We start from the raw sequence: 56,374 nt of genomic DNA, 5'->3' as shown, positions 1-56,374 counted from the left end.
TGCAGGAAGACCTCCAGGTCCTGCCAGGTGGGCACGGTCTTCTCGATGCCCACCACCGAGATCAGCGTCTCGGGCAGCGTGAGGCACATCCGGCCGTTGCCCTCGGACTCCACCACCACGAGCGTGCCGGTCTCGGCGACCATGAAGTTGGCGCCCGAGATCCCGACCTTGGCCCGGAGGAACTTCTCCCTCAGGTGCAGCCTGGCGGCCTCGGCCAGCTCGGCCGGGGCGTCGGTCAGCCCCTCCGGAGCCGGCCGCCCCCACTCACTCATCGTCCGGGCGAAGATCTCCCGGATCTCGCCCCGGTTGCGGTGGATCGCCGGGACCAGGATGTGGCTGGGGCGGTCCTCGCCCAGCTGCACGATCAGTTCCGCGAGGTCCGTCTCGTAAGCGGCGATCCCCTCGGCCTCCAGGGCTTCGTTGAGACCGATCTCCTGGGTCGCCATCGACTTGACCTTGACGACCTCTCGCTCACCGGTCGCCTTGACCAGTCCGGCGACGATCCGGTTGGCCTCATCACCGTCGGCCGCCCAGTGGACGGTGCCCCCGGCGGCCGTGACCGACTCCTCCAACTGCACCAGATACTGGTCCAGGTGACGCAGCGTCCGGTCCTTGATCTGTTTGCCCGCCTCCCGCAGCTGCGCCCAGTCGGAGAGCTCCGCCACCGCCTTCGCCCGTTTGTCGCGGATGGTGTGGGTGGCGTGCCTGAGGTTCCCGCGCAGGGTCTCGTTGTGCACGGCTTCCCTGGCCGCCTTCGGGAAGGACGGCATCCCGAGATAGGTACCGCTCATACGTGGGGCTCCTCTTCGGTGCTCGCCAGGATCTCGGCCAGGTGGAGCGCCCGCAGCGGCGCGTCCTGGCGGCGCAGAATGCCGCCGATGTGCATCAGACAGGAGTTGTCGGCCCCGCACAGCACTTCGGCGCCTGTCGACACAGCGTTGCGCACCTTGTCCTCACCCATGGCGGCCGACACGTCCGCGTTCTTCACCGCGAAGGTCCCGCCGAAACCGCAGCACTCCTCGGCCCCTTCCAGCTCCCGCAGCTCCAGCGCGCGTACCGCTTCGAGAAGTCGGCGTGGCCGGTCGCCGAGGCCCAGCATCCGCAGGCCGTGGCAGGACGGGTGGTACGCCACCGTGTGCGGGAAGTACGCCCCCACGTCGACGACCCCCAGCACGTCCACCAGGAACTCCGTCAGCTCGTACGTCTTGGGTACGGAGCGGGCAGCCGCGTCGGCGAGCTCGTGACCGCGGCGCTCCGCCACCGCCTTGCGGCCGATCCGCGGATAGTTGTCGCGGACCATGGCCGCGCAGGATCCCGACGGCGTGACGACGTAGTCGTAGGGGGCGAATTCGCGGTCGAAGCGCCGGACCAGGGGTTCGGTCTCGCGCCGGTAGCCGGTGTTGAACTGCGGCTGCCCGCAGCAGGTCTGTCCGGCGGGGAAGCCGACCTCCACCCCCAGCCGCTCCAGCAGTTTCACCACGGCGATGCCGGTCCGTGGATACAACGCGTCATTCACACACGTCACGAAGAGTCCTACCCGCATGTGTCCTTCTCGGGGTCGTCCACGGCTCGGGGCCGCGGCGGATGTGGTCAGGCGGCGGCCGGGGCGGAGGCCGGCGCCGCGTCCTTGCGCCGCCACTCCGCCTCGATCTCCTCCAACGAGCGGTTCGCCGTCTCGGGTACCCGGGTGAGGACGAATGCGAGCCCCAGTGCGGAGATCACTGCGTAGATCCCGAAGACCCAGAAGCCGATCGCATCGAGGATGTCAGGAAAGGTCAAGGAGAAGAGGAAGTTGAAGAGGTACTGGGTGAACGTGACGACCCCCATGCCCAGAGCGCGGGCGCGCAGCGGCAGGATCTCCGGGATGTAGAGCCAGAAGACCGGGCCGAGGCCGAACCCGAAGGCGAAGGTGAAGGCGAAGACGCACACGACGTCGAGAGCGGACGAGTGCGGGAACAGCGCCAGCAGGATCAGCGGCGGCACCTGGCCGCCCAGGCTCCAGGCGAGCATCCTGACGCGGCCGAGCCGGTCGATCAGGGGCAGCGAGATCGCGGTGGAGATCACCAGGGCGCCGCCGACGCTGTAGTTGGCGATGATGCCGGTGTCGGCGGAGTGTCCGGTGGCGCCGGCGAAGACGGTGGGCGCGTAGTAGACGACCGCGTTGATCCCGGTGAACACCTGGAAGAAGGTCAGGACAAGACCGATCCGCAGCGCGGGGCGGTAGCGGTGCAGCAGTTCCCGCAGACCGGCCTCCTGCATCCCGAGGCTCTGCTGAATCTCGGCCGCTTCCGCGTCCGCCTCGTCGCGCGACGGCCGCAGCCGCATCAGTACCGCATGGGCTTCGGCCTCCCGGCCGCGCAGGCTCAGCCAGCGCGGGCTGGCCGGGCTGAGCACCATGCCGACGAGGAAGAGAAGGGCGGGCAGCGCCCCCAGCCCGAGCATCCACTCCCAGGCGCCCGAGCCGCGCAGGGCGTCACCGGCGCCATAGGCGATCAGGATGCCGACGTTGACGCTGAGTTGGTAGAGCGCGCTGATCAGACCCCGTATCCGCTTCGGCGCCAGTTCGGTCAGATAGATCAGGCCGAACATATTGGCCAGGCCCACGGCGAGACCGAGGACGAACCGGGAGACGAGCAGCATCGCGACGCTGGTCGACAGCGCGCAGCCGAGCGAACCCACGGCGAAGACGATCCCGGCGACGATCAGCAGATGCCTGCGGTCGAACCGCTTGGCGGCCAGCGATCCGACGACGATCGACGGCAGCGCACCGAGCAGGATGAGGCTGGTGACCAGGCCCTGTTCGGTGGAGGAGAGGCCGAACCGGTCGGTGGCGAAGGGCAGTGCGGTGGCGATGGCGCCGGAGTCGTATCCGTACAGCAGTCCCGCCATTCCGCCGAGCACCGCGACGGCCTTGACGAAACGGGGAAGCGGCGGGGTGACCGCGCCGGTGGGACTGGGTCCGGGGCCGGGACGGGGTCCCGGACCCGGATCGGGCGTACTTCCGGACGGTTGGCGCGCGGTGGGGACGGAGCGCGGGGAGTCGGCCATGGCGCCTCCAGAACAGCCGGAATTTTCCTATAGGAATTTGAGGGTCATCGGAGGTTAGCCATGAAGCCCTGTCGGGCGTCAACCCTTGAGCCGCGCTTTTCCGGCGCCGCAAGGGCTTCAGTGCCGCGGGGGTTCTCCCCGTCTGGCTTTTCCTATAGCTTTCGTCTCACTAACATCCGACCTCTGAGGCCTCTGAGACCTCTGAGGCCGACGAGTCCGACACCTGAGGAGGCTGCTGTCATGCAGCTCATGCGACTGGGCGATCCGGGCAGCGAACGCCCCGCCGTACGCGAAGCCGGTGTGCTCTACGATCTCGGCCCGCTGACCGACGACATCGACGGGCGGTTCCTCGCCCGCGGCGGGATCGCCCGGGTCCGGGAAGCCCTCCGGACGGGGTCGCTCGCCGGACTCCCGGGAGCGGACCGGCTCCGGGTGGGCCCACCGGTCGCCCGGCCCGCCGCGGTCCTGTGCGTCGGCCAGAACTATGCGGCCCACGCGGCGGAGTCGGGCAGCGAGCCGCCCAGCGCACCGATCATTTTCTTCAAGCACCCCAACACGGTGGTCGGACCGTACGACGACGTCCTGATACCGCCCGGGGCGAAGACCGTGGACTGGGAGGTCGAGCTGGCCATTGTCATCGGACACACCGCCCGCTATCTGGACTCGGCGGAAGCGGCGGCCGAGTGCATCGCGGGATACGCGGTCTCCCATGACGTGTCGGAACGGACGTACCAGCTCGACGAGTCGGGCGGCCAGTGGTCGAAGGGCAAGTCGAGCGAGACGTTCAACCCGCTCGGTCCGTGGCTAGTACCGGCCGGCGACCTCGCCGGAGGCCCGCAGGACCTGAACCTCCGCAGCCGCGTCAACGGCGAGCCGCGCCAGGACTCCAGCACCGCGGACATGATCTTCGGGGCGCATGAACTTGTACGCCACCTCAGCCACTATCTGGTGCTGGAACCCGGCGACGTCATCAACACCGGCACCCCGGAGGGCGTCGCGCTCTCCGGCCGTTTCCCGTATCTCTCGGCGGGCGATGTGGTCGAGCTCGAAATCGACGGGCTCGGCGCGCAGCGCCAGACGGTACGAGCGGCGGTGGCAGGCTGATGCGGCGGATCGCGCAGGTGATCAAAGTACGTCCGGAGAAGCTGGCGTACTACCGCGAGCTGCACCTGGCGGTTCCGGAGCCGGTGCTCGCCCGGCTGCGGGCGAGCCATATCGCCAACTACTCGATCCATCTGCTCGGGGACCGGCTCTTCAGCTACTACGAGTACCACGGCGACGACCTGGCCGCGGATCTCGCGGCGATCGGCCGGGACGAGGCGACCCGCGCGTGGTGGGAGCTGACGGACCCCTGTCAGGAGAAGGTGCCGGAGGCGGGACCCGACGACTGGTGGGCCCCCATGGAGCAGGTCTTCCTCATGGAGTAGGTACGCGCGGTTCCTATAGAATCGGTGGCCCGCAGGGTAGCCGCCGTAGGCACCGTGAAGGCGCGGTGAAGTTGCTGCGAGGTGGCTACCCGACGGGCTGGAGGAGGGCCGGATGCTGTCGGACGAAGGAGCGCCGGCGCCGCAGCGCCAAGTACTGGGCGACAGCGTCTACGAGGCCGTCAAGGCGATGGTCATGGACCACGAGATCAGGCCGGGCGCCCGGGTCGGCATCGAGGCGCTCGCCCGTACGCTCCAGGTCTCTCCGACGCCGGTACGTGAGGCGCTGGCACGGCTGGAGTCGGACGGCCTGGTCACCAAGCGGTCACTCGCGGGGTACCGGGCCACCGAACTGCTCACACCGCAGGGTCTCGAGGAGCTGTTCGAGATGCGTCTGCTGCTGGAGCCGACCGCGGCGGCGCTGGCCGCGGCCCATGCGGACGACGAGCAGCTCGACAGCATCGAGAGCCTGGTGGAGGAGATGCGCGACCGCCCTGGATCGGGTGAACGGTACGCCGTCTACCGGGAGTTCGCGGCGGGCGACCAGCGTTTCCACGACACGATCGCCCGCGCCGCCGGCCGCCCGCTGCTGGCGGACGCGGTGAGCCGGCTCCACTCGCATCTGCACATCTTCCGGCTCAGCAGCATCCAGGGCGCCGCCGAACCGACACTCGCCGAGCACGACCGCATCCTGCGCGCCGTGCTGCGCCGCAGCCCCGAGCGCGCGGCGGAGGCGATGACGGACCATCTGAGACGCAGCATCGAACGCCAGCGCAGCCGCCGGCAACAGCGCTGACCTCAGGACGCCGGGCAGACGTCGAGCGGGTCGGGCGTCGGGCGGGCGTCTGGCTGGCTAAGGGCCGGTCCCCCATCGCGCGGAGTCGTTTGCGCCCGCGCCGGGCCTCAGTCGGCCAATGCGACGGGCCCCGGCGGGGCGCCGTGCCAGGTGTTCCAGAGCGCGGCGTACGCGCCGCCTGCCGCGATGAGCTCATCGTGGGTGCCGAGTTCGGCGAGCCTGCCGTCCGCCATGACGGCGACCCGGTCGGCATCGTGCGCGGTGTGCAGACGGTGCGCGATGGCGCTCACGGTGCGGCCTTCGAGGACCGCGGCCAGAGCGCGCTCGGTATGGCGTGCGGTCGCCGGGCCGAGCAGGGCGGTCGCCTCGTCGAGGATCAGGGTGTGCGGGTCGGCCAGCACGACCCGGGCCAGGGCCAGTTGCTGCGCCTGAGCGCCGTCGAGCAGTCGACCGCCCGCGCCCAGTTCGGTGGCGAGCCCGTCGGGGAGACCGGCCGCCCACTCGGCGCCGACAGCGTTCAGGGCCGCGGTCAGTTCGGTGTCGGTCGCGCCGGGTGCGGCGATCAGCAGATTGTCCCGCACCGTACCGAGGAAGACATGGTGTTCCTGGGTGACCAGGACGACCTGGCGGCGCAGCTGTCCGGGCGGCTGGTCCGCGAGCGGCACTCCGCCCACCGTGACCGCGCCCGTGCGCGGGACGTCGATTCCCGCCAGCAGCCTGCCCAGCGTGGACTTCCCGGCCCCGGACGGCCCGACGACGGCCAGCCGCTCACCGGGCCGTACGGTCAGGTCGACCCCGTGCAGCACATCGCCGCCTTCCCTGTACGCGTAGTGGACACCCGTCACCTCGATCCGCTCGCCCGCCGGCACCCCGGGCACCGACGGTGGAACGGGCGCCGGGGCCTGCGCCAGCCCCTCCACCCGGGCGAAGGCGGCCCCGCTGCTCTGCAGTTGCTCGACCCACTGGAGGACGGTGTCCAGGGGCGCGGACAGCCGGCGGAGATAGAGCGCGGACGCGACCACCACACCCAGTGACACCACGCCCCGGTCGTTCAGCACGCCCCCGAGCAGCAGCACGCCGGCGACCGGCAGTACATACGAGACGTCGACCGTCGAGCAGCGCGGCGGTCCAGCGGAGCAGCGCCCCCGAGCTGCCGGACCGGAGTCCTCCGTCGATCGCCCGGGACAGCAGATAGGGCGGCAGCGTGAGACCGGTCATCCACGCGCTGCCCAACAGAGAACCCGCCGCGATCCTGCGGCGCTGCACGACGACCAGCCACCACAGGTAGCGACCGGCACTCCGGCTGTCGGGGGTGCCCGGGTCCGTCGGTATGACCGCCATGGCACGGGACTTTACCGACTCTGCACCTGCGGCTCCGGGCCGGCCGGTTCCGGGTGGTGCGACCGGTGCTCAGAGTCCGTGGCCCGGCGCCTCCGCAGCCGAGTACGCCTGGTGCACGACGGCACCGGACCGGCGGAGCGCGATGAAGGGGCGGCCCTCCTCCTGCCACTGCCCGGCCGCGCTCCAGCCGGTCGCGCGCGCGTGGCCGAGGAGGGCGCGTACGCCGACCCGGGCCCAGGGGAAGTCGGACCCGGCGCCGCCTCTGCCGTCGTCGACCCGGACACGTACGCACTCGTCGACATCGACCGGGGCGGCCTCAGCCAGCAGCAGCCCCCGGGGGGCGACCAGTTGCGCGGCCCTGCTGAGCAGCGCGCGCGGGTCGCCGCCGATACCGATGTTGCCGTCGATGAGCAGCGCCGTACCCCAGCGCCCCTCCCCCGGCAGCCGGTCGAACACCGAGCGGCACAGGGCCGGTGCTCCGGCGCGTGCGGTGCGGGCGACGGCCGCCGGGCTGACATCGACGCCGAGGGCCCGGTGGCCCCGTCCGGCCAGTGCGGCGACCAGCCGGCCGGGGCCGCAGCCGATGTCCAGGACCGACCCCTCGCACCGGGCGAGTACGGACATGTCGGTACGGTCGGCGCCCGCGCACCAGCGTTCCACGTCGAGCGGAAGGAGCCAGCCGTCGGCGCGGCGGAGGAACAGCGGGCCGCGTCCGGTGCGGAGCGCGTCGGTGTACGGATCGGACTGCCAGCAGGGGGCCCGGACGGGGGCGCTCACCCCCGGGCTCCGGTGCGGTGCCCGGACGGGGCGGCGGGGGCGGAAGCCGGTGCTGCCGCCGCGATGCCGACGACGGCCGCCGCGAAGCGGCTGTGCGGAATGGCGGCCGCCACTGTCCGTACGTCGTCGGCGGTGTCCACGTCGCGCAGCTCGGGCAGATCACGGACGGTCAGCCCGGCGCCGGTGAGCCTGGCCCGCTGCGCCGCGCCGGTCCCCGGGACCGACATGGGAACGCCGCGCATCAGTCCGGGGCGGGGTTCGGCGAATCCGAGTGCCCAGAACCCCCCGTCTGCGGCCGGACCGAACCAGGCGTCACAGTCGCTCCAGCCGCCGGGCTGGAGCACGGGGGCCAGCAGGGCCGGGGTGAGTTGCGGGGTGTCCATACCGACGAGCAGTGCGGGGCCCGTACAGAGGGCGAATGCCGCGGCGAGCCGTTCGTCGAGTCCTCCCCCGCTCTGCGGTACGACCTCGATACCGGGCGGCAGCCACTTCCCCGGCGCGCCTTCGAGCACCAGGATCCGGCGACGGGCGGGACAGGCCAGGACCGCTGCCAGCGTGTCGCTGAGCGCGGCCTCGGCGATCTGCGCCGCCTGCTGCGGGGTGTAGGGCGGCGTGAGCCGGGTCTTGACCCGGCCCGGCAGCGGCTCCTTGGCGATGACGAGCAGCGTGGTCATCGCACCGCCGTCACGGCCGTGGCGGGGCGGTTCAGCACTGAGCGCATGTCGCCCACCGCCTGCCAGGTGCCCCGCCAGGTGCCGGTGACCTTGGACTTCCCGGTGCGCGGCCGGTAGGGCACGTCCTGCTCGGTGATCCGCCACCCCGCGTCGGCCGCTCGTACGACCATTTCCAGCGGGTAGCCGCTGCGCCGGTCGGTCAGCCCGAGGCCGAGCAGCGCCGTGCGGCGGGCGGCGCGCATCGGGCCGAGGTCGCGCAGGCGCAGCCCGGTGCGGGTGTGCAGCATCCGGGAGAGCGCGTAGTTGCCCGCGCGGGCGTGCAGCGGCCAGGCGCCGCGCCCGTCGGGGCGCCGGCGGCCCAGCACGAGGTCGGACTCGCCGTCCGCGACCCGGCGGACGAGGCCGGTCAGCAGCCCGGGGTCCAGCGAGCCGTCGCAGTCGCAGAAGCACACCAGCTCAGCGGTCGCGGCGCGCAGGCCCGCGTGGCAGGCGGCGCCGAAGCCGCGGCGGGATTCGTGGACGACGGTGGCCCCGAGGCCGGCGGCGATGGCGGCCGAACCGTCGGTGGAGCCGTTGTCGACCACGAGTGCCCGCCAGCCGGCCGGGATGCGCTCCAGCACCCGGGGCAGCGCTCCGGCTTCGTCGAGGCAGGGGAGGACGACGTCCACCGTCGTGGGGGGCACGGGGTTCGGGGGCCTCAGAGGCGTCAGGTCGGTCACGTCCCTCACCGTACGAAGCAAACGGAGCGCGATGGCTCTTCCGCTCCTTACGAAACGCGGACGTCCGTGCGCAACCACCCGGTCGACCGTCCGTTCGCCGCGGCTCGGTGACACGCTGGGGTCATGCAGAACCCGCGCCCCGCCCTCACCCCGCCCCGCGTGCTGGTCGTCGACGACGACCCGACCGTCTCCGAAGTCGTCGCCGGCTATCTCGACCGGGCCGGGTACTCGGTGGAGCGCGCGGCCGACGGCCCGGCCGCCCTGGAGTGCGCGGCACGGCGCAGGCCCGATCTGGTGGTCCTCGATCTGATGCTGCCGGGCATGGACGGTCTTGAGGTGTGCCGGATGCTGCGGGACCGCGGCCCGGTCCCGGTGATCATGCTGACCGCGCGCGGCGACGAGGACGACCGGATCCTCGGGCTCGAAATAGGCGCGGACGACTACGTCACCAAGCCGTTCAGCCCGCGTGAACTGGTGCTCCGCGTCGACTCGGTGCTGCGGCGCAGCCGTACGGGCGGCGACCGGCCGGGGCCGCTGCTGCACGCAGGGGGAGTCACGGTGGATCCCGCGGCCCGGCGTGCCACCAAGGACGGAAGCGAACTCGCCCTGACCCTGCGGGAGTTCGATCTGCTGGCCTATCTGGTCGGACACCCGGGGCAGGCTTGCGGCCGGGAGCAGCTGATGCACGAGGTGTGGGGCTGGGAGTTCGGCGATCTGTCGACGGTCACGGTCCATGTGCGCCGGCTCCGCGGCAAGATCGAGGACGATCCCGCCGCACCGAGGCTGATCCGGACCGTCTGGGGGGTCGGGTACCGGTTCGAGGACGGGCCGGACCGGATGGACGGGGCGGACCCCGGGGGCGGGGGCGGAGAGGCCCGGCCTGGTGCGGCAGAGGCTGCCCGGTCCGGTGTGGAAGAGTCCCAGTCGCGGTCGGGAGAGGCGGGCGCGCGATGAAGGATCTGCTGCTGATCGCCCTGTACGCGTTCCTCGGCGCCGGTGCGGCCGGGCTGGTCGGGGCGGGTGCCCTGTGGCGGCTGCGCCACCGCTCGGTGGCCCTCTCGCTCACCGTCATCTCGGCCGTCGCGGTGACCGCGATGCTCGCCGGGACGCTGGCAGTGGCCAGGGCGATGTTCCTGTCGTCGCACGACCTCAAGGTGGTGACCCTGGTGGTGGCCATGGCCGCGGTGGTCTCGCTGGCGACCGCGCTGCTGCTGGGGCGCTGGGTCGTCGCGGGCAGCAGGGCGCTGACGCTGGCCACGCGGTCCTTCGGCGACGGGGGCGACTTCGCCGTGCCGGGCGGAGCGCCCACCGCCGAACTGGCCGACCTTGGGAGGGAGCTCGCCGCGACGAGCGAGAAGCTGGCGGCGTCGCGCCGCCGTGAACAGGCGCTGGAGACCTCGCGGCGTGAGCTGGTCGCGTGGATCTCGCACGATCTGCGGACTCCGCTCGCCGGGCTGCGGGCGATGTCCGAGGCGCTGGAGGACGGGATGGCCGCCGACCCCGAGCGCTACTTCCGGCAGATCCGCACCGAGGTGGACCGGATGAACACCATGGTCGGCGACCTCTTCGAACTGTCCCGCATCCATGCGGGGGCGCTCATGCTGACACCGATCCGGATGTCCGTGTACGACCTGGTGGGCGACGCGCTCGCCGGGGCGGACCCGCTGGCCCGCGAGCACGGCGTCCGGCTGGAGGGAGGCGGGGTGGAACCCCTGCCCGTCGATGTGGACGGCAAGGAGATGACCAGGGTCCTGGCCAATCTGCTGGTCAACGCCATTCACCGGACACCGGCCGACGGGACGGTGGCGATCGCGGCCGAGCAGCGGGCCGGTTCCGTCGTCCTCTCGGTGACCGATGGCTGCGGCGGCATCCCGGAGGACGATCTGGTGCGGGTCTTCGACACCGGCTGGCGGGGCACCGAGGCCCGCACTCCCCCGGCGGGCGCCGGTCTCGGACTGGCCATCGTGCGCGGCATCGTGGAGGCGCACGCCGGTCAGGCGGCGGTGCGCAACGTGACCGGCGGCTGCCGCTTCGAGGTCACCCTGCCCGCGGCCCGCTCCTAGGTGTACTGCCCCGTGAGGCCGGGGACGCGGCAGGACAGACCGGAAGCGGTTGTCGCTCTCCCAGTGGTGTCCTGCCGCCGCCCGGCGGTCAGTCGGTGCCGAACTCCATCGCGGCGCGGTCGAGCATCTGGTCGTCGCCGTCCACCTTGCCGCGGGAGGCGATGGCCTCGGCGCCGCCCTGCGGCATCGCGCCGATCAGCCCCGTCGACGCGGCCTGGGCGGCGCCGATGAGCGTCTCGTGCGTGTTGCCGACGATGCCGAGATCCGCGTACTGCTCCAGCTTGGCGCGCGAGTCGGCGATGTCGAGGTTGCGCATGGTGAGCTGGCCGATCCGGTCCACCGGGCCGAACGCCGAGTCCTCCGTCCGCTCCATGGACAGCTTGTCCGGGTGGTAACTGAACGCCGGGCCCGAGGTGTTCATGACCGAGTAGTCCTCACCGCGCCGCAGCCGCAGCGTCACCTCTCCGGTGACCGCGGCGCCCACCCAGCGCTGCAGCGACTCACGGATCATCAGCGCCTGCGGGTCGAGCCAGCGGCCCTCGTACATGAGGCGGCCGAGGCGCCGGCCCTCGTTGTGGTACTGCGCGACGGTGTCCTCGTTGTGGATCGCGTTGACCAGCCGCTCGTACGCGGCGTGCAGCAGCGCCATCCCCGGGGCCTCGTAGATACCGCGGCTCTTGGCCTCGATCACCCGGTTCTCGATCTGGTCGGACATGCCCATGCCGTGGCGGCCGCCGATGGCGTTCGCCTCCATCACCAGGTCGACCGCGGTGGCGAACTTCGCGCCGTTGATCGTCACCGGGCGGCCCTGGTCGAAGCCGATCGTCACGTCCTCGGCGGCGATCCGGACCTCGTCGTCCCAGAACCGGACACCCATGATGGGGTCGACGGTCTCGACGCCGGTGTCGAGGTGCTCCAGGGTCTTGGCCTCGTGGGTGGCGCCCCAGATGTTGGCGTCGGTGGAGTAGGCCTTCTCGGTGCTGTCGCGGTACGGGAGGTCGTGGGCGACCAGCCACTCCGACATCTCCTTGCGGCCGCCGAGTTCGGTGACGAAGTCGGCGTCGAGCCACGGCTTGTAGATGCGCAGGTGCGGGTTGGCGAGCAGACCGTAGCGGTAGAACCGCTCGATGTCGTTGCCCTTGAACGTCGATCCGTCGCCCCAGATCTGTACGTCGTCCTCAAGCATCGCCCGGACCAGCAGGGTGCCGGTGACGGCGCGGCCCAGCGGCGTCGTGTTGAAGTAGGAGCGCCCGCCGGACCGGATGTGGAACGCACCGCAGGTGAGCGCGGCCAGTCCCTCCTCGACCAGCGCCGCACGGCAGTCGACCAGGCGCGCGATCTCGGCGCCGTACGCCAGCGCGCGGCCCGGTACCGACGCGATGTCGGGCTCGTCGTACTGGCCGATGTCGGCGGTGTAGGTGCACGGGACGGCACCCTTGTCGCGCATCCACGCAACGGCGACGGAGGTGTCGAGGCCACCGGAGAAGGCGATGCCGACGCGCTCGCCGGTGGGCAGGGAGGTAAGAACCTTAGACATGGAAAGAGTATGCGCCACAACGCATGGTCATGCAAAGTCAGGGTGTTTCGAGCGCTGCGTCCAGCGGACGCGGTGAGCCTGGCGGGTTCGCCGTCCGGCAGGTTCGTGGGCCGGCGGATTCCTCGCCCGGCGGGCTCCTCCCCCGGGGCTTCGGCGGTCGCGGGCGTCGGCGTACCGGCGCGGCCCACGGCCCCGGGAAACGCGGTGTGAACTGGGCGGATGAATGCTCGGGGGGTCACTGTCAGTGGGGCGCGGCAGACTGGCCGTTATCCATCCGCTGCACCACGTGGCTGGTGCAGGCGGCGTACCGGAAACGTACGAGAGGTGTCGTCCATGACCGAGGTTCTCCTGACAGTGGGCACGCGCAAAGGCCTCTTCATCGGCCGCAGATCCGGCGGGGTCTGGCAGTTCGACGGCCCGCACTTCAACGCACAGGCGGTGTACTCGATCGCCATCGACACGCGTCACTCCCGCCCGAGACTTCTCGTCGGCGGGGACAGCGCGCACTGGGGTCCGTCGGTTTTTCACTCCGACGACCTCGGGATGAGCTGGACCGAGGCGAGGAAACCGGCGGTGAAGTTCCCCAAGGACACGGGCGCTTCGCTGGAGCGGGTGTGGCAGCTCCATCCGGCCGGGCCGGCTGCTCCGGACGTCGTCTACGCGGGCACGGAGCCCGCCGCGCTCTTCCGCTCCGAGGACCGGGGGGAGACATTCGAGCTGGTGCGGCCGCTCTGGGAGCACCCGACCCGGTCGAAGTGGGTGCCGGGCGGAGGCGGCGAGGCGGTGCACACAGTGGTCACCGACGGTCGCAGCGCCGACGCCGTGACCGTCGCGGTCTCCACGGCCGGGGTGTTCCGCTCCCGCGACGGCGGCTCGGCCTGGGAGCCGTCCAACAGAGGCGTGTCAGCGGTCTTCCTGCCTGATCCCGACCCGGAGTTCGGGCAGTGCGTCCACAAGATCGCACAGGATGCCGGGGACCCGGACCGGTTGTATCTGCAGAACCACTGGGGCGTGTACCGCAGTGACAACGCGGGCACCACCTGGACCGACATCGGCGCGGGGCTGCCCTCCACCTTCGGCTTCGCGGTCGCCGCCCACCCGCACCGCCCAGGCACCGCCTATGTCTTCCCCATCACGGCCGACTCCGACCGCGTTCCGGCGGACCGCAAGTGCCGTGTCTACCGCACCAGTGACGCCGGAGCGAGCTGGGAGGCGCTCTCGGCCGGGCTGCCCGGGGGCGCTCACTACGGCACAGTGCTGCGCGACGCGCTCCGTACGGACGACGCCGACCCGGCAGGGGTGTACTTCGGCAACCGCAATGGCGAGGTGTACGCGAGCGCGGACGACGGCGACAGCTGGCAGCAGCTCGCCTCGCACCTGCCCGATGTGCTCTGTGTACGGGCGGCGGTGATCGCCTGACCGCACCCGGGACGGCGCCGATGCCGTGTGCCAGTAGAGTGACGCCCCGTGGCAGCACGACCGTTGAATGAAATTGTCGAAGCGGGGTGGGCGCGGGCGCTCGCTCCCGCAGCCGAACGGATCACGGCGATGGGCGAGTTCCTGCGCGCCGAGATCGCCGCGGGACGCACCTATCTTCCGTCCGGGGCGAACGTGCTGCGTGCGTTCCAGCAGCCGTTCGACGAGGTACGCGTCCTGATCGTCGGCCAGGATCCGTATCCGACGCCGGGGCACGCCGTCGGGCTGAGCTTCTCGGTGGCGCCGGAGGTGCGTCCGGTGCCCGGCAGCCTCGACAACATCTTCCGTGAGATGCACGCGGACCTGGGCATGCCCCGCCCGTCCAACGGTGATCTGACGCCCTGGGCGGAGCAGGGCGTCCTGCTGCTCAACAGGGCACTGACCACGGCCCCGCGCAAACCGGCGGCACACCGCGGAAAGGGCTGGGAGGAAGTGACCGAGCAGGCCATCCGGGCCCTGGCCGCGCGGGGAAAGCCGCTGGTCTCGGTGTTGTGGGGCCGCGACGCCCGTAATCTCCGTCCCCTGCTGGGGAACCTCCCGGCGGTCGAGTCGTCCCACCCTTCCCCCATGTCGGCGGATCGCGGCTTCTTCGGTTCGCGCCCCTTCAGCCGGACCAACGGCCTGCTGGTGCGCCAGGGTGCCCAGCCCGTGGACTGGCGGCTGCCGTGACGTGGGTGCTGGGGGTGGACTCCGGCGGCTCCGGCCTACGGGTAGCGCTCGCCGATGCGGCGAATCCGGCGCTCACCGAATCCGCGGCCTCCGGGTCCACAGCCTCTGGAACCCAAGCCTCCGTGTCCCTGGTCTCCGAGTCCGTGGTCTCCCGGGTTCCGGTGCGCACCGGACCCCGCGGTATCGAGGCGGCCCATCTGCTGGAGCAGCTGCTGCCGATGGCGGGGGAACTGCTCGGGCACGCAGGCGGTGCCGGGGTGTCGGCGGTGGCGATCGGCGCCGCCGGGATGGCGACGCTCGGGGACGATCTGCGCGCCGAGCTGCCCGCGGCGCTGGAGCGCTCGCTCGGTGTACGACGGCTGGCGCTCGCCGCGGACGCGGTGACGGCGTACGCGGGAGCTCTGGGCCAGCGGCCCGGAGCGGTCGTCGCTGCGGGTACCGGGATGATCGCGCTGGGCACCGACCTCACCCGGTGGCGCCGGGCTGACGGCTGGGGGCATCTGCTGGGCGACTGCGGCGGCGGGGCCTGGATCGGCCGGGCCGGCCTGGAGGCCGGGTTGCGCGCGTACGACGGACGGCGAGGTGGTTCGGCCGCGCTGCTGGAGCGGCTGGAGGCGGTTTTCGGACCGGCGGCCGGCCTGCCGGGCGCCCTCTACCCGCGTTCGGACCGGCCCGCGGTGCTCGCCTCGTTCGCCCCGGAGGTGGCCCGGTGCGCGGCGAGCGACCCCGTGGCGGCCGCGATTCTGCGGGAGGCGGCCCGGCAGATCGCCGAAGCCGCCGCCGCCGTCTGCCCGCCGGAGTCGCCGGGATCGTCAGCGCCAGCAGAGTCGTCGGGGTCACGCCCGCGCTGTGAAGTAGCCCTCACGGGTGGTCTGTTCAAGATGGGGGACCCGCTGCTCACCCCCGCGCGCGAGGAGTTCGCCGCCCTTCTGCCGTACGCCAGACCTGTGCCGGCGGCCGGGGATCCGCTGGTGGGAGCGGTACTGATCGCCTCCGCGCTCGCCACGGAGAGTCTCCGGCTGCCACCGCATCCACAGCTCTTGCGTGTGGTGACGGAACAGGATACGCGATGAGGCCCAGACGCAACGGATAAATGAGGACAGACGCCGCGCGAACGCACCCTCCCCGAACGGCCCGGCCTGCAAAGCCAGTAGCATGCGGCGCCATGAGCTCCCCCAATGGGCCCGCATCCGGCCTGCCTGTACGAATGCCGCGACCTCGCCAGACCGGACGGCACCGCCGCCCGGAACCCGCGGTGGCTCCTGAGGGCGCGCCCGCGCTGGTTCTCGCCGTTCCCGGCACACCTTCCGCCGCTGTCCGCGGCCTGGCGGAAGAGGTTATTTCCATCGCCCGCTCCGAGCTGCCCGGCCTGGATGCCCGTATCGGTTACCTCGATGGCGCCGACGACGAGTTCCCCGCCCTTGACACGATCCTTTCCCGCACGGCGGCCGAGCGTGTGGCGCGCTATGAGCAGGCGAGGGCCGCCGGACGTGAGGTGGCCGAGCCGACGGGCGCCACCGCCGTCGTGGTGCCCCTGCTGGCGGGCCCCGACGTGGCCACCGAGCGGCGGATACGGCAGGCCGTGATGGACAGCACCACCGCCGCCGAACTGACCGAGGTGCTGGGACCGCACCCGCTGCTCGCGGAGGGTCTGCACGTGCGCCTCTCGGAGGCGGGTCTCTCCCGCGCCGACCGGGCCAGGCTGTTCACGGTCGCCACCGCGGCCGACGGCATCATCCTGGCGACGGTCGGCGGCGACGAGGCCGTGCAGGCCGCCGGGATCACCGGAATGCTGCTGGCCGCGCGGCTGGCCGTGCCGGTGATGGCCGCCGCACTCGATGTGGACGGTTCGGTCTCCGCCATCGCGGAGCAGCTGCGCGGTTCGGGGGCGGCCCACCTGGCGCTCGCGCCCTACCTGATCGGGCCCGAGGTCAGCGCGGAGCTGCTGGCCGGGGCCGCCGAGGAGGCGGACTGCGCCGCCGCCGAGCCGCTCGGCGCCTACCCGGCGGTCGGCAAGCTGGTCCTCTCGAAGTACACGACCGCGCTGGGCATCACCCCGCAGCAGCCGTCCCAGGGAGCCCCGGTCGGCTGACCTGCGGAACGACCACGGTCACGTACGGGAGTGGGTCCGCACCGGGGCAGCACAGGATGCCGGTGCGGACCCTCCGTACGTCCTGCTGGCCTGCGGCCCCCGCTGTCCCGGGAGGCCGAGCGGTCAGGCGAACACCACGCACGAGGCGGCGGCCACCTTCACGGAGCCGGAGCGGCTGGGAACCCCCGTACGCGGGTCGATGTCGAACCAGCTGACGTCCCCCGAGTGCTCATTGGCCGCGTACAGCCGCCTGCCACCGGGGTCCACCACGAGGTCGCGCGGCCACCGGCCGCCGCAGCCCACCGTGGTGGTCAGGACGGGCTTCTCCCGGCTCTCGTCGATGGCGAGGACCGAGATGCTGTCCTGCCCCCGGTTCGCCGCCCAGACGAAGCGCCCGTCAGGTGCGACGGCCACCCCTGAGCCGTAGCTCTCCCCCGCTGTGCCCCCGGGCAGCAGCGCGGTCCTGCCGACCGGCTCCAGCGTGCCCTCCCCGGCGTCCCACCGGCAGACCGTGAGCGTGGGCTCCAGCTCATTCAGGACGTAGACATGCGTCCCCGCCGGATGGAACGCCAGGTGGCGGGGCCCGCTGCCGGGCCGCAGCGCGGTCTCCCCGTGCACCGTCAGCGCGCCCGTGACGCCGTCCAGCGCGCAGACCCGTACGGAGTCGGTCCCCAGGTCGACACTCAGCAACCAGCGCCCCGTGGGGTCCTGCTTCACCTGGTGGGCGTGCGGGCCCTCCTGGCGGGCCGGGTCCGGTCCCCGGCCCTCGTGCCGCAGTACGCAGACGGGCGCGTCCAGTCCGCCGTCCTCGGCGCGGACGGGCAGCACGCTGACGCTTCCCGAGCTGTAGTTGGCCGTGACGACGTGCCCGCCGGTGCGTACGAGGTGGGTGGGGTCGGCGCCGCCCACGGCGACCGGCGCACCGATCAGCCGGGGCCGCGCTCCGGTGATGTCGAAGGCCGCCGCCGCGCCCTCGCCGGTCTCGGAGACGGCGTACAGGACCGAGCCGCCGGGGGCCGGGGCGAGGAATGAGGGATTCGGCAGGGTGTCCGCCGCGCCCAGCACGGTCAGCGCCCCCGCCGCGTCCACCGATGCGGCGACGAGCCCCGGTCCCCCCGCCGATGTGAACGACCCGATGAACGCCCGCCCGGCACCTGTGGTGACCACCGTGCTCCCCTTCTCCGTCGGCGCCCGGTCCGTGCGTGGCCGGGCTCCGGCAGACGGTAGCAGGAGGGGTCTGGACCAATTCGGGCGCGCAGCCGCACGGTCAGGACAGCACGCGGCGGCGGAAGTTGCGCAGCCCGAGGGTGAGGAAGAGCGCACAGAATCCGGCGAGCACCGGATAGACGATGTACAGGTGCATGTGGGACAGGTCCGTGAAGCCGGCCCGCATCCCCTCGCTCATGTAGATCAGGGGGTTGACCAGTACCAGCACCTGGAGCCAGTGGAACCCGCCCACCTGTACGGAACCCAGCTTGGTCCACTGGTAGTACGTGCCGCCGAGGAAGACGAGCGGCAGCACGACGAAGCCGAACATCACGCCGATGTTCCTCGGCTCGAACGTGGTGCCCAGGAGCAGTCCGAGTGAGGTCATCGTGAGACAGGACAGCGGGATCAGGGTGGCCACGATCCACCAGTGGATGCTGAGCTGGGGGTGCACCCCGGGGGCGTGCACTACGGCCGCGATGGGCAGCACGATGACCGCCGAGATCAGCCCCTGGGCGGACCCGGACAGCACTCTCGCCGCCGCCACCAGCCAGATCGGGCACGGGGCCTGCACCCGGTCCTCGATCTCGCGGGTGAAGCCGAACTCCTGGGACATCTGGATGGCGACCGACTGGATGCCCTGGAACATGATCGCGATGGACACCACCCCCGGGACCAGCACGGTGGCGAACGCCGACTCCCCCCTGGCTCCGCCGCCCGAGCCGATGCCCTGGCCGATGAGCGGGAACACGTACAGGAACACGAAGACCAGCAGGAACGGCTGCATGACGGTCCGGCCCGCGAACTCGCCGAAGCTCTTCATCAGGACGGTCAGGTCCCGCTGGATCAGGGCGCTCAGCGCGGATCGGCTGGAGGCCGCGGCCGACCGGGCGGGCCGTACGCCGATGGGGCGCCCGGACCCGCTCGCGGACGGAACGTCCCCCGGCGGGAAGGCACTTGAGGCAGCCATCAGTCCCTCAGCTCCTGTCCGGTCAGGCTGATGAACACCGTTTCCAGGGTGCTCTCGGCGATCGAGAGGTCGACCAGTTCGAATCCGCCCGCCTCCGCACTCGTGACGACTCGCGGCAGCAGCCGTTCGGCGCCCTTGACCTGGAGCTCGACGGCTCCGTCGACGAGCCGGGTGCGGACGACGCCGTGGATGTCGCTGTTGAGCCGGGCCGCCAGGCCCTCCTGGCTGCCGCTGGTGGCGACCGTGACCACGGCGTCGGCGCCGAGGCCCTGCTTGAGGGCCGCGGGCGTGTCCAGGGCGAGGATCCGGCCGTGGTCGATGATCGCCACCCTGTCGCAGAGGTGGTCGGCCTCGTCCATGTTGTGTGTGGTGAGCAGAATCGTCTGGCCGTCGGCGATCAGCCCGTCCAGCGCCTCCCAGAGGGCCAGCCTGCCCTGCGGGTCGAGCCCGGCCGTCGGCTCGTCCAGGAACAGGACGGCGGGACGGTGGAAGATCGCGCGCGCCACCATCAGGCGCTGCGCCATCCCGCCGGACAGGGCGAACACCGACGCCTTGCCCCAGCGGGACAGATGGAACTGTTCGAGGAGCGCGTCGGCGGTACGGCGCGACTCCCGGCGCGGGATGCCGAACAGGAGACCGTGGAAGTACAGGTTCTCCCACACCGTCAGCGAGCGGTCCAGCGTGTTCTGCTGGCTGACGACGGCAATGAGCTGCTTGGCCAGCGTCGGTTCCGCGACCACGTCGATGTCGCCGATGTACGCCGACCCCGCGGTCGGCACCACCCGGGCGGTCAGCATGCCGACGGTGGTGGTCTTGCCCGCCCCGTTGGGCCCGAGCAGTCCGAAGATCTCGCCCTGGCACACCCTCAGATCGATTCCGTCCACCGCGGGCGTGGCCGACTTGCGGTATGCCTTGGTGAGCCCGGCGGCTCGGATGACGGTGCCGCTGCCGTGCTCCGGACTGCTCTGCTGCTCCCGGCCCGTGGGGTCTGCGGGACGGGTCACCGTCTCGGCAGCGGGGGTACGTGGAGGGGGTGGGCGGAGGCGTCGGCGAGCGCCAGCCGTTCCTGGTCCGCCTGGTACTCGGCCTGCTCCACCCGGCCGGCCAGCAGATCGGCGGGGCGGGGATGCCGGGCGTGCTCCGCCGGCGCCCGCTGGGTCCCGAAGCGCTGTGCGACGTAGCTGCCGACGGCCCTGACCGAGCCTGTCACCAGCCGTATGAGGTGTCTGAACACGGTGAGAATGGCTGTGGACATACCGCATCTCCTTTCAGGACCGCCGGCCCGCGCGCCCGGGGGTACGCGGGGCGGATTCACGGCGCGTGTCCATGAGGGCGGCCGGCTCGCACCGGTCCGGCCGGACAGCCGCACGCCGCCCTGAAAGTCGTGGGATCAGCCTGATGAGCAACGCCGTTGCGTCCGCTCAACGGATACGGCGGGAGCATCAAGCACTGGCATCTCTCATGGAACCACGCAAGTCGGTCCCCGGCATCCGGCGTCGCTCCGGACCGGGCCGGGGCCCGTGCCCCGGCGGACCCCGCGCGCAACGCGGCCGCCCCGGCCGGCGGGATGCCGGCCGGGGCGGCCAGGGTGCGGGAGGGCGGCCGGCCGCCCCTGGGGCGGCCGGACTGCCGGACGTCAGCCGAGCGTCGCGATGGCCTGGTTGAAGGTCGCCGACGGGCGCATGACGGCCGAGGCCTTCTCCCGGTCGGGCTGGTAGTAGCTGCCGATGTCGGCCGGGGAACCCTGGACCGCGATCAGCTCGCCGACGATGGTCTGCTCCTGCTCACCGAGCGTCTTGGCGAGCGCCGAGAACGCCCCGGCGAGCTGTGCGTCGTCGGTCTGCGCGGCGAGCTCCTGAGCCCAGTAGAGCGCCAGGTAGAAGTGGCTGCCGCGGTTGTCGATGCCACCGAGCTTGCGGCTCGGCGACTTGTCCTCGTTGAGGAACGTGCCGGTCGCGCGGTCGAGCGTGTCCGCGAGGACCTGGGCGCGTGCGTTGCCCGTGGTCTGCGCGAGGTGCTCGAAGCTGACCGCCAGCGCGAGGAACTCACCCAGGCTGTCCCAGCGCAGGTAGTTCTCCTTGACGAGCTGCTGGACGTGCTTCGGCGCGGAACCGCCGGCGCCCGTCTCGAACAGGCCGCCGCCGTTCATGAGCGGGACGACGGAGAGCATCTTCGCGCTCGTGCCCAGCTCAAGGATCGGGAACAGGTCGGTCAGGTAGTCGCGCAGCACGTTGCCGGTGACGGAGATCGTGTCCTCGCCGCGGCGGATGCGCTCCAGGGAGAACGCGATGGCGTCCGCCGGCGTCATGATCTCGATCTGCAGACCGTCGGTGTCGTGCTCGGGGAGGTACGCCTTGACCTTCGCGATCAGGGCGGCGTCGTGCGCGCGTCCCTCGTCGAGCCAGAACACGGCCGGGGTGCCGGTCGCGCGGGCGCGGGTCACCGCGAGCTTGACCCAGTCCTGGATCGGCAGGTCCTTGGTCTGGCACATGCGCCAGATGTCGCCGGCGCTGACGGCGTGCTCCAGTACGGCGTTGCCCTGACCGTCGAGGACCCGCACCGTGCCGGTGACCGGGATCTCGAAGGTCTTGTCGTGACTGCCGTACTCCTCGGCCTTCTGCGCCATCAGACCGACGTTGGGGACGGAGCCCATCGTTGACGGGTCATAGGCGCCGTTGGCGCGGCAGTCGTCGATGACTACCTGGTAGATCCCGGCGTAGCTGCTGTCCGGGATGGTCGCCAGGGTGTCGGCCTCGCCGCCGTCCGGGCCCCACATGTGGCCGGAGGTGCGGATCATGGCCGGCATGGACGCGTCGACGATGACATCGCTCGGCACGTGCAGGTTGGTGATGCCGCGGTCGGAGTCGACCATCGCCAGGGACGGTCCCTCGGCCAGCTCGGCCTCGAAGGACTCCTTGATCTTCGCGCCCTCGGGCAGCGCCTCCAGGCCCTTGAGGATGCCGCCGAGTCCGTCGTTCGGGGTCAGCCCGGCGGCGGCCAGTGCCGCACCGTGCTCGGCGAACGTCTTCGGGAAGAAGGCACGCACCACGTGGCCGAAGATGATCGGGTCGGAGACCTTCATCATGGTGGCCTTCAGGTGCACCGAGAAGAGCACGCCCTCGGCCTTGGCGCGGGCGATCTGCGCCGTGAAGAACTCACGGAGCGCGGCCACGCGCATCACCGAGGCGTCGACGACCTCGCCGGCCAGCACGGGTACCGACTCGCGCAGGACGGTGGTGGTGCCGTCGTCCCCGGCCAGCTCGATACGGAGCGAGCCGTCCTCGCCGATGACGGCGGACTTCTCGGTGGAGCGGAAGTCGTCGGCGTCCATGTGGGCGACGTTCGTCTTCGAGTCGGACGACCAGGCGCCCATCCGGTGCGGGTGCGCCTTGGCGTACTTCTTCACCGATGCCGGGGCGCGGCGGTCCGAGTTGCCCTCGCGCAGCACCGGGTTGACGGCGCTGCCCTTGACCTTGTCGTACCGGGCGCGGACGTCCTTGTCCTCCTCGGTCTGCGGGTCGTCCGGGTAGTCCGGCAGCGCGTAGCCCAGCTTCTGCAGCTCCGCGATGGCGGCCTTCAGCTGGGGAATGGACGCCGAGATGTTCGGCAGCTTGATGATGTTCGCGCCGGGCGTCCTGGCCAGCTCGCCGAGCTCGGCGAGCGCGTCCTCGACCCGTCGGCTCTCGTCAAGACGATCGGGGAAACTGGCGATGATCCGCCCCGCGAGAGAGATGTCACGGCTCTCCACGGTCACACCGGCCGTCGAGGCGTACGCCTGGATCACCGGCAGGAACGAATACGTCGCCAGGGCCGGGGCCTCGTCGGTATGTGTATAGATGATGGTCGAGTCAGTCACCGGGTGCTCCGCTCCACGTCTGCAACATTGCTCGACATCAAGATATCTCCTGAGCGCCCCCCTCTCGACAGGGCCCCGCCCCGGGGCGCCGGTCTCCCGGAAGCGCGCCCCTCAGCCGGCAGCGTCGCACCGGCGGTACACGTGGGCCTTTTCGCCGGCCGGGCTCACATCGCGGTCGCGCAGTGTGACCGACAGCTTCCTGCCCCAGGAACGGCAGGCCCGGTCGAAGTCCTTGGCGCCGTACTCGATGTCGAAGGCCCTGCCCCGGTAGGCGTCGGCGAACTCGGTGCACTCCTGGAAGCGGCCGCACTCCTCGACGACGGCGAAGTCGAACCCGATGTGCTCGCGCCGGTCCAGCAGGTCGGTGGTGTTCTTCTGGGCGATGGCCAGACCCCGCCGGTGCGCCCGCGTGGCCAGCAGCCGTGCGAAGGACGCCGCGTCGTCGGCGGTGAGCAGGTGGTCCGAGCGCTCGTACGAGTCGAGGTTGTCGGGCTCCACCGCGTCGAATCCGGCATCGGCGCAGCCGTCGATCCAGCGGCCGACGATGCCCGCGAGCTTCTCGCGCTTGGCGGCACCGGAGATGTCGAGGAGGGGCTCCTGCCAGTCCTCGTCGACGACCGGCTCGCCGTGGCGATCGTGCAGCAGCAGGTCGGAGTGGTGCTTCTGCCACCAGCCGACCGCGCCACCCGGCTGCGACTGGAAGGCGTTGACGTAACAGATGTTGTAGAGCCCGGGTACGGGGTCCGCGGTGCGGTCGCGGGAGACCGCCCGTACCCCGGCCGGCGGCTGATACGGCCCGCCCAGCTGGTAGTCGAAGGACGCCCGGGCCGGGGGCTTGCGCACGCCGCCGTCCCGCGCGGAGGGCGAGGCGGCCGGGGCGGAGCCGTGGGTGGGGCCGGCGGCGGGGTCGCCGGACGAGCATCCGGCGACGAGGAGCATCAGGGCCGGGGCGAGAAAACGGGCGGCGCGGCGGAACACAGCAGGCACGTCAGGGCTTTCGGGGTGGGGGCAGGGGAAAGCGATTGCACCACGAGCTGCCTGACCGCTGCCGGGCGGGGCGTCAGCGGCCCAGTTCCCCGTCCATCTCGTGCAGGATCTCGATCACCTCGGTGTCGGAGGTCTGGTCGAAGTCCTCGTACCACTGGCCCACCGCCTGGAAGAGTTCCGGCTGCTGCAGGCAGATCACTTCGTCGGCCTCCTGACGCAGCGTCGCGGTGCCGTCGGCCGCGCCCACGGGGACCGCCAGGAGCAGCCGGTGGGGTGCCTGTCGGCGCAGGTGACGTACGGCTGCGCGGGCCGTGACGCCGGTGGCGAGTCCGTCGTCGACAAGGATCACGGTCCGGCCCCCGCATACGAGTGGGGGCCTGCCGTGCCGGTAGAGGTCTTCCCGGCGGTGGAGTTCGGTGCGCTCGCCGGCGACGGTGGGAGCGAGCGCGTCCTCGCTCAGGCCGAGCCACTGCAAGGACCGCGAGTCGAAGAGGGGCGGGTCCTCGCCGACGATCGCTCCGACCCCTGTCTCCGGGTGTCCCGGTACGCCGATCTTGCGGACGACGAGCACATCCAGCGGCGCTTTCAGGGCCCGGGCGACCTCCGCCGCGACGGGCACACCGCCACGTGGAAGGGCCAGCACCAGCGGGCGGAGGAAGTCGCCGGCGGCCGCTGATGCGAGGAGTTCGGCGGCGAGGTCCCGCCCGGCTTCCCGGCGGTCACGGAATCGCATGGTCCTTCCTCTCTCCCGTAGCTGCGACGGAACCAACAGCTGCAACGGCTCCGGCAGTTACGGCTCTCAATGGTCGTGAGCCGGTGTCACATCCCGGTGGGCCAGGTCTCCTCCTCGCCGGTGCCCAACAGAGCCCCGTGGAGCGGGGCGAGGGCTTGGCTGCGGTCGAGGAAGACGAAGGCGTCATAGCGTTCGCCGAGCACGGTGGGGACGTAGTTTCCCCGCTTCTCGGCATCCGGCCGGTAGACCACTCCGATGGCACGGTGGTCCCGCTCTTCGTCGAACCAGTCGGGGCTGTGACCGGCCGGCACCCCGTAATGGACACCCTCCGGGAAGACGAACAGTCCCGCACTGCCGGGAAATGCCCGGTGCAGCAGCTCCTCCACACTGTCCGTCCGCGCGGGAGGTACGCACATCATGCTCGGGGCGTCCCCCCAGTGGCCGGCGGCGACCACCGTTCCGTCGTAGGAGCCGAAACCGACCAGTACGACGCCTTCCGTGGCGTGGCGTTCGCGAACGATCTGGCCGAGACTGACCACTCCGGCCGCAGGCATGTCGGTGGCCCGCGCGTCTCCGACATGGGTGTTGTGTGCCCACACCACAGCCTTCGCATCGGGACCGTGGTGCTCCATGAGCCGGTCGAGGGTGTCAGCCATGTGGTGATCACGGATGTTCCAGGACTGCGGGCCGCCGCCCACCATGGCCCGGTAGTAACGTTCGGCGCCGGCCAGCACCTCCGCGTTCTGCCGTGCGGCGAATTGAGCGAAGCTGCCACCGGCTGTCTCGGCGTACTCCGTGGACTGCCTCAACCGCACGAGCAGGGCGAGTACTTCGCGCTCGCAACCGGACGGCGCGAACCGGGTGGCGTGTGCGTAGGAGCGGGGCTCCTCGGCGTACGGCTCGAAGCAGCGGTAGGCCTCCAGCGCGCCCGCCAGCTCGGCCGGGGCGTGTTCGTCGAGATAGCCGATCACCGCGTCCAGCGACTCCCACAGGGAGTAGACGTCCAGGCCGAAGAAGCCCACATGTGAACTCCCCGGCGCCAGGCCGACGTTGTGCTCGCGCAGCCACCGGGCGAAGCGGAGCACATTGGTGTTGGCCCACATCCAGGTAGGCCAGCGGTCGAACTCCATCAGCGCGTCGAACGGGTCATCGGGGGCGCCGGGCGCTGCCGTGACCGAGCGGTGAACGGCCTGGCAGTCCGGCCAGTCACCCTCCACCGCGATGAAGGAGAAGCCCTTCTCCTCGATCAGCCGACGCGTCAGGACCGCCCGCCAACGGTAGTAGTCGGTACTGCCGTGGGAGGCCTCCCCCAGCAGTACGTACCGTGCGTCACCGATCCGCTCCAGCAGCGGGTCGAACGATGCGGAGCCGGTCAGCGGCAGAGCCCCCTCACGGGCCCGGTCGACCTGGGTCTTCGTGTCGGACCGCCTGAAGGCCATGGCCGTTCCCTTTCGCACAGACAGCGTGCTGGGCTCAAGACCCAGTCTCGCGCCACCTCGCGCACATAGTCCAACGGTTGCCGAGCCGGTGTGAGGCCTCCTGAATGGAAACCACCTAACTAGAGGGTGGGCGGCTCATCGGCGAGGTGGTTGTTGCGGTCGATCTCCGGCATGTGTGTCTCGGCCCAGATCCGGAAAGTGCCGTCTTGGGCGGGCCAGGCTAGTTCCATAACGTGACCTTGTCACCATTGTTCACCCCATCTGGAGCGCCCCCATGCCCGAGCTGCGCCGCGTTCCCGTCAACGGTGTCGAACTGAACGTCGCCCTCGCCGGATCCGGCCCGGCCGTCCTGTTGCTGCATGGCTTCCCGCACACCTGGGAGCTGTGGACGGACGTCATGGCCGATCTGTCCGGCCGCTACCGCGTCATTGCACCCGACCTGCACGGGTTCGGCGCGAGCAGCCGGGCTGCCACCGGGTACGGCACGGGCACCCTGGCCGAGGGACGCCTTCGTCCGCGCATACACGGCGGCAGGCGTTGAGCTGTGCGTTCTCGTACTACCGGGCTCTGCCCGAGAGCGCGGTACAGATCGAGCAGGCAGTCACCAGTGCCCGCCTGACAGTGCCGACGATGGCGCTGGGCGTCCGGCCTCTCGGTGCCGCACTGGAACGCCAGCTCCGCCCGGTCACCGACGATCTCACCGGACACGTCATGGAGGACTGCGGCCACATCATCCCGCTGCACCGGCCGCGCGCCCTGCTCACCCTGCTGCGTCCCTTCCTGGCCGGTGAGGATGCCGGAGCGCCCTGACCGGAGCCCTGACCGACTGGGGGAACTCTTTGGCGCCGGTGGCCGGGCCGGTTCGGCAGATGATCGCCCGGACAGGGGCCAGGCAAGGACGACTCCCGAGCCGGCCGCCAAGTCCACCCTGCTCCCCGCCGAGGTCTGCCCCGTCATCTCATCCATCGACCGGAAGGCCGGTGTGGGCGGCCAGGTGTTCGAGGATGCGGGAGAGCGCCGCACGCTCCCCCGGCGCGAGCGGCGCCGCCAGCTCCTCGTCGAGCGCCTCGGCGAGCCCGCATGCCGCGTCGAGCAGGCGGACGCCGTCCTCTGTGAGGGTCAGGCGCTGTCGGCGGCGGTCAGCGGGATCGCGTACGCGTTCAATCGCGCCGAGCGCTTCGAGGTGGTCGGCGAGCTGGACGACCAGACTGGGCGCCACCCGCATGACGCCGGCCAGCTCGAGCTGCGACTCGGCGCCCTTGATCCGGAGAACGCTGAGCAGGGCGACGTGCTTGGGCTTCAGTTCGAGTCCGGCCAGCCGCTCGGCGTAGCGGGCTTCCTGCCAGGTGCCAAGCACCCCGAGCCGGAAGGTGACGGTGTTCACCGGCGAACGCGTCTCTTTCTCCACCATGCCAGGGATGATAGCGTCCAGAAATTATTCACACCATGAATGCTTCACGATGTGAACCGCTTGTCCGTCTCGTGAATGTGCTGGTCGCGGTCGGCTCGGCGACGTTCGGCGTGCTGGCTCTGCTCGCTCCCGCGGCATACCCCGGAACCACCGGAGGAACGGGTCCCCAACTCTTCGCCGAGATGTACGGCGTCCGCTCCCTGCTGATCGCCGCGGCGGTGGTCTGGCCCGCCGTCACCGGGCGTGACCTGTACCCGATACTCCTGCTGGCCGGCGCCGTCCAATTCGCCGACCTGGGAATCAATGCCGCAAGCGCCTCCCCCGCCACGCTCCCCGGACCCGCCCTGGCCGCGGCCGTCCACCTCGTCTCGGCGTACCTCCTGCGCCCAGCCCGCTCCAGCGAGCAGGACCAATCCGGCCGACGAAAGCCCATCCGCGGGCGACGAGAGCTCTGCTGGAGGTTTTCGCGGAGCAGGTTGCGGCCTCCACTATCGTGCCGGGACCATGCGGGTGACGGGCCCCGACTGCGTCTTCGGCCACATCGGCGCAGTGTGGAAGGTATGAACGACGAAACAAGGATGTACCGGCCGGGAGAGACGGTCCCCGAAAGCGGGATCTACGAGTGCACCTGCGGCAAGTCGCACCAGGCATTCACCAGTACGGACGTCAAGGGGCACACCTTCCCGCCTCCGCCCTCGGGCTGCTCCGGCGTCGGCTGGAGCCTGAAGGAACCCACGCACAGGTAACGCGCTCACTGCGTAGAGCGCCGCTCATGCGCCGAGAGGGCAAACGGCTCACGTTCGCCTGTCCGCACCGCAGTATGACCGAACGGTCCGGGTGGCGGCGGGCAGGGGCAGGGAGCCGCCTGGCTGTCCCTGCCCCAAAGAGCGATGCCGGCTCTCAGTCGCTGGACAGTGCTTCCAGCAGGTCGCCGACCTGCGGGTCGGGCAGAGCGCGGGCCACGTCCGCCTGGGCGACCATGCCGACCAGGCGGTGGCCATCGATGACCGGCAGACGGCGGACCTTGTGTGTCGTCATGGTGCGCATGATCTCGGCGGCGTCGTCATCGGCGCCGATCGTGACAGCTTCGCCCTGCGCGAGGGAGCCCGCCTTGGTCGTGGCGGGGTCCTTCCCCACTCCCAGGACCTTGATCACGATGTCGCGGTCGGTGAGGACGCCTTTGAGTTTCTCGTCGGTGCCGCAGATCGGCAGCGCACCGAAGCCCATCTCGGTCATCTTCCTTGCGGCGAGGAGGACCGGTTCGTCCGCGCCGATACATTCGGCGCCCTCGGTCATGAGTTCCCGTGCGGTAGTCACTGCCGGTTCTCCTTTGTCGCTGTTCCTGGTCCGGCCGGCGGTGGCCGGGGGCTTGTCTGGTGCGGGGATGTTCAGCTTTTGCCGCGGCCGGTCAGCAGGTCGCGGGCCCGGTCCACGAGTCCGGCGCCAGGCCCCAGCAGCTTGTTGCCCGGCGGGGTGTCCGGGGAGGAGGGGTGCGGTCGGGTGGGAGCCGTCTTCTTGGCCGTGCGGACTTTGTCGCCCAGCTGATCCAGAGCTTCTGGCGTGCAGGCTGCGGCGAGGAGAGGGAACAGCCGGCCTTCTTCATCGCGTACGTGCTCGCTCACTTCGAGCTTCAGCTTCGCCACCAGGTCGTTGAACTGCGGGTCGTCCGCAGACAGGCCCTCCAGATCCTTGAGGTGCTGTTCCACCTCCGCGTGATCGGAGAGTTCCTTGTCCGCGATCTCCGCCCCGCCCTGGACATGCTCACGTACCGCCGGGTACAGATGCATTTCCTCGGCGACGGAGTGGCGCACCAGCTCGACAGTCAGTTCGTCGGCCAGTTTCCGGCGCTGCGGATCGCCAACCGGCTGAGCCTCGATCTTCTCGAACAGTTCGTCGACCTCACGGTGGTCGGTGGTGAGCTCTGCAATCACGTTTCCGCCGTGTCCCATGAGAGAAAACACCTCCACTTGAAAGGGGCTGAGCTGAGGACAGCTCACCGTTCCACAGCGGATACCCACGAACCCCTTCAACACGCACGCCGCTGATCTGGCAAAGCCATGTGGAGGAGGCTGGGGCGAAAGAAGGGAGCGACAGACCAGGCGATCGCCGATGGGCCGCAGGCGCACCGGGGCGTGGGGGCGTCGGCACCGGGAACAGGCCCGTGGCGCTCGGGCGCCTCGCGCCCGCCCGGTGCGAGTTCCCGTGCCGGGTGGCCGACCCGATTTGCTGCGGTGTCCTCTCGGACGGAGTGTGTGAAGCGCTGGGGGATCGGGGCAGGCGAGGAACTGAGCACGTATCGACAGGGAGGCATGTCATGCCGGCAGGATCCAGTCGCAAGCGCGAGCGGCAGTACGAGCACGTCAAGGAAAGCGCCGAGAAGCGAGGCACATCGGAAAGCCGGGCCGAGGAGATCGCCGCGCGCACCGTGAACAAGGAGCGGGCACGGTCCGGTGAGGCCAAATCGGCTTCCAGGGTCTCGACACGGGACCCCAAATCGGCATCCCAGCGAGGCGGCGAACGCTCGCACAGCGGCGCCCAGGGACCGACCAGGGACCAGCTCTACGAAGAGGCGAAGAAGAAGAACGTGGAAGGCCGCTCCTCGATGAACAAGCAGCAGCTGCGCAAAGCCGTCGGCCGCTGAGACCCACTGAACCAAGCCCGTAGAGAGAGCAGGAATGCACATGGAGCGCGCAGCACTCTTCGACGTGGACGGCACTCTCGTGGACACCAACCATCTGCATGTGGTGACGTGGTGGGAAGCCCTGCGGCAGGCCGGTCACACCGTTCCGATGCCCGCCATCCACCGGGCAGTGGGGCTCGGTTCCGGCGATCTGCTGGAGCACCTGCTCGGCAAAGAGCGGGACCAGGACCAGGACGCGGATATCAGCGCGGCCCATAAAACGCTGTTCGGCACCTACTTCGAGCGGCTGCCCGCGTTCCGCTCGGCGGGCGAACTGCTGCGCACCCTCGCCGGGCAGGGCTGGCGAGTGGTGCTGGCCACCTCGGCGGAGGGACATGAGCTGGATGCGCTGCGGCGTGCCATCGGTGCGGGCGACGCCATCCGGGACACGGCGAGTGCCGCCGACGTCACTGAGGGGAAACCGGCCGCCGAGCCGGTCGAGCACGCGCTGAAACTCGCCGGGGTCCCCGCGAAGCAGGCTGTGTTCGTCGGCGACACGGTCTGGGACATGGAGGCCGCTTCGCGGGCCGGGGTGCCTGCTATCGCTCTGCTCTGTGGCGGTATTCCACGGGTCGACCTGGAGCGGGCGGGCGCCCGGAGTGTTTATCAGGACCCCGCCGATCTTCTGTCCCAACTCGACCACAGCTTTTTCGGTGCCGCTGGGCCGGAGAAGATCATGCAGGCGTGAAGTCGAAGGGCACCGCCACCGCCGCACCCGGCCCACCGGCCCGGGTGCGGCGGTGGCGGTGCTTCGACGAGCGCGCAGGCCGGGACGTACAAGAACCAGCTCACCTCGGCGTGAGCGCGGTGGATGAGCCGGGGACGCGAGGACATTTCCCTGGTCCGCCGCAGCCACCTCTGTTTACCGCAGCCACCGCGGTTTCTGGTCCCCACGATGTGCATGGCGTCACTCACCGTTCCGGTCACCTGCGCCAGGCGCCGGTCCAGCCCACCGCCCAGGTCATGCCGCTCAGCCGCCGTCGGGGCGTAGCCGTTCCACTCCTTCAACGCGGCCAGACCCCGCTCAGCCCCGTCGAACCGACCCCTGGCTCCCAACCGTCGGCGGCCTCGACGAGGGACGAGACGCCTGGGGTTTCGATGTGTACGGGCCGTGACGCGGAGTAGGAATCAGGGGCGCCGAGGCCGGTGATATGTGAGCCCGGGCATAGGGCCCACGTCACACAGGACGCCGCCTAGTAGACCCACGACCAGGTTCCGCCCCTTCATTACGGGCCCCACCCCACCTCTGTCCGTTTTGTCACTATCTGGGGTCGTAGGTCACATAATTGCCAACCCCCAGGACCCTCTCGCAAGGTGTTGGACATACCGGGGAGCCGAGCGCCGGACCGGGCACAGCACACCGCCCGCCATCCAGACACCGGCCCCACGACACGAACCACGGCCCCAGCGCCCCACCGTGTCGCCGACCCCCCAGTCGGCCTCCCCACGCCACGTCCCACCTGGAGAGGTACACCCATGACTGCCACCACCCGCCGCACCCTGAACCTCCGCAAGACCTCCGTCGCCGGTATCGCCGGCGCGGGCGCCGCCGCCATCGCGCTGACCCTGGTCCCCCACTCCGCGCACGCCGCCGAACCCACCCGCACCGCGCCCGCCTCGGCCGCCGCCATCACCACCGCCCAGATCGCCAAACAGGCCGCCCACGCCGAGAAGGCCGCCCAGCACACCACCGCGGCGAAGAAGGCCCCCAAGGCCAAGCACACCGACGCCGTCACCGCGATCGTCAAGAGCACCAAGTACAGCAACAACCTCGACGGCTGGATCAAGGAATCACTGGCCATCATGAAGGCCAAGCACATACCCGGCAGCTACGAAGGCCTGCACCGCAACATCATGCGCGAGTCCAGCGGCAACCCCAACGCCCAGAACAACTGGGACGTCAACGCCCAGAACGGCATCCCCTCCAAGGGACTCCTCCAGGTCATCCAGCCCACCTTCGACACCTACCACGTCAAGGGCACCAAGAACAGCCTCACCGACCCCGTCGCCAACATCGTCGCCGCAGCCAACTACGCCGCCGACAAATACGGCTCGATGGACAACGTCAACTCCGCCTACTGACCAGGCAAACCGACCACACACCCCCACGACCACCTGAGTCCGTGGGACGGCCAACCCCTCCAGGGGGACGGCAGGACTCAGGTCCTGGCGAGGGCTGGAACAGGTTCATGGGTGGACCCGTTCCAGCCCCCGCCCTTTGTCCCCGTCCCCGCACACCCCGCGGTCTGCCTCACTGATGCCCGCAAGCTTGGCGTGCAGGTCTTACAGCGCACCGGCCACCGGGGCCGGGCCGAGCGCGCCGCACCCTGCGCGGCTTCGAGGGCCTCACCGTCCGGACCGACGTGTGAGGCCGGAGGCTTTGGCGGCGAAGGGACCGACCGCTCATTCGCCGGCCGGCAGCCGTTCGATGGCGACCATCGCCGCGTCGTCGCCCAAGCTGCCTCCGGCATGGCGCAGCAGGTCGTCGCAGAGCCGTTTGAGCAGAGCCTCCGGGCCGTTGGCTCCCCACGAAGCGATCCGGTCCGGCAGCGGGTAGAACCGGCCCGCACTGTCCCGGGCCTCGATGACGCCGTCCGTGTACAGGAGGAGGACGTCGCCGACACCGAAGACGAACGTCTCCGCGGCGAAGACGCTGCTGAGCAGGTGGCCGAGGCCGAGGGGCGGGGCGGACTCCCGTACGTCGAGGGTATGCACCCGGCCCGCGCGTACCACCAGCGGCGGCGGGTGGCCGCAGCTGACCAGCTGGAGTTCCGGCCGAACGTCGGGGATGTCGAGCACGGCCGCGGTGACAAAAGCCTCCCCGTCGTCCTCACCGGCCCCCTGTGCCCGGGCCGTGTAGCTCCGGTCGGACACAACACCGGCCTCCAGCTGGCCCACGGCTTCGGGCAGTTCCGGATCGTAGTGGGCCAGCGCCCGGAAGACGCCGAGGACACCGGCCGCCTCGCCCATGGCATCGAGGCCCTTGCCGCGTACGTCGCCGATGATCACGCGGGTTCCGCCCGCCGTGCGCGTGACCGCGTACAGATCGCCGCCGAGCTGTGCCTCCGCCTCAGCGGCCAGATAGACCGACGCGATGCGCAGCGGCCCACTGCGTTCCGGCAGCGGCCTCATCACCACGCGCTGCACCGCACGCCCCACCCAGCGCAGACGGGTCATCTCCCGTTCATGCTGCACTCTCAGATGCGCGAAGAAAGTGACGAAGACGGAGATCAGGAAGAGCGCCGCGAGCTGGTAGGTGTGGTTGAGATCGGTGACGCTTCCCCGCGTGCCGGCCACGAACGCCTCGGCCGCGAGGGCCAGCACACTGACGACCGCGGTGCTGAGGGGACCGGCGAACGACGCCGTCAAGGCCGGCGCCGCCACCAGGAAGGGCCCGACATGCACAGCCGGTGGGGTGAGGACGTCCACCACCGTGATGGCGACGATCAGAGCGAACGGCACAACCATGAGCGCCTTCGGATACCGTCGCGGCCCCGGGAGCGAGGACAGAAAGCGCAACGAACTCATACTCCTGCCTACCTCACCCGGCCCGCGCCCGCGCCTCGGACGGCCTGGGCTTCTGACGCAGTGTGCCCCGGAGGAGGTCTCGGCTCTGGCCGGGCCCGGCCGCCCAGCCCCGCTCAGGGCTTCTCAGGCTCTGCTCAGCTCTGCTTGATCGCCGAGACGTCGAACTCCAGCACCACCTTGTCGCCGACGAGGACGCCGCCGCCTTCGAGGGCGGCGTTCCACGTGATGCCGTACTCCTTGCGGCTGACGGCGACCTCACCCTCGAAGCCCACCCGCTGGTTGCCGAAGGGGTCCTGGGCGGTGCCGGTGAGCTCGAAGTCGATGCTGATCGGCTTGGTGGTGTCCTTGATCGTCAGGTCGCCGGTCAGCCGGAAGTGGCTGCCGTCCAACTGCTTGATCCCGGTCGAGGTGAAGGTGATCCGCGGGTAGTTCGGGGCATCGAGAAAGTCGTTGGTCCGCAGGTGTCCGTCTCGCTGCTCGTTGCCGGTGTCGATGCTGTCGGACTTGATGGCGACCAGGACGCCCGACTTGGCCGGGTCCGAGCCGTCCAGCTTGAGCGTGCCCTCGAACTCGGCGAACGAGCCGCGGACCTTGGTGATCATCGCGTGCCTGGCCACGAAGCCGATGCGGGTGTGCGCCGGGTCGAGCACGTAGGTGCCGGTCAGGTCGGCGAGGGCGGGCATGGTCATGACGTACTCCAGGGGGTGCCGGGGGAAGGGCACCTCACGCTAGGCAGACCAGGCAGTACCGGACCCGGGCCGCGCCACCGTGCCGCTCGCCGGTCACCCCGATGGGTCAAGGGGCTCGGAGCCCACGGTGCCCCGTATCCGGGCCTCTGAGAGGGCGCGCCAGCCCGCCATATGCGCACGGCCGCGGCTCCGGACAGGCCGGGCTGCACTGCCCTCCCGGCGTGCCGGAACTGGCGGCCGGACGCACTCTGAGGTCATGGACAGCACACCGATAGTGGTGCACCCACCCTCCCCGAGCGGCGGACGGCGGGTGACGATCCAAGGAGAGATCGCAGGTCTGGCCCACCAGGACGCGGACGTCGTCGAGTTCCTGCGGCGGGCCGGAATGCTGGACGCGGACACCCTGCTGGACGACGAGGCCTGGGTGAAGTGGCGGGGCGGGCCAGCCCACCAGTACGTAACAGCCTGACCCGCTGGTATCCGGAGCGCAGGCCCTCAGGGGGCGTATCCATGGGCGTCCCCCGGCGTCCGGGGTCCGACGGCAGACATCCGAGGTCGGCGCGGGGCCGGACGGGCCCGTCAACGGGGTGCAGGCTGCACTGAGTCGGGGCATCGACGCCGCTCTCTGGCCCCTCAAGCGCGGGCCCTCGGCCTGATGCGTAGTCACGGCTCCTGGTTCCGTGACGATCATCACCTTCATTTCCCCGTGACTCATGTCAGCCGGATGCCCGGTCCCAGGCGTACTCCAAGGAGAGCGAAACACGCGGGAACCGCGGGGGCCACCGGTCATCCCGGCACGCCCCGCAGACCAGGAGAGAATCACCATGCCGTTCTTGCCGTCCGGGCCGCGTGAGAACACACCCGTTTCCGCACGCCCCTCCCGCGTGCCGGGTCGGCGTCGGCGCCCCGCAGGGAGCGAAGCCAGGCCGAGCGGAACCCAGCCGTACGGAGAGCGGCCGAACGGAAACCGTTCATGCGGGGACCGGTGGCACAGGGGCGGGTGGTACGGGGCCGAGTCCGGTCCCCGCCACCGGCCGGGGGCCTTCCGGGGGCTTCTTCTGAGAGTGAGTCCTGCCGACCGTGAGGTGCTGTGGCTGTACCTGGTGACCCGCCTGGGCATCTGGACCACGGCCTACTGCGCCCGCTGGCTGTTTCCCGCCGACCACAACTCCCGCGACGGGGGCCCCCTTCTGGCTCCCTTCCAGCAGTGGGACTGGGACTTCTACCTGCATATAGCCCGCGACGGCTACTTCCCGGGGCAGGGCGTACTCCTGCACAGCACCCTGGACCACCGGGAGGCCTTTCTGCCCGGCTTCCCCCTCGTCCTGCGGGCGGTCCACACCGTCGTCACGAACTGGGCAGCGGCCGGCTTGCTGATCTCCTTCGCCGCCGGGGCCGTCGCCGTCCTGGCGCTCTCCCGCATCGCCCGGCTGCACCTGCCCGACCACGGGGCCGGGCGGCGCACCGTGATGTTCCTGCTGCTCTCGCCGTGCGCGGTCTTCCTGGCCGCCGGCTACACCGAGGCGCTCTTCCTCGCTCTCGCGCTGCCCGCCTGGCTCGCCGCCCAGCGGCGCAACTGGCCGCTCGCCACCGCCCTGACAGCCCTGGCCACCACGGTCCGCGTGAACGGCCTCTTCCTCGCAGCCGCCATCGCGCTGCACTTCATCCTCACCGCCCGCACCGGCCGCGACTGGCGCCGGCTCCCCTGGCTCGCCCTGCCCGCCCTACCCGTGGCCCTCTACAGCGGCTACCTGCACGCCCACACCGGCGACTGGATGGCTTGGAAACATGCTGAGGAACAGGGCTGGAACCGCACGTTCCACACTCCGTGGGAGGCCTGGTCCAACACCTGGCACAACGCCTTCGCCCACGCCCAGACGACCGGTTACGCCGTCATGTTCCAGGCCGAACTCCTGGCCATGGTCGCCGGACTCGCCCTCCTCGTCCTCCTGGTACGGCAGCGACGCTGGGCCGAGGCTCTGTACATCGGCCTCACCCTGTGGGCCCTGGGCACCTCGTACTGGTACATGTCCATCCCCCGCTCCACCCTCCTGTGGTGGCCGCTGTGGATCTCCCTGGCGGGATGGAGCCTGCGCAGGCCGCGGTTCAAGACGCTCTGTCTCGCTGTTGCCACCCCTGTCACGACTGCCGTCGCGCTGACCTTCCTGTCGGGGCGCTGGGCGGGATGAGGGGGTGGGAGGGAGGGGGCAACCGCGCGTAAAGGCCTCAACCGCGCTACACCTGTTCGGTGCTGACCTCGTGCGGCCAGCAGGAGATGACGACCAGGAAGGGCCAGAGTGCCTGCGCGAAGGTCAGGACACGTTCGGCGACCCCCGGCAGCCCGTGAAGCTGGAGCCCGACGAGGAACCAGACCGCGAAGGCGCACATCGAGGCGCTGACCGCGATCGCCACGTCCTGCCGCAGTCCCCATGACGCGCCCCCGTCCCGGACCGCGGCAGGCCGCAGTCCCCACGGCGCCCCCGCACCACGGTCGACGGCCAGTACCGGCCAGACGGCCAGCAGCCCGAACCCCACCGTGACCACAGCCCCGTGACCGAACGAGCCTCCGCTGGGGGGTGCGGGCACCAGCGTCAGCACCATCGCGGAGATCCCGCCCCCGGCGAGCGCGGCCCGGCCGAGGAGCGTGGCGGAACGCAGCCCGAGTGCGGTGATGACGTAACAGGCCCCGAGTGCGAGCAGCATCCCGGTCATCACCCCGTACCCGGGCGTGCCGTACGCGGCGAGGACGCTTATCGTCCGGGTCTTCGGGTTGTAGCCGGGCCCCTGCATCAGCTCCGCGAGATTCGAGCCTCCGATGAGCAACACAGGCGCGCACCCGGACGAGAGCAAGGCCCACCAGGGTACAAGTCGCATCGGATCACCATAAGATGCCGTGCTCCGTGCCGGCTGGATCCCACGCGGGAAGCGAACCGGGACGGCCGAGGCACGGTCGGCCCTCCGCCGCTTGCCGGAGGCGCATGGTGGGGTTGCCGCTGGGCGGACCGTGAGCTTTCTCCGGAAGGCGGGCGGTCATGGCCCCTCGTGCTCCGGCCGTCGCCGCCCTCAGATCGCGGGCATCGGCCCCACCCGGGGCCGCAGATAGACCGCCCACGTCACGGCGCAGCACACGGCGTACGTAGCCAGGAAGGCCCAGTACGCCGCGTCGCCGTCCCCGGTGGCCAGGAACGACTGACGGAAGGCGATGTTCACCAGGACCCCGCCGAACGCCCCGAGCGCGCCGGCCAGTCCGATCAGCGCCGATGCCCGGCGCCGGGCGTCCCGCTCCGCGGTCTCCTCGTCAGCTCCTGCGGCGACCGCGATCCGCGCCTTGGCCTGGAAGATCGCCGGGATCATCTTGTACGTCGAGCCGTTGCCGATCCCGCTCAGCACGAACAGCGCCACGAAGCCGGCCAGGAACATCGGCAGCGACTTCTGCTGCGAGGCGATCAGCACCGCGCCGGTGCCCGCCGCCATCGCGGCGAAGGTCCACAGCGTCACCCGGGCGCCGCCCCAGCGGTCCGCCATCCTCCCGCCCAACGGCCGTACCAGCGACCCCAGAAGGGGCCCGAGGAAGGTCAGGTACGCGGCCTTCACCGGGGTGTCGAACTGCTGGTGGAACTGCACCTGCAGCACCTGCCCGAAGGCGAAGCCGAAGCCGATGAACGAGCCGAAAGTACCGATGTAGAGCAGCGACATGACCCAGCTGTGCGACTCCTTGGCCACCTCCCGCAGCGCCCTCCTGTCGTTCCTCAGCGACGTCAGGTTGTCCATCCTCAGCGCCGCGCCCAGCGCGGCCAGCGCGATCAGCGGCAGGTAGACCAGCGGTACCAGCCGCGGCTGCGCCGCACCGGCCGTGGCCAGCACCAGCAGGCCGACCAGCTGCACGACCGGGACGCCGAGGTTGCCGCCGCCCGCGTTGACGCCCAGCGCCCAGCCCTTGAGGCGCTGTGGGTAGAACGCGTTGATGTTCGCCATCGAGGAAGCGAAGTTGCCGCCCCCGACACCGGCGACACACGCCACCCCGAGCAGGGTGCCGTACGAGACGCCTGGCCGCAGCACGAGCCCGGCCAGCACCGTCGGGACCAGCAGCAACAGCGCGCTGAACACGGTCCAGTTGCGGCCGCCGAACCTGGCCACCGCGAAGGTGTAGGGCAGGCGCAGCACGGCGCCGAGCGCCGTCGGCAGCGCGGTGAGTGTGAACTTGCCCGCCGCGTCGATGTGGTACTCCGGTCCGAGGAACAGCACCAGCACCGACCACAGGCTCCACACCGAGAATCCGATGTGCTCGGACAGGACCGAGAAGGCCAGGTTCCGGCGCGCGACTCCCGCGCCGGTCTCCCTCCAGAACGCCTCGTCCTCCGGACGCCAGTCCGTGATGGAGCGGGACCGGCCCGCGTCCACCACCCCGGCTGTGTCCCCGGCCGGGTCTTCTGTTCCGACGGCAGTGCTCATCAGCTGTCACCCTGGTTCGTGAGATGGGGGGATTATTTGGGCTGGGGGGGTGTTTGCGCCGCCTACGCCGGGCGCGGCGGGTTTCGCGGGTCACTCCGTCGCCGCTCAACCGTGCTACGGCTCGCGCACGGCCGCTCCGACCAGCTGTGAGGCCGCCGCCGCTCCGGCCCGTACCGGCCAGACCCGCAGCTCCGCCGGGGTGCCGTCGGGGGCGGTGTCCTCGTCAAGGCAGCGGCCGTCCCGCAGGTCGAAGACCTGCTTGTACATCGGCGACGCCACGGTCGGGGCGTCACCCCGGCTGCCGAGGATGCCGCGTGAGATCACGTAAGCGCCGCTGAACGGGTCGCGGTTGTCGACCGCGTACAGCGCGCCCGCCCGGTCGCGGAAGACCGCCACCTGCTCGCCGCTCTCGCTGAGCACGGCCACCCCGCGCCCGGGGATCAGGTCCCGGTAGTCACAGGCAGGCGTCCACGCCGTGCCGTCGAAGATCTCCACCAGTGTGCTCATGCGGTACGCACCTCCAGTCGGGCCCCGGCCACCAGGGCCGGGGCGTGGTTCTGCTCGTTCTCGCCGGGGCGAGCCGGCCGGATCTGGCCGCGCTCCGGCATGAAGGCCACGGCAGGGTCGGGCGTGCCGGGGGCATTGACGAAGGACGCGAAGCGGCGCAGCCGCTCGGGGTCGTCCAGCACGGCGGCCCATTCGTCGCGGTAGCCGCCGATGTGACGCTCCATCTGCAGGTCCAGCTCGTCGCAGATGCCCAGCGAGTCGTCCATGACGACCGCCCGCACATGCTCCAGACCGCCCTCGACGCGGTCCAGCCAGACGGAGGTCCGCTCCAGCCGGTCGGCGGTGCGGATGTAGAACATCAGGAACCGGTCGATACTGCGGATCAGCGTCTCCCGGTCCAGGTCGGCAGCCAGCAGGTCCGCGTGCCGTGGCGTCATACCGCCGTTTCCGCCGACGTAGAGGTTCCAGCCGGCGGAGGTGGCGATGATGCCGAAGTCCTTGCCCTGCGCCTCCGCGCACTCGCGTGCGCAGCCGGAGACGGCGGACTTGAGCTTGTGCGGCGAGCGCAGGCCCCGGTACCGCAGCTCCAGCTCGATCGCGAGGCCGACCGAGTCCTGCACGCCGTACCGGCACCAGGTCTCACCGACACAGGACTTCACCGTGCGCAGCGACTTGCCGTACGCGTGGCCGGACTCGAAGCCCGCGTCCACCAGCCGCCGCCAGATCGCGGGCAGCTGGTCGACTCCGGCGCCGAGCAGGTCGATCCGCTGCCCTCCGGTGATCTTCGTGTAGAGCCCGAAGTCCCGGGCGATCTCGCCGATGGTGATCAGGCCGTACGGGGTGATCTCTCCGCCCGGGATCCGCGGCACCACCGAGTAGGAGCCGTTGCGCTGGAGGTTGGCCAGGAAGTGGTCGTTGGTGTCCTGCAGCGCGGCCTGCTCGCCGTCGAGGATGTGGCCGTTGTCCGCGCCGGCCAGGATCGAGGCGACGACCGGTTTGCAGACGTCGCAGCCCTCCCCGCTGCCGTGCCCGTCGATCAGGGCCGAGAAGGACGTGATCCCGGTGGCCCGGACGATCTCGTAGAGCTCGGCGCGGGTGTGCGCGAAGTGCTCGCACAGGTTCGTGTCGACGCTGACGCCGCTCGCTTCCAGCTCCTCGGTCACGATGGAGCCCAGCAGTTTGACGCAGCTGCCGCACCCGGTGCCCGCGCTGGTGCACTTCTTGACCGCGGGGACGGTGGTGCAGCCCTGCTCGCGGACGGCGGCGCGGATCTGGCCCTGGCTGACGTTGTGGCAGGAGCAGACCACGGCCTCGTCCGGCAGCGCGACCGGCCCGGCGGGGCCGAGTCCGGCCGGCAGCACCAGCTGCTCGGGGGCCGTCTGCAGCGGCTTGCCGCCGATGGCCAGTGGGCGCAGCAGGCCGTACGACTCGGTGTCGCCGACCAGCACACCGCCGAGCAGCTGCCCATCGCGGCCTATGACCAGCTTCTTGTAGACGCCGGAGCGGCTGTCGCTGTAGAGGACGTCGAGCGCGCCATCGGTCGCGCCGTGCGCGTCACCGAAGCTGGCGACGTCGACGCCGAGCAGCTTGAGCTTGGTCGAGGTGTCCGCACCGGTGAAGGCGTCCTCGTCGCGGTACTCGCCGGCGAGTGAGCGGGCGGCCGTGGCGGCCATCGCGTAGCCGGGGGCCACCAGTCCGTAGACCTTGCCGTCGGCGGCCAGCGCGCACTCGCCGATGGCGTAGACGTGCGGGTCGTTGGTGCGGCAGCGCTCGTCGACGACGATGCCGCCGCGCTCGCCGACGGGCAGGCCGCTCTCCCGGGCCAGCTGGTCGCGCGGTCGTACGCCGGCCGAGAAGACGACCAGACCGGCCGGGAGTTCGCGGCCGTCGGAGAGCCCCATGCCGCGCACCCGGCCGTCCTCACTGGTGAGGATGGCCTGGGTGCCGGCGCCGGTGTGGACGTGGACGCCCAGGTCCTCGATCTTGCGGCGCAGCAGCTGCCCGCCGCCCTCGTCGACCTGGAGGGCCATCAGCCGGGGCGCGAACTCGACGACGTGCGTCTCCAGGCCGAGCGCCATGAGCGCGCCGGCCGCTTCGAGGCCCAGCAGACCGCCGCCGACGACGACGCCGATGCCGGCCCGGCCTGCGTCGGCCCGGATCGCCTCCAGGTCCTCGATGGTCCGGTAGACGTGACAGCCGGCCGCGTCCCGGCCGGGGACCGGCGGCACGAACGGGTACGAGCCGGTGGCCAGCACCAGCGCGTCATAGTGCAGCACATCGCCGGATGCGGTCGTGACGGTCTGCCCGGCCCGGTCGAACGCGGCGGCCGGGTCGGCGAGGCGCAGGTCGATGCCGTGCTCCGTCAGGAAGCCCGGCGGAGCGAGCGACAGCTCCTCGACACCGGTGCCGGAGAACCACGAGGTCAGGTGGACCCGGTCGTAGGCGGGGCGCGGCTCCTCGGCGAGTACGGTGATCCGCCAGGCTGCGGACCCGGGCTGCCCGGTCAGCGCCTCCAGGAAGCGCTGACCGACCATGCCGTGGCCGATCAGGACGAGATCCTTCAGCCGGCGGGGCAGCCTGGCGGATGTCCGGTGTTGCGTCATCAGGAGGCTCCGTAAGGGGTGAGCAGGTGCAGGGACCGGTCGGAGATGAGGTCGTCGCGTTCGCAGGCGAGGGCGAGCTCGCCCACGGTGGCCAGGTCGCCGAGCAGGATCGCGCCCACCAGACGCCCGCCGCGCAGCACGAGCTTCTTGTAGGTGCCGCGCGTCGCGTCGGTCAGTCGCAGCACGTCCAGTCCGGGATCGGCGGCCAGGTCGTCGGCGTCGAGGTGGGCCTCGCCGAAGGCCGCGTACTCCAGCGGTCCTGCACTGAGCCGGGACAGCGGGCGCGCGCCCCGGTAGCGCGCCCCGGGGTCCGCGCCGGAGAGCCGGGCGGCGAGTACGTCGGCCTGTTCCCAGGCCGGTTCGGACAGGCCGTGCACCGCGCCGCGGTGCTGGGTGCAGTCGCCGATGGCGTACACGTGCGGCTCGGATGCGGCCAGCGCGTCGTCGACGACGACGCCGGTACCGACGTCCAGCCCTGCTGCGTGGGCGAGCGCGGTGCGCGGCCGGACACCGCAGGCGAGCACCACCAGGTCGGTGCTGAGGCGGTAGCCGTTGGCCAGTTCGACGGCGGCGCCGTCGGTGGCACCCCGGTCCACGACCGCACGGGCGCGGTTGCCCGGATAGGTTTCGACGCCCAGCCGGCGCAGCCCGGCGCGCAGCGCGGCTGCCGCTTCGGCGTCGAGCTGCCGCTCGATCAGATGCGGTCCCTGGTGCACGATCTCGACGGTGAGGCCGAGCGCGGCCAGCGCCCGGGCGACGCTGACGCCGAGTACCCCGCCCCCGATGACCACCGCTCGTCGCGCCCGTCCTGCGTCCTCGGCCAGCCGGGCGCAGTCGGCGAGGGTGCGCAGGGCGTGCACGCCGTCGCGCAGTCCGGTGCCGTCGGGGCGGCGCAAGCCGCGTACCGGGGGCAGCAGCGGGTTGGCGCCGGTCGCGAGGACGAGTTCGTCCCAGGCCTCGCGGCGGCCGTCGGCCAGCGTCAGCGTGCGCGCGGCGGGGTCCACGGCAACGGTCTCGATGCCCAGCCGCAGTTGAGCACCGCCGGCCGGCAGGGCGATCGCCTCCGCGTCGTAGCGTCCGGTCAGCACATCGGCGAGGAGCACCCGGTTGTAGGGGGCGCGGGCCTCGGCCCCGTACAGGGTGACCCGGGCGGTCCCGCCGAGGGCGCGGTAGCGCTCGACGAAGCGTGCTGCGGCCATCCCGGCCCCGACGACCGCGATATGACGCCCACTCAGGCTGTCGTTCCGTCGCGCATTCATACGGGCTCCCCCTGATCGGACCGCGCCGCTCCGGCCGGTAGTGCTCCGGCCCGTACCGCTCCGGCGCCTGCCGCTTCCACCCGCACCGCGCAGACCTTGAACTCGGGCATCTTCGATGTCGGGTCCAGCGCCGGGTTGGTGAGTGTGTTGGCCCGGCCCGCTCCCGGCCAGTGGAAGGGCATGAACACCGTGTCCGTCCGGATCGCATCGGTGATCCGGGCGGGCGCGACCGCCCGGCCGCGCCGGGAGGTGACCGCGAGCAGTTCCCCCTCGGCCACCTCCAGCCGCCGCGCGAGCAGTGGGTGCAGCTCCACGAACGGCCCCGGCGCTGCGGAGTTGAGCGCCTCGACCCGCCGGGTCTGCGCCCCGCTCTGGTACTGCGAGAGCACGCGCCCCGTGGTCAGGTACAGCGGGTACTCGGCGTCGGGCTCCTCCGCCGCCGGGCGGTGGGTGACCGGGGCGAAACGGGCGCGGCCGTCCGGCGTGGCGAAGGCGTCCAGGAAGAGCCGCGGTGTGCCGGGGTGGTCATCGGCCGGGCAGGGCCAGAAGACACCGTCCCCGGCGCGGATCCGGTCGTAGCTGATGCCCGCGTAGTCGGCCTGGCCACCGGCCGACGCGCGGCGCAGCTCCTCGAAGACCGTCTCGGGATCGTCGTGGAACCCCCGCTCGATGCCCAGCCGTTCGGCGAGCTCGCGCATCAGCCACAGGTCTCCGCGTACGCCGTCGGGCGCGTCCACCGCCCGCTGCCGCAGGATCACCCGGCCCTCGATGTTGGTCATCGTGCCGGTCTCCTCCGCCCACTGGGCGCTGGGCAGGACGACGTCGGCGAGCTGCGCCGTATCCGAGAGCACGAGGTCGCTGACCACGAGCAGATCGAGCGAGCGCAGCCGCTGCGTCACATGGGCCGCTCGCGGGGCTGAGACGACGGGGTTGGAGCCCATCAGCAGCAGCCCGCGTACGCCGTCATCCCCCGGCGCGCCGAGGCTGTCGAGCAGCTCGTAGGCCGAACGGCCAGAGCGCGGCAGGGTGTCCGGGTCCACCCCCCAGACGCGGGCGACGTGCTCGCGTGCGGCCGGGTCCTCGATCGAGCGGTAGCCGGGGAGCTGGTCGGCCTTCTGACCGTGCTCCCGTCCGCCCTGTCCGTTGCCCTGGCCGGTCAGACAGCCGTACCCGGAGTACAGCCGGCCGGCCTTGCCCGAAGCCAGGCAGAGGTTGATCCACGCGCCGACGGTGTCGGTGCCCTTGCTCTGCTGCTCCGGGCCCCGCGCGGTGAGCACCATGCCGGTCCGGGCCCGCCCGAATCGGTGGGCTGCTTCCCGGAGTTGGGTCGCCGCTATGCCGGTGAGCCGTTCGACGCGCTCCGGCCAGTGGGCCATCGCCGCGGCGCGGGCCTGCCCGAAACCGGTGGTGCGCGCCTCGATGAACTCGGTGTCGACCGTCCCGTCGGCGATCAGCAGGTGCAGCAGGCCGAGCGCGAGTGCCAGGTCGCTTCCGGGCACCGGCTGCAGATGGAGGTCGGCCTGCTCGGCGGTCCTGGTGCGGCGTGGGTCGACGACGATCAACGTGCCGCCGTTCTCGCGCAGTTCACGGAAGTAGCGCAGCGCGGGCGGCATCGTCTCCGCGGGGTTGCTGCCGACCAGGATGAGGCACTCGGTGCGCGGGATGTCATCCAGCGGGAAGGGCAGTCCCCGGTCCAGGCCGAAGGCGATCCTGTTCCCGGCGGCGGCCGACGACATGCAGAAGCGGCCGTTGTAGTCGATGTTGGCGGTGCCGAGTGCGACCCGGGCGAACTTGCCCAGCTGGTACGCCTTCTCGTTGGTCAGGCCGCCGCCGCCGAAGACTCCGACCGCGTCGGCGCCGTGCTCGGCCCGGATCGCCGCGAAACCCCGCGCGACCCGGCCCAGCGCCTCGTCCCAGCTCGCCGCCCGCAGCTCGCCGCGCTCCCGCACCAGCGGTGTGCTCAGTCGGCTCGCCGGGCCGAGCAGCGCCGCGGCGGACCGGCCCTTCCCGCAGAGCGCGCCCCGGTTGACCGGGAACCCGGGCCGCTCGACGACCAGCGTCTCGGCGCCGTCGGCCGCGGCGAGGCGCATCCCGCACTGCAGCGAGCAGTACGGGCAGTGGGTGTCGGTGGTGGTCGTCATGCCTTCGACCTTGACCGCCGGTCGTTACGCAGCCTTCTCACCCGTGTTGCGCCCGCGGTACGCGTCGCTCACACCGCGGTCGGGACGGGGTGCGGTCGCGGACATGCGCCGTAACACCGCACGGCGTTATCTCACGCGGGCGTGACGGCTGGGCAACCTCCCGGTAACCGGGCGGGCCGAGTCTGCGTGCATGAGCAGCTCCGGCATCCCCTCTCCGACCGCGCCGACGGGCCCGCTGACGGGCTACACCGTCGGCGTGACCGCCGCCCGCCGCCGCGACGAGCTCGTCGCACTGCTGACCAGGCGCGGAGCACGCGTGGTCGAGGCGCCGGCGCTGCGCATCCTCCCGCTGGAGGACGACATCGCGCTGCGCCGGGCGACCGAGCTGTGCCTGACCGCGCCGCTGGACTACGTCGTGGCGACCACCGGCGTCGGCTGGCGCGGCTGGATGAGCGCGGCCGACGGCTGGGGGCGCGGCGCCGCACTCTCCGCCGCCTGCCGGAACGCCGTCGTACTGTCGCGCGGCCCGAAGGCCACGGGCGCGGTCCGCGCCAGCGGGCTCGACGAGGCGTACTCCCCCGGGAGCGAAGTCACCGGCGAACTGCTGACGTGGCTGCTGGCCCAGCCGCTGGCCGGCCGCCGGATCGCGGTGCAGGAGCACGGCCTGCCACTCACCGCTTTCAGCGCGGCCCTGCGCGAGCGCGGCGCCGAGGTCGTGCCGGTCCCCGTCTACCGCTGGGCTCCGCCGGAGGACCCGGGCCCGGTCCGACGGCTGGTCGAGCAGACCGTCCGCCGCGAGGTCCACGCGCTGACCTTCACCAGCGCGCCCGCGATCACCGCCTTCCTGGAGACCGCGGCCGCCGACGGCCTGCACAAGCTGGTGCTGGAGGCGATGTCCGGCGACGTACTGCCGGTCTGCGTCGGCCCGGTCTGCGGCCGGCCACTGCTGGACGCCGGGCTGCCGGTGGTCTGGCCCGAACGCGGCCGCCTGGGCGCGCTGGTCCGCACGCTCACCGAGACGCTTCCCGGACGCAGCCGCCAGGAACTCCACGTCGCAGGGCGGGCGTTGGTGCTCCAGGGCAGCGCGCTGCTGGTCGACGGGGAGAACTACTGGCTGTCGCCGAAGGGCGCCACGCTGCTCCGCGCACTGGCGGAGAAGCCTGGCCGGGTGCTGAGCCGCGCCGAACTGCTGCGCCGCGCCTGGGCGGACTCCGATGCGGAGGAGCATGCCGTGGAGGCCGCGATCGGCCGGCTGCGCGCCTCGCTCGGGCCGCACAGCGACTTGGTCAGGACCGTCCCCAAGCGCGGCTACCGGCTGGCGGCAGCATGACCGTGCCTGCCTGTCCCGGCCCCGCCCACCGCGTTCCGCCGACCCTGCTCGCGGTGGCCCATGGCACCCGGGACGCCGAGGGTGTCGCGGTGACCGGGGCGCTGGCCGCCCGGGTACGCGCTCTCCGTCCCAGCCTGCGCGTGGAGTTGTGCTTCCTCGACCTGGTCGCGCCCTCCCTGCCGGAGGCGCTGGCCCGGCTGAGCGGTGAGGTGGTCGTCGTACCGCTGCTCCTCGGTGCCGGATACCACGTACGCGTCGACATCCCCGGGGCCCTCGCAGCAGCGCCGCATCTGAACTCCCGGGTCGCCCGCGCGCTCGGCCCGGACCCGCTGCTGGCCGAGGCCCTCACCGGCCGTCTCACCGACGCCGGATGGCGCGCCGGGGACGGGCCGGTCGTACTCGCAGCGGCCGGATCCACGGATCCCGGCGCCAACGCCGACACCGCGGCCATGGCCTCACTGCTGCGCGAACACCTCCCCGGCCCGGACGAAGTCGTTCCCGCCTACCTCTGTGCCGCCGGCCCCACCCCCGCCGAGGCGGTCGCCGCGCTTCGCTCCGAGGGCCACTCCCGCGTCGCCGTCGCCGAGTACCTGCTGAGCCCGGGCTTCTTCGCCCGCCGCGCCGCCCGTTCCGGTGCCTGCCTCACTTCCGCCCCGCTCGGCACGCACGACGCGCTCGCCCGCCTGGTCACGCGCCGCTACGACGAGGCCCGCACCGCCCTCGGGACGCACACGCCGCTGCCGCCTCCAGGTGCACCCACCGGATGCGGATAGCCTCGTACGGACTCACGATGGATACATGGTTGATGTCATTACGCCTCCCGGCGAGACACCGCCGGCCGAGGGCTGTATCGCCGAAGCCCACGAAGAACGGCCCGACGGCGGCATGTGGGAACACCCGAGGCTGTGGGCGGGGCTCATCCTGCTGGGCGCCCTCTTCTTCTCCGCCTTCTTCATCGCGCGCATTTTCTCGGCCTGAGCGGCGGGCGGGCGCGCCCCCGTCGCATCAGTCGATCCGGGGGAGGTCCTCGTTGTGCTGGAGCAGGGCTTCGGCGGTGGCCTTCACCGGGCCAGTGGGACTACGCCCGTCGTCCGAGCCGCAAGGAACTGGCGGCCACCGCCTTGCTTGCCCTCTCCCTCGACGAGGCATCGGTGAAGATCGCACCGGCCCCCCGGACGACGGCGAGCGCTCCGACGCCGAACTGGGCATATGGGCCGGCACTCTCCCCCTCCCCACCGCCTGGGGCGCTGTCGAACCGGTCCCCCTGCTCGTCCCCGGCGTCCCAGCCCCACCACACATCGCAGACCGCACGGGGACCGCCGCCAAGTAGTCAGAACCCCTTCCAATTCACCGACCCCGCGATTCACCGAGCCGGCCACACTCGCAGCCACGAATCCTGTCCGCACCCTGTTCCGTACCGACCAGTCGGTACTACCCTCCCGGCCATGCGGCGCGCGAAGGCGTACGCACTCATCGGCAGGGAGGCCAGGATGACGGTTCCGTCACCGGCGGCGACAGCGCGGCCGGAGGGCCGGACGTTCACTTCAGCGTTGAGGGGTCTGGGCAACCGCCGGCTTGATCACTATCCGGAGAGCCGTCGTCGCTACTGGTATCTGGCGATCGTGGTGCTGGCCACCGTCGTTCTGTACTACCAGCTCTACATCCAGTACGCCGTGTCGACGGCCATCATCACTCATTACCACATGACGTTCCTGTACTTCGTCTACATCTCGGTGGCCGCCAACGCGGTCGGCGCCTTCGCCTCCCTGGTGGCCGGGCTGGCCGACCGCTGGGGACGGGCGAACATCGCGGTGTACGGCCTGCTCCTGGTCGGCCTGCTCACCACATTCGCCCTGCCGAACGCGCCGGGCAAGGTGAGTTACCTGGTCGTCTACGCGTGCGTCGCACTCGTCGAGGGCATGATCCTGGTGGCCACCCCTGCCCTGATCCGCGACTTCTCGCCGCAGCTCGGCCGCGCGTCGGCCATGGGCTACTGGACGATGGGCCCGGTCGTCGGAAGTCTCGTGGTCACTGCGGTCACCGGCCGCACCTTCACCGGCTCCACGACCTGGCAGGACGAGATCCGGTACGCGGGGGCCGCCGGCCTGGTCGTGTTCGTGGCCGCGCTCCTCGGTCTGCGGGAACTCGCCCCCGCGCTGCGCGGCCAGATCATGGTGAGCCTGCGCGACCGCGCCCTGGTCGAGGCCCGCGCCAAGGGGATCGACGCCGAGTCGGCCCTGCACGGGCAGTGGCGCCAGATGCTCCGCCTCGACGTCCTCGGCTCGGCCCTCGCCATCAGCCTCTACCTGCTGCTGTACTTCTCCGCGGTCGGCAATTTCGTGGTCTATTTCGCCACGGACTTCGGATACTCCGCGCAGCGCACGAACTCCCTGCTCAACTGGTACTGGGGGACGAATGCGGTCTTCCTGGTGGCGGCCGGACTCGTCTCCGACCGGCTGCGGGTCCGCAAGCCGTTCATGCTGGCCGGTGCGCTCGGCTCGATCGGCTTCACCCTCGCGTTCGTGCTGCACGCCACCCGGCCGCACACGGGCTATTACACCTTCGCGTTCATCGTGGCCGGCATCGGTGCCACCAGCGGCATCGCGTACTCGCCGTGGATGGCGAGCTTCACCGAGACGGTCGAGCGGCACAACCCCGCGGCCATCGCGACCGGGCTGGCCGTGTGGGGGTGGCTCATACGGATCACGGTCGCCGCCTCCGCGGCCTGCCTGCCGCTGGTCGTGAGCACCGTGACCCCGCTCATCGAACACGGTACGGAGGTCAAACAGGCCTCCGTACAGGCCGCCCCCGCCCTGGCCATCACACGCGCCCATCCACAGCTCTTCGCGCAGCTCTCCTCCTATCCCCCGGGCAAGGCACCCGCACCACTGCTGGCGCGGGCGGTGAAGGAGGTCGGCGCCGGAGGTTTGCAGACCGTCCGGAAGGCCGCTCCACAACTGACGATCCTGCGCGAACACGGCCCGGAGGTACAGCGAGCCGCCGCACACAACGCGCGTCAGTGGCAGAACTGGTGGTGGGTCTGCCTGGGAGGACAGGTGCTGTTCCTGCCGTGCGTCTTCGTGATGACCGGCCGCTGGCGCCCACGTGAAGCGCGCCGCGACACCGAGGCCCACGAGCGTCTGGTGGCACAGCAACTCGCCGGGATGAAGGAGCTCAGCGTATGACGGAAGTGACGGGAGATGCCGCGGTGCCCCCGCAGCCGGGGAACGGCCTCCACGGACTCAGCGCCCTCGACCAGGCCGCCGCCGTACGCAGAGGCGAGGTCAGCCCCCTGGAACTCGTACAGCACCAACTGGCCCGTATCGAGCAGTTCAACGACCGCTACGGAGCGTTTCTCACCGTCAACCACCATGAGGCCGTCGCGCAGGCCGCAGCGGCGCAGAAACGGCTCGGGGAGGTGGGTCTGTCACCGCTGTTCGGCGTACCGACGGCTGTCAAGGACCTGGTCGACACCGCCGGTGTGCGCACGACGTACGGCTCCCGGGCCTTCGCCGAATCCGTCCCGGAGGTGGACGCCCACACGGTGACGCGATTGCGCGAGGCCGGCCTGATCAGCCTGGGTAAGACCAACACCCCTGAATTCGGCTGCTGTTGCTACACCGACAACGACCTGACGGGCCCCGCCCGCAACCCCTGGGACCCCGCTCTGTCCGCCGGAGGTTCCAGCGGCGGGGCGGCGGTCGCTGTGGCACTCGGCATGGTGGCGATCGCACACGCCAGTGACGGCGGCGGCTCCATCCGCATTCCGGCGAGCGCCTGCGGGCTGTTCGGCATCAAGCCGTCCCGTGGCCGGGTGAGCTCCGGGCCGGCCGGGTCCGAGGTCAACGGCCTTGCTGTGCAAGGCCCGTTGGCCCGAACCGTACGGGATGCCGCAGCCATGCTGGACGTTCTGTCGGGGCCCATGCCGGGCGATCCGCACTGGGCGCCACCGCTTCCGGCGGGCGAGACATTCCTGGCCCACGCCGACCGCGGCCCGGGCCGGCTGCGTATCGGCCGGTACGCGAAGCCCGCGGCGCTGGGCGTGGACGTCGACCCCAGGTGCCTGACGGCCTGGGAGCACGCCTCGCGGCTCCTGGAGGAGCTCGGACATGACGTCGAGGACATCCCCACGCCGTTCGGTCCCGAGCTCGGCGACTTCTTCACCGCCGTCTGGGGCGTGCAGTCACTGGGCTACACCGTGGAAGCCGAGGCCGAGGAGCTGCTGCGCCCGGTGACCCGCGCCTGGCGGGAGTACGGGAGGACGGTCACCGCTGAGCGCTTCGCCGCCGCGATCACCGGCATGCAGCGGGCGGGCCGCCGCGCCGTCGAGGCGACCGCCGGTTACGACGTCGTCCTCACCCCGACACTGGCCTCGCTGCCACAGCCGGTGGAGTTCTTCGCCGAGACCGGCGACCCCCTCGTCAACCTGCGGCGTCAGAGCGCCTTCAGCGCCTTCACCAGCCCGTACAACATGACGGGCCAGCCGGTCGTGAGCGTACCGCTGTACTGGTCACAGGGCAGGACACCCGTGGGGGTCTCCCTGGTGGGGCGCCCGGCCGACGAGACCACCCTCATCTCGCTCAGCGCCCAGCTGGAGGAGGCATCTCCCTGGCGGCACCAGTACGCACGTCTTCTCCCGACGGGTCCGGGCGCGCCACTGTCCGGGTCACGCCCTGGAGGCTGACCACTGCGCCCATGTCGGTGTCCAGACCTCGGTGTCGGGCGGATTCCGCCGCCTGGCATCGAGGTACTCGCGGAATTCGGCGAGCGCGGGGTGGGGGTTGTCGTCCCGCCAGATCAGTGACAGCGGGTAGATAAGTGCCGGGCCGCGCACCGGAATGCGCCGCAGGTCGTAGCTGTCCGGCCACAGGTAGCGCGTACCTTCGCCGACGAGGGTGGCCAGTTCCGGGGAGTCGGCGATCTCGGCCAGCAGAGCCTCGTTGCCGAAGACGGGTCCGATGAAGTCGATGGCGAGCCCGAAGGTGGCGGCGAGCTCGTCGAAGTACCCGGCCACCTCGGTCCCGGCAGCGATGCCGGGCATCCAGATTCGGTGTCCGGCCAGTTGCGCGGGCGTGACGGTGCGGGCGCTGGCGAGTGCGTGGCGGGGCCCGACGAGCAGCTGATGCGGCTCGTCGATCACGCGGGCGCTCCTGATCGCTTCCGGCAGCCGCTGCTGCGGGGCGACAGCATGGAAGCTGGCGTCGATCGCCCCGGCCTCGACGGCGGCGACGGCCGCATCGACGTCGGCGCTCAGCAGGGCCACGACATCCAGCTCGATCCCGGGACGCATGCGGTGGAAGTCCTGCAGAAGCACTGCGGGCGCGATCCGCCGGCTGACGACATCGATGCGCAGAGCACGCCGGCCGGGACGCACCGACGCGTCGGCCCGTTCTTCCGCCCGCAGGAGTTCGCGGGCGTGGGGCAGGAAGGCCTGGCCGTCGATCGTGAGCCGGGCTCCGCGGGCCGTGCGGGTGAACAGGCGTGCCTCCAGGTCCTTCTCCAGCGCGGCGATGCGCTTGGAGACGGCCTGCTGGGTGATCGAGAGCGCAGTGGCGGCTTCCTGAAACTGGCCGGCATCCGCGGCGGCGACGAAGGTGCGCACGGCGTCGAGATCCATACGACCACCCTATGCGTACAACAGAAGGTTGTGGCTCGCCACCCGGACGGACTGCCGACCGGCCGGGTTCCGTCGGACAGAGGTACGCCAACTGCACAACCCCTTGGGGCAGTTGATGCCGGTGTGAAGTCCGTGGCGCTTTACACAACGCTGCCCCTCTGTTCACTCAACTGAGCTTCAGCGAGCCTCGGCGCTGTGCCCTACTGGGATGCGCTACGCGCGTTGCGCGCGCCCCCCACGAGACTACGTACAGGAGCCCCGGTGAACCCCACACACCGCCTCATGCCCACCCTGGCCGCAGGCGCCCTGGCCGCTGCATGTGCCTTCCTGCCCGCCACCGCCCACGCCGCGAGCGCCTACTCCCTGGTGGTCCTTCCCGACCAGAAGGAAGGCGCGATCTACGACTTCGTCAACTCGGCCAGGAAGTCGGTCGACTTGACGATCTATGAGTTGCGCGACACCACCCTCGTCAACGATCTGGTGAAGGAGCAGAAGGCGGGCGTGAAGGTCCGCGTGGTCTTCGACTCCCAGCACGCGTCCATCGACGGGGCCGCCTACCAGGCACTGTCCTCGGCCGGTGCCGGGGTCACGTACTCGTCATCGGCGTACGTCTACACCCACCAGAAGACGATCACCGTCGACGGCGCCACGTCGTACATCAGCACCGGCAACTTCGACACGAAGTACTACTCGACCTCGCGTGACTACGGCGTCTTCGACACCGACCAGGCCGACGTCGCCGCGATCGAGAAGGTCTTCGACGCCGACTACGCGAAGACCTCGGTGACCCCGTCCGACGGTACGGACCTGGTGTGGTCGCCCACCGACTCGCAGAGCCACCTGCTGGCCCTGGTTTCCGGGGCGAAGAGCAGCCTCGATGTCCAGGAGGAGGAGTTCGGTGATTCCGCCCTGGTGAATGCGGTCGTCGCGGACGCGAAGCGCGGCGTCACCGTTCGCGTCGTCGCGGAGAACCAGTCCTCGAAGTACAGCAAGGAGCTGGAGGAGGTCACTGCAGCGGGCGGCAAGGTGACCACCTACACCAGCTCCACCGGCTACTACATCCACGCCAAGGCGATCGTCGCCGACTACGGCACGTCCTCCGCGAAGGTGTTCGCCGGCTCGGAGAACTTCTCCGACAACTCGCTCAACCACAACCGCGAACTCGGCCTGATCGTCAGTGACTCCGCAGTGGTCAGCGGCATCGAGAAGGCATTCGGCGCCGACTTCCTCAAGAGCTCCGGCTCGGCCTGACCGCGTCAGGATCACGAGTACGGCGCAGCTCTGCCGGAGTTCGGCCCCGGTCCGGACGGTCCGGGGCGGGGCCGGACTCGTGAGCAGGAGGGCCGTCCGGGCGCGGCCGGGGCCGGCCGGCCCGCCGGGGCAGCCCGGTCCACGGTCGGGTGATGTTCACGGGTTCCAACGTCACCGCTGTCCCTGCCAGGGCAGGGATAGCGGTGGGAACACCACCATCACGGAGGACCGTCATGCCCGATGTCACCAGTCCGTACACGCCCGGCACCCCCTGCTGGGTCGATCTCCTGGTCCCCGACCAGCAAGCTGCTCTCGATTTCTACCGTGACCTGTTCGGCTGGCAGGGAGAGGCGGGGTCCCCCGAGACCGGGGGATACGCCGTCTGCACGCTGAACGGTAAGCCCGTCGCCGGGATCATGACAGCGATGAACCCGGACGGCAGCAGACCCGACCCGGCGCCCCCGGCCGCTTGGACCACTTACCTCGCCACCACCGACGTGAGTGCCGCCGAGAGGGCGATCACGGACAACGGAGGCCAGGTGACGATGCCCGCCATGGACGTGCTCACGCTCGGCCGGATGGCCGTCGCGAGCGACCCGACGGGCGCCGCCTTCGGTCTGTGGCAGGCCCGGGACTTCCCCGGCGCCGGAATCGTCAACGAGCCGGGGGCGGTCATCTGGAACGAGGTCAACACCACCGACCCGGCCGCCGCCTCACCCTTCTACGCCAAGGTGCTGGGTCTCAAAGCCGCCCCCATGGAGGGCGCGCCGGAATACTTCGCGCTGTCGGTGGACGGCCGTATGGTCGGCGGTATGCAGGGCCTCGTGAACGTGGAGAGCCCGCGCCCGGACGTGTCCTCGCACTGGCTGACGTACTTCGCCGTCGACGACACCGACAGCACGGTCGACGCGCTGGTACGGGCCGGCGGCAATGTCCTCACACCGCCCTTCGACATGATGGCGGGGCGGATGGCGCTGGTGCAGGACCCGCAGGGCGGCGTCTTCGGCATCATCAAGACGAGCGGACCCGAACCGGCCTGAGTCCGCCCGCCCGGCCCCGGGCCTGCCCGCTGAGCGCAGGTACGAGAAGTCGCACCCGGCGAAGCCGGTGAGCGGGTGTTCCCGATGCGTCGGCAGAGCGCGCTGCGGGCGGGGCCGGGTCCGCGACCGTACGCCCTCCGTTCAGGACGGGCTGAGCGGCGGATACCGCAGCTGCCAGTCCGGGGCGCCGAACGCTCCCGTCGGGTCGTCGTCGAGCGGCGCGGACTGCCCCGCCCCGGTGACCGGCAGGCGGCTCCCGTCCCGTTCAGGTTCTCCGTGCTCCAGAAACCAGGCGTCCAACTGCCGCCGCAGGGCGCTGATTTGCTCACGGTGGGCCGGGGCGTCGGCCAGGTTGACCCGCTCGCCCGGGTCCTCGGACAGACGGTAGAGCTCATGTGGGCCGTACGGGTGGCGGTGGACGTACTTCCAGTCCGTGGTCCGGATCATCCGTACCGGCCCGTATTCGTCGTAGACCACCACCGGCCGGGCCGGTGCGGACCGCCGCTCTCCGGACCGCCACACTCCGTCGCGGAGAAGCAGACCCGCGAAGGAGCTGCCCGGGCCCTGTTCGTACGGCTCGGGGTCCAGGCCGGCGCATTCCAGGAGCGTTGCCGCGAAGTCGTAGGCCGACAGCAGTTCCTGGCGCACCTGACCCGCGGTGATCCGCCCCGGTTGCGAGATGATCGCGGGTACCTTGACCGAACTGTCGTACATGTTCTGCGGGAAGGTGCCGTTGCCCTTTCCCCAGATGCCGTGGTGGCCGCAGTTGAACCCGTTGTCGCTGGAGAAGACGACGAGGGTGCTGTCGGTCAGCCCCTGTTCGGCCAGTGTGTCGAGCACCCTCCCGATGCCGGTGTCCATAGCGGTGACCGAGGCGAAGTAGCCGACGAGGGCCGCACGCACATCCGGCTCGCCTCCGACAGGCACCCCGTCGACCAGAGGCTGCCAGGGATGCGCCGGCTCCTGCGGGCAGCTGTCGAAGGCACAGTCGGCGTAAAGGTTCTCGATGTCGGGCGGGTGCTGGCCTTTCCAGGGCTTGTGCGGAGCTGTGAAGTGCAGGGAGAGGTAGAACGGGGCGTCGGTGCCGGCCTCGGCCCGTACGCAGGCCACCGCGTCGTCCGCGAGCAGGTCGGTGAGGTAGCCATCGGCCGGGGCAGGTACGCCGTCGCGGTACATGGGTGCACCGTGATAGGGGCTGCCGCCGCTTTCGTGGGAGTACCAGTGGGTGAAACCCGGCCGGGGCCGGTCGTTCGCACCGAGATGCCACTTGCCGGACAGCGCCAGACGGTATCCGGCTGCGGCCAGGTCGTCGGTGAACAGGCGCTGCCCGGCCAGGAAGTCGACACCGTCCTGCCCCGCATGACCGCCGGAGAGCCAGTCGTGCACCCCGTGGCGGGACGGGATCTGCCCGGTGAACAGGCTGGCCCGCGCCGGAGAGCAGACCGGGGAGGTGCAGAAGAAGTTCTCCAGGCGGGTGCCTCCGGCGGCGAGCGCGTCGAGGCGCGGGGTGATGATCTCGTCGTTGCCCGCGCAGCCCAGCGCCCAATGGCCTTGGTCGTCGCTGAGGATGACCAGAATGTTCGGGTGCAGCGGATCACGGCTTGCCATGGGCGGCTCCAAGGGGGGAAGAGTGCACGGCGCCGGGGCGTTCGGGACTGGCCGGCCGCCGATCGGCACCGTACGAGGCCGCCAACTTTTTAGTCAACCCTTGAGAATAAATAAAGGCAGGGCTCACCCCCACTCCCGGATCACCCCTCTCATGCTCGGCGAGGCTCCGACACGGCCCGGACTCAGCCCAGATCTCACCGACGTCCAGAACTTCGCGTCCGGGACCGAGGGCGGCGTCAAAGCGCCTGTGTGGCCATGGGTGGGAGCACCGTCCCACCCCTGATGGTCAGCCGCGGTTGTGCCTGCCCCGGGGACAGCGGATTCTGTAAGGGATGAACGGGGCTGGTATGGCGCCATGACTGTATGGAACACGGAGCACAGTACGGACTTTCGTGGTCCCCTCGACATCACCAGGGCAGCCACGGTGGTCCTCGATGCCCAGGACACGGTC

General features: G+C 71.0%; 51 protein-coding genes and 3 pseudogenes (2 of these 54 only partly in view). 25 read left to right on the top strand and 29 right to left on the bottom strand.

Going from position 1 to position 56,374, the window contains the following annotated elements; genetic code table 11:
- The 3 genes in view from OG452_RS32105 to OG452_RS32095 are tightly spaced (at most 47 nt apart) and all read right to left on the bottom strand, a layout consistent with a single transcriptional unit that may run on beyond the window.
- On the bottom strand, nt 1-791 hold the 5' portion of the coding sequence (locus tag OG452_RS32105) for a LutB/LldF family L-lactate oxidation iron-sulfur protein (RefSeq protein ID WP_327299049.1). 628 nt of this gene lie to the left of the window's left edge; 791 of the gene's 1,419 nt are visible here — the first part of the coding sequence; it begins with the start codon at nt 789-791; the stop codon falls past the left edge of the window.
- Nucleotides 788-1,543, bottom strand: a complete 756-nt coding sequence (locus tag OG452_RS32100; protein WP_327299048.1) for a (Fe-S)-binding protein — start codon at nt 1,541-1,543, stop codon at nt 788-790. The genes OG452_RS32105 and OG452_RS32100 overlap by 4 nt, the downstream gene beginning before the upstream one ends.
- A 47-nt stretch (nt 1,544-1,590) precedes the next feature.
- Nucleotides 1,591-3,048 carry a sugar porter family MFS transporter gene (locus tag OG452_RS32095; RefSeq protein WP_327299047.1) on the bottom strand — a complete coding sequence of 486 codons (1,458 nt, stop codon included), beginning with the start codon at nt 3,046-3,048 and terminating at the stop codon, nt 1,591-1,593.
- Nucleotides 3,049-3,288: 240 nt separating this feature from the next.
- On the opposite strand from OG452_RS32095, the gene OG452_RS32090 reads away from it, so the two are divergent.
- The 3 genes from OG452_RS32090 (at nt 3,289) to OG452_RS32080 (ending at nt 5,268) form a co-directional block, all read left to right on the top strand.
- Entirely contained in the window at nt 3,289-4,152 is an 864-nt protein-coding gene (locus OG452_RS32090) for a fumarylacetoacetate hydrolase family protein (protein WP_327299046.1), read from the top strand.
- A gap of 17 nt (nt 4,153-4,169) precedes the next feature.
- Nucleotides 4,170-4,475: an L-rhamnose mutarotase gene (locus tag OG452_RS32085; protein ID WP_442810129.1), complete on the top strand. Its 306-nt coding sequence runs from the start codon at nt 4,170-4,172 to the stop codon at nt 4,473-4,475.
- Between the two features lie 112 nt (nt 4,476-4,587).
- Complete coding sequence (locus tag OG452_RS32080; protein ID WP_327299044.1) at nt 4,588-5,268, top strand: GntR family transcriptional regulator; 681 nt, start codon at nt 4,588-4,590, stop codon at nt 5,266-5,268.
- A gap of 57 nt (nt 5,269-5,325) precedes the next feature.
- Here OG452_RS32080 and OG452_RS32075 read toward each other — a convergent pair.
- From OG452_RS32075 to OG452_RS32060, 4 genes and pseudogenes are all read right to left on the bottom strand, one after another.
- Nucleotides 5,326-6,377 (bottom strand): annotated as a pseudogene (locus OG452_RS32075) (ABC transporter ATP-binding protein); the annotation flags it as partial.
- Between the two features lie 301 nt (nt 6,378-6,678).
- Nucleotides 6,679-7,386, bottom strand: coding sequence for a class I SAM-dependent methyltransferase (locus OG452_RS32070; protein ID WP_327299043.1), 708 nt, complete (start codon nt 7,384-7,386; stop codon nt 6,679-6,681).
- Entirely contained in the window at nt 7,383-8,060 is a 678-nt protein-coding gene (locus OG452_RS32065; protein WP_327299042.1) for a TIGR04282 family arsenosugar biosynthesis glycosyltransferase, read from the bottom strand. The genes OG452_RS32070 and OG452_RS32065 overlap by 4 nt, the downstream gene beginning before the upstream one ends.
- Nucleotides 8,057-8,788: a glycosyltransferase family 2 protein gene (locus tag OG452_RS32060; protein WP_405559847.1), complete on the bottom strand. Its 732-nt coding sequence runs from the start codon at nt 8,786-8,788 to the stop codon at nt 8,057-8,059. Before OG452_RS32060 ends, OG452_RS32065 begins: the two co-directional genes overlap by 4 nt.
- Nucleotides 8,789-8,902: 114 nt before the next feature.
- Between OG452_RS32060 and OG452_RS32055 the strand changes: the two genes are divergently transcribed.
- Together OG452_RS32055 and OG452_RS32050 are read left to right on the top strand one after the other, a co-directional pair.
- Complete coding sequence (locus OG452_RS32055; RefSeq protein ID WP_327299040.1) at nt 8,903-9,733, top strand: response regulator transcription factor; 831 nt, start codon at nt 8,903-8,905, stop codon at nt 9,731-9,733.
- Nucleotides 9,730-10,842, top strand: coding sequence for a sensor histidine kinase (locus tag OG452_RS32050; RefSeq protein ID WP_327299039.1), 1,113 nt, complete (start codon nt 9,730-9,732; stop codon nt 10,840-10,842). The genes OG452_RS32055 and OG452_RS32050 overlap by 4 nt, the downstream gene beginning before the upstream one ends.
- Before the next feature lie 88 nt (nt 10,843-10,930).
- Here OG452_RS32050 and argG read toward each other — a convergent pair whose 3' ends face one another.
- Nucleotides 10,931-12,379, bottom strand: coding sequence for an argininosuccinate synthase (gene argG / locus OG452_RS32045; RefSeq protein ID WP_327299038.1), 1,449 nt, complete (start codon nt 12,377-12,379; stop codon nt 10,931-10,933).
- Nucleotides 12,380-12,712: 333 nt separating this feature from the next.
- On the opposite strand from argG, the gene OG452_RS32040 reads away from it, so the two are divergent.
- The 4 genes from OG452_RS32040 to OG452_RS32025 all read left to right on the top strand — a co-directional run bounded on the left by OG452_RS32040 (nt 12,713) and on the right by OG452_RS32025 (nt 16,616).
- On the top strand, nt 12,713-13,798 hold the full coding sequence (locus OG452_RS32040) for a WD40/YVTN/BNR-like repeat-containing protein (RefSeq protein ID WP_327299037.1): 1,086 nt from the start codon (nt 12,713-12,715) through the stop codon (nt 13,796-13,798).
- A gap of 48 nt (nt 13,799-13,846) precedes the next feature.
- Nucleotides 13,847-14,524 carry a uracil-DNA glycosylase gene (locus tag OG452_RS32035; RefSeq protein ID WP_327299036.1) on the top strand — a complete coding sequence of 226 codons (678 nt, stop codon included), beginning with the start codon at nt 13,847-13,849 and terminating at the stop codon, nt 14,522-14,524.
- The gene (locus tag OG452_RS32030) at nt 14,509-15,597 is read left to right on the top strand and encodes an N-acetylglucosamine kinase (protein WP_327299851.1); all 1,089 of its coding nucleotides are present in this window, start codon (nt 14,509-14,511) and stop codon (nt 15,595-15,597) included. The genes OG452_RS32035 and OG452_RS32030 overlap by 16 nt, the downstream gene beginning before the upstream one ends.
- 92 nt (nt 15,598-15,689) lie before the next feature.
- Nucleotides 15,690-16,616: a sirohydrochlorin chelatase gene (locus tag OG452_RS32025; protein ID WP_327299035.1), complete on the top strand. Its 927-nt coding sequence runs from the start codon at nt 15,690-15,692 to the stop codon at nt 16,614-16,616.
- Nucleotides 16,617-16,739: 123 nt separating this feature from the next.
- Here OG452_RS32025 and OG452_RS32020 read toward each other — a convergent pair whose 3' ends face one another.
- From OG452_RS32020 to OG452_RS31985, 8 genes are all read right to left on the bottom strand, one after another.
- The gene (locus OG452_RS32020; protein WP_327299034.1) at nt 16,740-17,783 is read right to left on the bottom strand and encodes a lactonase family protein; all 1,044 of its coding nucleotides are present in this window, start codon (nt 17,781-17,783) and stop codon (nt 16,740-16,742) included.
- 100 nt (nt 17,784-17,883) lie between these two features.
- Entirely contained in the window at nt 17,884-18,792 is a 909-nt protein-coding gene (locus OG452_RS32015; RefSeq protein WP_327299033.1) for an ABC transporter permease, read from the bottom strand.
- Nucleotides 18,792-19,796, bottom strand: coding sequence for an ATP-binding cassette domain-containing protein (locus OG452_RS32010; RefSeq protein ID WP_327299032.1), 1,005 nt, complete (start codon nt 19,794-19,796; stop codon nt 18,792-18,794). Before OG452_RS32010 ends, OG452_RS32015 begins: the two co-directional genes overlap by 1 nt.
- Entirely contained in the window at nt 19,793-20,047 is a 255-nt protein-coding gene (locus tag OG452_RS32005; RefSeq protein WP_327299031.1) for a hypothetical protein, read from the bottom strand. Before OG452_RS32005 ends, OG452_RS32010 begins: the two co-directional genes overlap by 4 nt.
- A gap of 381 nt (nt 20,048-20,428) precedes the next feature.
- Complete coding sequence (locus OG452_RS32000; protein ID WP_327299030.1) at nt 20,429-22,648, bottom strand: NADP-dependent isocitrate dehydrogenase; 2,220 nt, start codon at nt 22,646-22,648, stop codon at nt 20,429-20,431.
- A 111-nt stretch (nt 22,649-22,759) separates the two neighbouring features.
- Entirely contained in the window at nt 22,760-23,635 is an 876-nt protein-coding gene (locus tag OG452_RS31995; RefSeq protein ID WP_327299029.1) for an endo alpha-1,4 polygalactosaminidase, read from the bottom strand.
- Between the two features lie 73 nt (nt 23,636-23,708).
- Complete coding sequence (locus OG452_RS31990) at nt 23,709-24,368, bottom strand: phosphoribosyltransferase (RefSeq protein WP_327299028.1); 660 nt, start codon at nt 24,366-24,368, stop codon at nt 23,709-23,711.
- Between the two features lie 86 nt (nt 24,369-24,454).
- Nucleotides 24,455-25,807, bottom strand: a complete 1,353-nt coding sequence (locus OG452_RS31985) for an erythromycin esterase family protein (protein WP_327299027.1) — start codon at nt 25,805-25,807, stop codon at nt 24,455-24,457.
- A gap of 274 nt (nt 25,808-26,081) precedes the next feature.
- Between OG452_RS31985 and OG452_RS31980 the strand changes: the two are divergent.
- A pseudogene (locus OG452_RS31980) lies at nt 26,082-26,617 on the top strand (alpha/beta fold hydrolase).
- Nucleotides 26,618-26,765: 148 nt separating this feature from the next.
- Here OG452_RS31980 and OG452_RS31975 read toward each other — a convergent pair.
- Nucleotides 26,766-27,218 carry a MarR family winged helix-turn-helix transcriptional regulator gene (locus OG452_RS31975; RefSeq protein WP_327299026.1) on the bottom strand — a complete coding sequence of 151 codons (453 nt, stop codon included), beginning with the start codon at nt 27,216-27,218 and terminating at the stop codon, nt 26,766-26,768.
- A 560-nt stretch (nt 27,219-27,778) separates the two neighbouring features.
- On the opposite strand from OG452_RS31975, the gene OG452_RS31970 reads away from it, so the two are divergent.
- Nucleotides 27,779-27,964, top strand: a complete 186-nt coding sequence (locus OG452_RS31970) for a hypothetical protein (RefSeq protein ID WP_327299025.1) — start codon at nt 27,779-27,781, stop codon at nt 27,962-27,964.
- A 154-nt stretch (nt 27,965-28,118) separates the two neighbouring features.
- Here OG452_RS31970 and OG452_RS31965 read toward each other — a convergent pair whose 3' ends face one another.
- Both OG452_RS31965 and OG452_RS31960 read right to left on the bottom strand, forming a co-directional pair.
- Complete coding sequence (locus tag OG452_RS31965; protein ID WP_327299024.1) at nt 28,119-28,535, bottom strand: CBS domain-containing protein; 417 nt, start codon at nt 28,533-28,535, stop codon at nt 28,119-28,121.
- A 71-nt stretch (nt 28,536-28,606) separates the two neighbouring features.
- Nucleotides 28,607-29,167, bottom strand: coding sequence for a hemerythrin domain-containing protein (locus OG452_RS31960; RefSeq protein ID WP_327299023.1), 561 nt, complete (start codon nt 29,165-29,167; stop codon nt 28,607-28,609).
- A 365-nt stretch (nt 29,168-29,532) separates the two neighbouring features.
- On the opposite strand from OG452_RS31960, the gene OG452_RS31955 reads away from it, so the two are divergent.
- The 3 genes from OG452_RS31955 (at nt 29,533) to OG452_RS31945 (ending at nt 31,980) form a co-directional block, all read left to right on the top strand.
- Nucleotides 29,533-29,859, top strand: a complete 327-nt coding sequence (locus OG452_RS31955; RefSeq protein WP_327299022.1) for a plasmid stabilization protein — start codon at nt 29,533-29,535, stop codon at nt 29,857-29,859.
- A 40-nt stretch (nt 29,860-29,899) separates the two neighbouring features.
- Nucleotides 29,900-30,586, top strand: a complete 687-nt coding sequence (locus OG452_RS31950; protein ID WP_327299021.1) for an HAD family hydrolase — start codon at nt 29,900-29,902, stop codon at nt 30,584-30,586.
- Nucleotides 30,587-31,374: 788 nt separating this feature from the next.
- The gene (locus OG452_RS31945) at nt 31,375-31,980 is read left to right on the top strand and encodes a transglycosylase SLT domain-containing protein (RefSeq protein ID WP_327293604.1); all 606 of its coding nucleotides are present in this window, start codon (nt 31,375-31,377) and stop codon (nt 31,978-31,980) included.
- Between the two features lie 321 nt (nt 31,981-32,301).
- Here OG452_RS31945 and OG452_RS31940 read toward each other — a convergent pair whose 3' ends face one another.
- Both OG452_RS31940 and OG452_RS31935 read right to left on the bottom strand, forming a co-directional pair.
- Nucleotides 32,302-33,366: a PP2C family protein-serine/threonine phosphatase gene (locus OG452_RS31940; protein ID WP_327299020.1), complete on the bottom strand. Its 1,065-nt coding sequence runs from the start codon at nt 33,364-33,366 to the stop codon at nt 32,302-32,304.
- Nucleotides 33,367-33,560: 194 nt separating this feature from the next.
- Nucleotides 33,561-34,115, bottom strand: coding sequence for a YceI family protein (locus tag OG452_RS31935; protein ID WP_327299019.1), 555 nt, complete (start codon nt 34,113-34,115; stop codon nt 33,561-33,563).
- Nucleotides 34,116-34,371: 256 nt separating this feature from the next.
- Between OG452_RS31935 and OG452_RS31930 the strand changes: the two genes are divergently transcribed.
- Nucleotides 34,372-34,584 carry a hypothetical protein gene (locus OG452_RS31930; RefSeq protein ID WP_327299018.1) on the top strand — a complete coding sequence of 71 codons (213 nt, stop codon included), beginning with the start codon at nt 34,372-34,374 and terminating at the stop codon, nt 34,582-34,584.
- 355 nt (nt 34,585-34,939) lie between these two features.
- Complete coding sequence (locus tag OG452_RS31925; protein WP_405559869.1) at nt 34,940-36,304, top strand: mannosyltransferase family protein; 1,365 nt, start codon at nt 34,940-34,942, stop codon at nt 36,302-36,304.
- Nucleotides 36,305-36,350: 46 nt separating this feature from the next.
- Here OG452_RS31925 and OG452_RS31920 read toward each other — a convergent pair whose 3' ends face one another.
- The 6 genes from OG452_RS31920 to OG452_RS31895 all read right to left on the bottom strand — a co-directional run bounded on the left by OG452_RS31920 (nt 36,351) and on the right by OG452_RS31895 (nt 45,077).
- Nucleotides 36,351-36,989, bottom strand: a complete 639-nt coding sequence (locus OG452_RS31920; protein WP_327299017.1) for a DUF998 domain-containing protein — start codon at nt 36,987-36,989, stop codon at nt 36,351-36,353.
- Nucleotides 36,990-37,178: 189 nt separating this feature from the next.
- Nucleotides 37,179-38,567 (bottom strand): nitrate/nitrite transporter, encoded by a 1,389-nt coding sequence (locus OG452_RS31915; RefSeq protein WP_327299016.1) that lies wholly within the window; start codon nt 38,565-38,567, stop codon nt 37,179-37,181.
- Between the two features lie 114 nt (nt 38,568-38,681).
- Nucleotides 38,682-39,074, bottom strand: coding sequence for a nitrite reductase small subunit NirD (gene nirD / locus OG452_RS31910; RefSeq protein WP_327299015.1), 393 nt, complete (start codon nt 39,072-39,074; stop codon nt 38,682-38,684).
- Complete coding sequence (gene nirB, locus OG452_RS31905) at nt 39,071-41,677, bottom strand: nitrite reductase large subunit NirB (RefSeq protein ID WP_327299014.1); 2,607 nt, start codon at nt 41,675-41,677, stop codon at nt 39,071-39,073. The genes nirD and nirB overlap by 4 nt, the downstream gene beginning before the upstream one ends.
- Nucleotides 41,677-42,936: an NAD(P)/FAD-dependent oxidoreductase gene (locus OG452_RS31900; RefSeq protein WP_327299013.1), complete on the bottom strand. Its 1,260-nt coding sequence runs from the start codon at nt 42,934-42,936 to the stop codon at nt 41,677-41,679. The genes nirB and OG452_RS31900 overlap by 1 nt, the downstream gene beginning before the upstream one ends.
- A complete protein-coding gene (locus OG452_RS31895) occupies nt 42,933-45,077 on the bottom strand; it encodes a molybdopterin oxidoreductase family protein (RefSeq protein ID WP_327299012.1) in 2,145 nt (714 codons plus the stop codon). The genes OG452_RS31900 and OG452_RS31895 overlap by 4 nt, the downstream gene beginning before the upstream one ends.
- 190 nt (nt 45,078-45,267) lie before the next feature.
- Between OG452_RS31895 and OG452_RS31890 the strand changes: the two genes are divergently transcribed.
- The 6 genes and pseudogenes from OG452_RS31890 (at nt 45,268) to OG452_RS31865 (ending at nt 51,091) form a co-directional block, all read left to right on the top strand.
- The gene (locus OG452_RS31890) at nt 45,268-46,407 is read left to right on the top strand and encodes a uroporphyrinogen-III synthase (RefSeq protein ID WP_327299011.1); all 1,140 of its coding nucleotides are present in this window, start codon (nt 45,268-45,270) and stop codon (nt 46,405-46,407) included.
- Nucleotides 46,404-47,180 carry a sirohydrochlorin chelatase gene (locus tag OG452_RS31885; protein WP_327299010.1) on the top strand — a complete coding sequence of 259 codons (777 nt, stop codon included), beginning with the start codon at nt 46,404-46,406 and terminating at the stop codon, nt 47,178-47,180. Before OG452_RS31890 ends, OG452_RS31885 begins: the two co-directional genes overlap by 4 nt.
- Nucleotides 47,181-47,205: 25 nt before the next feature.
- Nucleotides 47,206-47,385 carry a DUF6480 family protein gene (locus OG452_RS31880; protein ID WP_327299009.1) on the top strand — a complete coding sequence of 60 codons (180 nt, stop codon included), beginning with the start codon at nt 47,206-47,208 and terminating at the stop codon, nt 47,383-47,385.
- A gap of 62 nt (nt 47,386-47,447) precedes the next feature.
- Nucleotides 47,448-47,737: pseudogene (locus OG452_RS31875) on the top strand (pyridoxamine 5'-phosphate oxidase family protein); the annotation flags it as partial.
- A 115-nt stretch (nt 47,738-47,852) separates the two neighbouring features.
- A complete protein-coding gene (locus OG452_RS31870; RefSeq protein ID WP_327299008.1) occupies nt 47,853-49,592 on the top strand; it encodes an MFS transporter in 1,740 nt (579 codons plus the stop codon).
- A complete protein-coding gene (locus tag OG452_RS31865; RefSeq protein WP_327299007.1) occupies nt 49,589-51,091 on the top strand; it encodes an amidase in 1,503 nt (500 codons plus the stop codon). Before OG452_RS31870 ends, OG452_RS31865 begins: the two co-directional genes overlap by 4 nt.
- On the opposite strand, the gene OG452_RS31860 is transcribed toward OG452_RS31865, so the two are convergent.
- Nucleotides 51,074-52,024 carry a LysR family transcriptional regulator gene (locus OG452_RS31860; protein ID WP_327299006.1) on the bottom strand — a complete coding sequence of 317 codons (951 nt, stop codon included), beginning with the start codon at nt 52,022-52,024 and terminating at the stop codon, nt 51,074-51,076. The two genes, OG452_RS31865 and OG452_RS31860, sit on opposite strands and share 18 nt — an antisense overlap.
- 261 nt (nt 52,025-52,285) lie before the next feature.
- On the opposite strand from OG452_RS31860, the gene OG452_RS31855 reads away from it, so the two are divergent.
- Both OG452_RS31855 and OG452_RS31850 read left to right on the top strand, forming a co-directional pair.
- The gene (locus OG452_RS31855; RefSeq protein WP_327299005.1) at nt 52,286-53,275 is read left to right on the top strand and encodes a phospholipase D-like domain-containing protein; all 990 of its coding nucleotides are present in this window, start codon (nt 52,286-52,288) and stop codon (nt 53,273-53,275) included.
- A gap of 233 nt (nt 53,276-53,508) precedes the next feature.
- Nucleotides 53,509-54,315 (top strand): VOC family protein, encoded by an 807-nt coding sequence (locus OG452_RS31850; RefSeq protein ID WP_327299004.1) that lies wholly within the window; start codon nt 53,509-53,511, stop codon nt 54,313-54,315.
- Between the two features lie 141 nt (nt 54,316-54,456).
- On the opposite strand, the gene OG452_RS31845 is transcribed toward OG452_RS31850, so the two are convergent.
- Nucleotides 54,457-55,923, bottom strand: a complete 1,467-nt coding sequence (locus OG452_RS31845) for a sulfatase-like hydrolase/transferase (protein ID WP_327299003.1) — start codon at nt 55,921-55,923, stop codon at nt 54,457-54,459.
- A gap of 355 nt (nt 55,924-56,278) precedes the next feature.
- Between OG452_RS31845 and OG452_RS31840 the strand changes: the two genes are divergently transcribed.
- Nucleotides 56,279-56,374: the 5' end (the start) of a SpoIIE family protein phosphatase gene (locus OG452_RS31840; RefSeq protein WP_327299002.1), read on the top strand. 2,340 nt of this gene lie beyond the right edge of the window; the window shows 96 of its 2,436 coding nt (coding positions 1-96); its start codon is at nt 56,279-56,281; its stop codon lies off the right edge, out of view.

The organism is Streptomyces sp. NBC_01197 (assembly GCF_036010505.1).
In the GTDB taxonomy this organism is placed as follows: domain Bacteria; phylum Actinomycetota; class Actinomycetes; order Streptomycetales; family Streptomycetaceae; genus Streptomyces.
Note: the sequence above shows the minus strand (reverse complement) of the source record. Positions and strands in the feature narration are given on the sequence as shown.

Coding starts and splice junctions, on each gene's coding strand:
- OG452_RS32100 (WP_327299048.1), bottom strand. CDS start 1,543: ATGCGGGTAGGACTCTTCGTGACGTGTGTGAATGACGCGTTGTATCCA.
- OG452_RS32095 (WP_327299047.1), bottom strand. CDS start 3,048: ATGGCCGACTCCCCGCGCTCCGTCCCCACCGCGCGCCAACCGTCCGGA.
- OG452_RS32090 (WP_327299046.1), top strand. CDS start 3,289: ATGCAGCTCATGCGACTGGGCGATCCGGGCAGCGAACGCCCCGCCGTA.
- OG452_RS32080 (WP_327299044.1), top strand. CDS start 4,588: ATGCTGTCGGACGAAGGAGCGCCGGCGCCGCAGCGCCAAGTACTGGGC.
- OG452_RS32065 (WP_327299042.1), bottom strand. CDS start 8,060: ATGACCACGCTGCTCGTCATCGCCAAGGAGCCGCTGCCGGGCCGGGTC.
- OG452_RS32055 (WP_327299040.1), top strand. CDS start 8,903: ATGCAGAACCCGCGCCCCGCCCTCACCCCGCCCCGCGTGCTGGTCGTC.
- OG452_RS32050 (WP_327299039.1), top strand. CDS start 9,730: ATGAAGGATCTGCTGCTGATCGCCCTGTACGCGTTCCTCGGCGCCGGT.
- argG (WP_327299038.1), bottom strand. CDS start 12,379: ATGTCTAAGGTTCTTACCTCCCTGCCCACCGGCGAGCGCGTCGGCATC.
- OG452_RS32040 (WP_327299037.1), top strand. CDS start 12,713: ATGACCGAGGTTCTCCTGACAGTGGGCACGCGCAAAGGCCTCTTCATC.
- OG452_RS32025 (WP_327299035.1), top strand. CDS start 15,690: ATGAGCTCCCCCAATGGGCCCGCATCCGGCCTGCCTGTACGAATGCCG.
- OG452_RS32015 (WP_327299033.1), bottom strand. CDS start 18,792: ATGGCTGCCTCAAGTGCCTTCCCGCCGGGGGACGTTCCGTCCGCGAGC.
- OG452_RS32005 (WP_327299031.1), bottom strand. CDS start 20,047: ATGTCCACAGCCATTCTCACCGTGTTCAGACACCTCATACGGCTGGTG.
- OG452_RS31990 (WP_327299028.1), bottom strand. CDS start 24,368: ATGCGATTCCGTGACCGCCGGGAAGCCGGGCGGGACCTCGCCGCCGAA.
- OG452_RS31985 (WP_327299027.1), bottom strand. CDS start 25,807: ATGGCCTTCAGGCGGTCCGACACGAAGACCCAGGTCGACCGGGCCCGT.
- OG452_RS31975 (WP_327299026.1), bottom strand. CDS start 27,218: ATGGTGGAGAAAGAGACGCGTTCGCCGGTGAACACCGTCACCTTCCGG.
- OG452_RS31970 (WP_327299025.1), top strand. CDS start 27,779: ATGAACGACGAAACAAGGATGTACCGGCCGGGAGAGACGGTCCCCGAA.
- OG452_RS31960 (WP_327299023.1), bottom strand. CDS start 29,167: ATGGGACACGGCGGAAACGTGATTGCAGAGCTCACCACCGACCACCGT.
- OG452_RS31955 (WP_327299022.1), top strand. CDS start 29,533: ATGCCGGCAGGATCCAGTCGCAAGCGCGAGCGGCAGTACGAGCACGTC.
- OG452_RS31950 (WP_327299021.1), top strand. CDS start 29,900: ATGGAGCGCGCAGCACTCTTCGACGTGGACGGCACTCTCGTGGACACC.
- OG452_RS31945 (WP_327293604.1), top strand. CDS start 31,375: ATGACTGCCACCACCCGCCGCACCCTGAACCTCCGCAAGACCTCCGTC.
- OG452_RS31940 (WP_327299020.1), bottom strand. CDS start 33,366: ATGGTTGTGCCGTTCGCTCTGATCGTCGCCATCACGGTGGTGGACGTC.
- OG452_RS31935 (WP_327299019.1), bottom strand. CDS start 34,115: ATGACCATGCCCGCCCTCGCCGACCTGACCGGCACCTACGTGCTCGAC.
- OG452_RS31930 (WP_327299018.1), top strand. CDS start 34,372: ATGGACAGCACACCGATAGTGGTGCACCCACCCTCCCCGAGCGGCGGA.
- OG452_RS31925 (WP_405559869.1), top strand. CDS start 34,940: ATGCCGTTCTTGCCGTCCGGGCCGCGTGAGAACACACCCGTTTCCGCA.
- OG452_RS31920 (WP_327299017.1), bottom strand. CDS start 36,989: ATGCGACTTGTACCCTGGTGGGCCTTGCTCTCGTCCGGGTGCGCGCCT.
- OG452_RS31915 (WP_327299016.1), bottom strand. CDS start 38,567: ATGAGCACTGCCGTCGGAACAGAAGACCCGGCCGGGGACACAGCCGGG.
- nirD (WP_327299015.1), bottom strand. CDS start 39,074: ATGAGCACACTGGTGGAGATCTTCGACGGCACGGCGTGGACGCCTGCC.
- nirB (WP_327299014.1), bottom strand. CDS start 41,677: ATGACGCAACACCGGACATCCGCCAGGCTGCCCCGCCGGCTGAAGGAT.
- OG452_RS31900 (WP_327299013.1), bottom strand. CDS start 42,936: ATGAATGCGCGACGGAACGACAGCCTGAGTGGGCGTCATATCGCGGTC.
- OG452_RS31895 (WP_327299012.1), bottom strand. CDS start 45,077: ATGACGACCACCACCGACACCCACTGCCCGTACTGCTCGCTGCAGTGC.
- OG452_RS31890 (WP_327299011.1), top strand. CDS start 45,268: ATGAGCAGCTCCGGCATCCCCTCTCCGACCGCGCCGACGGGCCCGCTG.
- OG452_RS31885 (WP_327299010.1), top strand. CDS start 46,404: ATGACCGTGCCTGCCTGTCCCGGCCCCGCCCACCGCGTTCCGCCGACC.
- OG452_RS31880 (WP_327299009.1), top strand. CDS start 47,206: ATGGTTGATGTCATTACGCCTCCCGGCGAGACACCGCCGGCCGAGGGC.
- OG452_RS31870 (WP_327299008.1), top strand. CDS start 47,853: ATGCGGCGCGCGAAGGCGTACGCACTCATCGGCAGGGAGGCCAGGATG.
- OG452_RS31865 (WP_327299007.1), top strand. CDS start 49,589: ATGACGGAAGTGACGGGAGATGCCGCGGTGCCCCCGCAGCCGGGGAAC.
- OG452_RS31860 (WP_327299006.1), bottom strand. CDS start 52,024: ATGGATCTCGACGCCGTGCGCACCTTCGTCGCCGCCGCGGATGCCGGC.
- OG452_RS31850 (WP_327299004.1), top strand. CDS start 53,509: ATGCCCGATGTCACCAGTCCGTACACGCCCGGCACCCCCTGCTGGGTC.
- OG452_RS31845 (WP_327299003.1), bottom strand. CDS start 55,923: ATGGCAAGCCGTGATCCGCTGCACCCGAACATTCTGGTCATCCTCAGC.